General features: G+C 70.9%; 56 protein-coding genes (1 of these 56 cut by a window edge). 34 read left to right on the forward strand and 22 right to left on the reverse strand.

The genetic code is table 11. The features are described 5' to 3' along the window. Positions 1 to 107: 107 nt before the first annotated feature. From secE to U870_RS0114260, 6 genes are all read left to right on the forward strand, one after another. Positions 108 to 380, forward strand: coding sequence for a preprotein translocase subunit SecE (secE, locus tag U870_RS0114235; protein ID WP_025158052.1), 273 nt, complete (start codon positions 108 to 110; stop codon positions 378 to 380). 56 nt (positions 381 to 436) lie between these two features. Next, positions 437 to 1,357, forward strand: coding sequence for a transcription termination/antitermination protein NusG (gene nusG / locus U870_RS0114240; RefSeq protein ID WP_025158053.1), 921 nt, complete (start codon positions 437 to 439; stop codon positions 1,355 to 1,357). 101 nt (positions 1,358 to 1,458) lie between these two features. Then, the gene (gene rplK / locus U870_RS0114245) at positions 1,459 to 1,890 is read left to right on the forward strand and encodes a 50S ribosomal protein L11 (protein ID WP_025158054.1); all 432 of its coding nucleotides are present in this window, start codon (positions 1,459 to 1,461) and stop codon (positions 1,888 to 1,890) included. Between the two features lie 91 nt (positions 1,891 to 1,981). Then, positions 1,982 to 2,671, forward strand: coding sequence for a 50S ribosomal protein L1 (gene rplA, locus U870_RS0114250; RefSeq protein WP_025158055.1), 690 nt, complete (start codon positions 1,982 to 1,984; stop codon positions 2,669 to 2,671). A 231-nt stretch (positions 2,672 to 2,902) separates the two neighbouring features. After that, positions 2,903 to 4,897, forward strand: coding sequence for a S53 family peptidase (locus tag U870_RS0114255; protein ID WP_240183710.1), 1,995 nt, complete (start codon positions 2,903 to 2,905; stop codon positions 4,895 to 4,897). 171 nt (positions 4,898 to 5,068) lie between these two features. Continuing rightward, the gene (locus U870_RS0114260; RefSeq protein ID WP_025158057.1) at positions 5,069 to 5,608 is read left to right on the forward strand and encodes a GNAT family N-acetyltransferase; all 540 of its coding nucleotides are present in this window, start codon (positions 5,069 to 5,071) and stop codon (positions 5,606 to 5,608) included. 12 nt (positions 5,609 to 5,620) lie between these two features. Here the strand turns inward: U870_RS0114260 and U870_RS0114265 are convergent, their stop codons facing one another. Beyond that, entirely contained in the window at positions 5,621 to 6,589 is a 969-nt protein-coding gene (locus U870_RS0114265; RefSeq protein ID WP_025158058.1) for an NADP-dependent oxidoreductase, read from the reverse strand. Between the two features lie 181 nt (positions 6,590 to 6,770). On the opposite strand from U870_RS0114265, the gene U870_RS0114270 reads away from it, so the two are divergent. Next, positions 6,771 to 7,517, forward strand: coding sequence for a DUF998 domain-containing protein (locus U870_RS0114270; protein ID WP_025158059.1), 747 nt, complete (start codon positions 6,771 to 6,773; stop codon positions 7,515 to 7,517). Positions 7,518 to 7,583: 66 nt separating this feature from the next. On the opposite strand, the gene U870_RS0114275 is transcribed toward U870_RS0114270, so the two are convergent. The 5 genes from U870_RS0114275 to U870_RS0114295 all read right to left on the reverse strand — a co-directional run bounded on the left by U870_RS0114275 (position 7,584) and on the right by U870_RS0114295 (position 12,737). Beyond that, positions 7,584 to 8,351 carry a YqaJ viral recombinase family protein gene (locus U870_RS0114275; RefSeq protein ID WP_345817877.1) on the reverse strand — a complete coding sequence of 256 codons (768 nt, stop codon included), beginning with the start codon at positions 8,349 to 8,351 and terminating at the stop codon, positions 7,584 to 7,586. Between the two features lie 35 nt (positions 8,352 to 8,386). Beyond that, complete coding sequence (locus U870_RS0114280) at positions 8,387 to 9,421, reverse strand: Gfo/Idh/MocA family protein (protein WP_025158061.1); 1,035 nt, start codon at positions 9,419 to 9,421, stop codon at positions 8,387 to 8,389. Between the two features lie 136 nt (positions 9,422 to 9,557). Continuing rightward, positions 9,558 to 10,292 (reverse strand): ThuA domain-containing protein, encoded by a 735-nt coding sequence (locus U870_RS0114285; protein ID WP_430623526.1) that lies wholly within the window; start codon positions 10,290 to 10,292, stop codon positions 9,558 to 9,560. Between the two features lie 2 nt (positions 10,293 to 10,294). Further along, on the reverse strand, positions 10,295 to 11,458 hold the full coding sequence (locus tag U870_RS0114290) for a Gfo/Idh/MocA family protein (protein WP_025158063.1): 1,164 nt from the start codon (positions 11,456 to 11,458) through the stop codon (positions 10,295 to 10,297). Positions 11,459 to 11,546: 88 nt separating this feature from the next. Continuing rightward, entirely contained in the window at positions 11,547 to 12,737 is a 1,191-nt protein-coding gene (locus U870_RS0114295; RefSeq protein WP_025158064.1) for an ROK family transcriptional regulator, read from the reverse strand. A gap of 169 nt (positions 12,738 to 12,906) precedes the next feature. Here U870_RS0114295 and U870_RS0114300 point away from each other — a divergent pair, with 169 nt between their 5' ends. The 5 genes from U870_RS0114300 to U870_RS0114320 all read left to right on the forward strand — a co-directional run bounded on the left by U870_RS0114300 (position 12,907) and on the right by U870_RS0114320 (position 17,573). Continuing rightward, a complete protein-coding gene (locus U870_RS0114300) occupies positions 12,907 to 13,629 on the forward strand; it encodes a sugar phosphate isomerase/epimerase family protein (protein WP_025158065.1) in 723 nt (240 codons plus the stop codon). Continuing rightward, positions 13,626 to 14,723, forward strand: a complete 1,098-nt coding sequence (locus tag U870_RS0114305) for a Gfo/Idh/MocA family protein (protein WP_025158066.1) — start codon at positions 13,626 to 13,628, stop codon at positions 14,721 to 14,723. The genes U870_RS0114300 and U870_RS0114305 overlap by 4 nt, the downstream gene beginning before the upstream one ends. Before the next feature lie 65 nt (positions 14,724 to 14,788). Then, a complete protein-coding gene (locus U870_RS0114310) occupies positions 14,789 to 15,895 on the forward strand; it encodes a Gfo/Idh/MocA family protein (protein ID WP_029947640.1) in 1,107 nt (368 codons plus the stop codon). Continuing rightward, the gene (locus U870_RS0114315; RefSeq protein WP_025158068.1) at positions 15,895 to 16,923 is read left to right on the forward strand and encodes a sugar phosphate isomerase/epimerase family protein; all 1,029 of its coding nucleotides are present in this window, start codon (positions 15,895 to 15,897) and stop codon (positions 16,921 to 16,923) included. Before U870_RS0114310 ends, U870_RS0114315 begins: the two co-directional genes overlap by 1 nt. Positions 16,924 to 16,973: 50 nt before the next feature. Beyond that, positions 16,974 to 17,573, forward strand: a complete 600-nt coding sequence (locus tag U870_RS0114320; RefSeq protein WP_025158069.1) for a pentapeptide repeat-containing protein — start codon at positions 16,974 to 16,976, stop codon at positions 17,571 to 17,573. A 75-nt stretch (positions 17,574 to 17,648) separates the two neighbouring features. Here U870_RS0114320 and U870_RS0114325 read toward each other — a convergent pair whose 3' ends face one another. Beyond that, positions 17,649 to 18,320: an ABC transporter ATP-binding protein gene (locus U870_RS0114325; RefSeq protein WP_025158070.1), complete on the reverse strand. Its 672-nt coding sequence runs from the start codon at positions 18,318 to 18,320 to the stop codon at positions 17,649 to 17,651. A 24-nt stretch (positions 18,321 to 18,344) separates the two neighbouring features. Further along, positions 18,345 to 19,886 (reverse strand): ABC transporter permease, encoded by a 1,542-nt coding sequence (locus tag U870_RS0114330; RefSeq protein WP_025158071.1) that lies wholly within the window; start codon positions 19,884 to 19,886, stop codon positions 18,345 to 18,347. 165 nt (positions 19,887 to 20,051) lie between these two features. On the opposite strand from U870_RS0114330, the gene U870_RS0114335 reads away from it, so the two are divergent. The 6 genes from U870_RS0114335 (at position 20,052) to U870_RS24420 (ending at position 24,964) form a co-directional block, all read left to right on the forward strand. Further along, the gene (locus tag U870_RS0114335) at positions 20,052 to 20,822 is read left to right on the forward strand and encodes a response regulator transcription factor (protein WP_275886605.1); all 771 of its coding nucleotides are present in this window, start codon (positions 20,052 to 20,054) and stop codon (positions 20,820 to 20,822) included. After that, positions 20,819 to 22,588, forward strand: a complete 1,770-nt coding sequence (locus U870_RS0114340) for a sensor histidine kinase (protein ID WP_025158073.1) — start codon at positions 20,819 to 20,821, stop codon at positions 22,586 to 22,588. Before U870_RS0114335 ends, U870_RS0114340 begins: the two co-directional genes overlap by 4 nt. After that, the gene (locus U870_RS0114345) at positions 22,585 to 23,379 is read left to right on the forward strand and encodes an alpha/beta fold hydrolase (RefSeq protein WP_025158074.1); all 795 of its coding nucleotides are present in this window, start codon (positions 22,585 to 22,587) and stop codon (positions 23,377 to 23,379) included. Before U870_RS0114340 ends, U870_RS0114345 begins: the two co-directional genes overlap by 4 nt. 242 nt (positions 23,380 to 23,621) lie before the next feature. Next, entirely contained in the window at positions 23,622 to 24,137 is a 516-nt protein-coding gene (rplJ, locus tag U870_RS0114350) for a 50S ribosomal protein L10 (RefSeq protein WP_025158075.1), read from the forward strand. Between the two features lie 70 nt (positions 24,138 to 24,207). Further along, positions 24,208 to 24,594: a 50S ribosomal protein L7/L12 gene (gene rplL / locus U870_RS0114355; protein WP_025158076.1), complete on the forward strand. Its 387-nt coding sequence runs from the start codon at positions 24,208 to 24,210 to the stop codon at positions 24,592 to 24,594. 226 nt (positions 24,595 to 24,820) lie between these two features. Continuing rightward, positions 24,821 to 24,964: a hypothetical protein gene (locus tag U870_RS24420; protein WP_162819162.1), complete on the forward strand. Its 144-nt coding sequence runs from the start codon at positions 24,821 to 24,823 to the stop codon at positions 24,962 to 24,964. 100 nt (positions 24,965 to 25,064) lie between these two features. On the opposite strand, the gene U870_RS0114365 is transcribed toward U870_RS24420, so the two are convergent. Further along, on the reverse strand, positions 25,065 to 25,505 hold the full coding sequence (locus U870_RS0114365) for a DoxX family protein (protein WP_025158077.1): 441 nt from the start codon (positions 25,503 to 25,505) through the stop codon (positions 25,065 to 25,067). 167 nt (positions 25,506 to 25,672) lie between these two features. Here U870_RS0114365 and U870_RS0114370 point away from each other — a divergent pair, with 167 nt between their 5' ends. Beyond that, a complete protein-coding gene (locus U870_RS0114370; RefSeq protein WP_025158078.1) occupies positions 25,673 to 26,365 on the forward strand; it encodes a class I SAM-dependent DNA methyltransferase in 693 nt (230 codons plus the stop codon). On the opposite strand, the gene U870_RS0114375 is transcribed toward U870_RS0114370, so the two are convergent. Continuing rightward, complete coding sequence (locus tag U870_RS0114375; RefSeq protein WP_025158079.1) at positions 26,317 to 27,855, reverse strand: amino acid permease; 1,539 nt, start codon at positions 27,853 to 27,855, stop codon at positions 26,317 to 26,319. The genes U870_RS0114370 and U870_RS0114375 overlap by 49 nt on opposite strands. A 94-nt stretch (positions 27,856 to 27,949) precedes the next feature. On the opposite strand from U870_RS0114375, the gene U870_RS0114380 reads away from it, so the two are divergent. Together U870_RS0114380 and U870_RS0114385 are read left to right on the forward strand one after the other, a co-directional pair. Beyond that, positions 27,950 to 28,420, forward strand: a complete 471-nt coding sequence (locus tag U870_RS0114380) for a MarR family winged helix-turn-helix transcriptional regulator (RefSeq protein ID WP_025158080.1) — start codon at positions 27,950 to 27,952, stop codon at positions 28,418 to 28,420. Between the two features lie 76 nt (positions 28,421 to 28,496). Beyond that, positions 28,497 to 29,735 (forward strand): MFS transporter, encoded by a 1,239-nt coding sequence (locus U870_RS0114385; RefSeq protein WP_025158081.1) that lies wholly within the window; start codon positions 28,497 to 28,499, stop codon positions 29,733 to 29,735. Positions 29,736 to 29,892: 157 nt separating this feature from the next. Here the strand turns inward: U870_RS0114385 and U870_RS0114390 are convergent, their stop codons facing one another. The 5 genes from U870_RS0114390 to U870_RS0114410 form a co-directional block, all read right to left on the reverse strand. Next, positions 29,893 to 30,927 carry a LacI family DNA-binding transcriptional regulator gene (locus U870_RS0114390; protein ID WP_025158082.1) on the reverse strand — a complete coding sequence of 345 codons (1,035 nt, stop codon included), beginning with the start codon at positions 30,925 to 30,927 and terminating at the stop codon, positions 29,893 to 29,895. Between the two features lie 16 nt (positions 30,928 to 30,943). Further along, positions 30,944 to 31,183 carry a hypothetical protein gene (locus U870_RS0114395; protein WP_025158083.1) on the reverse strand — a complete coding sequence of 80 codons (240 nt, stop codon included), beginning with the start codon at positions 31,181 to 31,183 and terminating at the stop codon, positions 30,944 to 30,946. 4 nt (positions 31,184 to 31,187) lie between these two features. Continuing rightward, positions 31,188 to 32,102, reverse strand: a complete 915-nt coding sequence (locus tag U870_RS0114400) for a carbohydrate ABC transporter permease (protein WP_025158084.1) — start codon at positions 32,100 to 32,102, stop codon at positions 31,188 to 31,190. Continuing rightward, complete coding sequence (locus U870_RS0114405; RefSeq protein ID WP_025158085.1) at positions 32,099 to 33,136, reverse strand: carbohydrate ABC transporter permease; 1,038 nt, start codon at positions 33,134 to 33,136, stop codon at positions 32,099 to 32,101. Before U870_RS0114405 ends, U870_RS0114400 begins: the two co-directional genes overlap by 4 nt. Positions 33,137 to 33,221: 85 nt before the next feature. After that, positions 33,222 to 34,505: an ABC transporter substrate-binding protein gene (locus U870_RS0114410; protein WP_025158086.1), complete on the reverse strand. Its 1,284-nt coding sequence runs from the start codon at positions 34,503 to 34,505 to the stop codon at positions 33,222 to 33,224. A 296-nt stretch (positions 34,506 to 34,801) separates the two neighbouring features. Between U870_RS0114410 and U870_RS0114415 the strand changes: the two genes are divergently transcribed. Then, positions 34,802 to 36,685 carry an ABC transporter ATP-binding protein gene (locus U870_RS0114415; RefSeq protein ID WP_029947646.1) on the forward strand — a complete coding sequence of 628 codons (1,884 nt, stop codon included), beginning with the start codon at positions 34,802 to 34,804 and terminating at the stop codon, positions 36,683 to 36,685. A gap of 204 nt (positions 36,686 to 36,889) precedes the next feature. Continuing rightward, positions 36,890 to 38,131 carry an Nramp family divalent metal transporter gene (locus U870_RS0114420; protein WP_025158088.1) on the forward strand — a complete coding sequence of 414 codons (1,242 nt, stop codon included), beginning with the start codon at positions 36,890 to 36,892 and terminating at the stop codon, positions 38,129 to 38,131. Between the two features lie 393 nt (positions 38,132 to 38,524). Here U870_RS0114420 and U870_RS0114425 read toward each other — a convergent pair whose 3' ends face one another. Continuing rightward, positions 38,525 to 39,193, reverse strand: coding sequence for a metal-dependent transcriptional regulator (locus U870_RS0114425; RefSeq protein WP_025158089.1), 669 nt, complete (start codon positions 39,191 to 39,193; stop codon positions 38,525 to 38,527). Between the two features lie 63 nt (positions 39,194 to 39,256). Here U870_RS0114425 and U870_RS0114430 point away from each other — a divergent pair, with 63 nt between their 5' ends. Beyond that, positions 39,257 to 40,621: a cystathionine beta-synthase gene (locus U870_RS0114430; RefSeq protein WP_025158090.1), complete on the forward strand. Its 1,365-nt coding sequence runs from the start codon at positions 39,257 to 39,259 to the stop codon at positions 40,619 to 40,621. 92 nt (positions 40,622 to 40,713) lie between these two features. Continuing rightward, entirely contained in the window at positions 40,714 to 41,880 is a 1,167-nt protein-coding gene (locus U870_RS0114435; RefSeq protein WP_025158091.1) for a cystathionine gamma-synthase, read from the forward strand. Positions 41,881 to 41,982: 102 nt separating this feature from the next. Here U870_RS0114435 and U870_RS23215 read toward each other — a convergent pair whose 3' ends face one another. Then, a complete protein-coding gene (locus U870_RS23215; protein ID WP_240183711.1) occupies positions 41,983 to 42,666 on the reverse strand; it encodes a hypothetical protein in 684 nt (227 codons plus the stop codon). After that, complete coding sequence (locus tag U870_RS24885) at positions 42,593 to 42,811, reverse strand: hypothetical protein (protein ID WP_240183712.1); 219 nt, start codon at positions 42,809 to 42,811, stop codon at positions 42,593 to 42,595. The genes U870_RS23215 and U870_RS24885 overlap by 74 nt, the downstream gene beginning before the upstream one ends. A gap of 123 nt (positions 42,812 to 42,934) precedes the next feature. On the opposite strand from U870_RS24885, the gene U870_RS0114450 reads away from it, so the two are divergent. After that, a complete protein-coding gene (locus U870_RS0114450) occupies positions 42,935 to 44,056 on the forward strand; it encodes a glutamate--cysteine ligase (RefSeq protein WP_081815306.1) in 1,122 nt (373 codons plus the stop codon). A gap of 66 nt (positions 44,057 to 44,122) precedes the next feature. After that, positions 44,123 to 44,392 (forward strand): hypothetical protein, encoded by a 270-nt coding sequence (locus U870_RS0114455; RefSeq protein WP_025158093.1) that lies wholly within the window; start codon positions 44,123 to 44,125, stop codon positions 44,390 to 44,392. A 42-nt stretch (positions 44,393 to 44,434) separates the two neighbouring features. On the opposite strand, the gene U870_RS0114460 is transcribed toward U870_RS0114455, so the two are convergent. Continuing rightward, complete coding sequence (locus U870_RS0114460) at positions 44,435 to 44,641, reverse strand: hypothetical protein (protein ID WP_025158094.1); 207 nt, start codon at positions 44,639 to 44,641, stop codon at positions 44,435 to 44,437. 85 nt (positions 44,642 to 44,726) lie between these two features. Beyond that, positions 44,727 to 44,942: a hypothetical protein gene (locus tag U870_RS22655; RefSeq protein WP_025158095.1), complete on the reverse strand. Its 216-nt coding sequence runs from the start codon at positions 44,940 to 44,942 to the stop codon at positions 44,727 to 44,729. A 199-nt stretch (positions 44,943 to 45,141) separates the two neighbouring features. On the opposite strand from U870_RS22655, the gene U870_RS0114470 reads away from it, so the two are divergent. The 5 genes from U870_RS0114470 to U870_RS0114490 all read left to right on the forward strand — a co-directional run bounded on the left by U870_RS0114470 (position 45,142) and on the right by U870_RS0114490 (position 51,383). After that, on the forward strand, positions 45,142 to 45,345 hold the full coding sequence (locus tag U870_RS0114470; protein WP_025158096.1) for a cold-shock protein: 204 nt from the start codon (positions 45,142 to 45,144) through the stop codon (positions 45,343 to 45,345). 154 nt (positions 45,346 to 45,499) lie between these two features. Continuing rightward, positions 45,500 to 46,750 (forward strand): glycosyltransferase, encoded by a 1,251-nt coding sequence (locus U870_RS0114475; RefSeq protein ID WP_025158097.1) that lies wholly within the window; start codon positions 45,500 to 45,502, stop codon positions 46,748 to 46,750. Positions 46,751 to 46,754: 4 nt separating this feature from the next. Then, positions 46,755 to 48,878 carry a glycosyltransferase family 39 protein gene (locus U870_RS0114480; RefSeq protein ID WP_025158098.1) on the forward strand — a complete coding sequence of 708 codons (2,124 nt, stop codon included), beginning with the start codon at positions 46,755 to 46,757 and terminating at the stop codon, positions 48,876 to 48,878. 40 nt (positions 48,879 to 48,918) lie between these two features. After that, the gene (locus U870_RS0114485; RefSeq protein WP_025158099.1) at positions 48,919 to 50,268 is read left to right on the forward strand and encodes an APC family permease; all 1,350 of its coding nucleotides are present in this window, start codon (positions 48,919 to 48,921) and stop codon (positions 50,266 to 50,268) included. A gap of 131 nt (positions 50,269 to 50,399) precedes the next feature. Further along, positions 50,400 to 51,383: a LacI family DNA-binding transcriptional regulator gene (locus tag U870_RS0114490; RefSeq protein WP_029947650.1), complete on the forward strand. Its 984-nt coding sequence runs from the start codon at positions 50,400 to 50,402 to the stop codon at positions 51,381 to 51,383. 39 nt (positions 51,384 to 51,422) lie between these two features. On the opposite strand, the gene soxR is transcribed toward U870_RS0114490, so the two are convergent. Further along, the gene (gene soxR, locus U870_RS0114495; protein WP_025158101.1) at positions 51,423 to 51,914 is read right to left on the reverse strand and encodes a redox-sensitive transcriptional activator SoxR; all 492 of its coding nucleotides are present in this window, start codon (positions 51,912 to 51,914) and stop codon (positions 51,423 to 51,425) included. 36 nt (positions 51,915 to 51,950) lie between these two features. On the opposite strand from soxR, the gene U870_RS0114500 reads away from it, so the two are divergent. Together U870_RS0114500 and U870_RS0114505 are read left to right on the forward strand one after the other, a co-directional pair. After that, the gene (locus U870_RS0114500) at positions 51,951 to 53,390 is read left to right on the forward strand and encodes an MFS transporter (RefSeq protein WP_025158102.1); all 1,440 of its coding nucleotides are present in this window, start codon (positions 51,951 to 51,953) and stop codon (positions 53,388 to 53,390) included. Between the two features lie 60 nt (positions 53,391 to 53,450). Continuing rightward, the gene (locus U870_RS0114505; protein ID WP_025158103.1) at positions 53,451 to 55,187 is read left to right on the forward strand and encodes a glycoside hydrolase family 9 protein; all 1,737 of its coding nucleotides are present in this window, start codon (positions 53,451 to 53,453) and stop codon (positions 55,185 to 55,187) included. A gap of 36 nt (positions 55,188 to 55,223) precedes the next feature. On the opposite strand, the gene U870_RS0114510 is transcribed toward U870_RS0114505, so the two are convergent. After that, positions 55,224 to 55,717, reverse strand: partial view of a TetR/AcrR family transcriptional regulator gene (locus U870_RS0114510; protein WP_025158104.1) — the 3' portion only. Its footprint extends 136 nt past the window's final position; 494 of the gene's 630 nt are visible here — the last part of the coding sequence; the start codon falls outside the window, past its right edge; its stop codon occupies positions 55,224 to 55,226.

A 55,717-nucleotide genomic window follows, 5' to 3' on the forward strand; every position in this document is an offset into this window, starting at 1 on the left:
AGCTCAATTGGCAGAGCAGCGGTCTCCAAAACCGCAGGTTGCAGGTTCGATTCCTGTCCGCCCTGCAAGTCGACATTCCGATGTCGGCCCACGAAAGGTGTAACGAGGTGGCCCGAAAAGTTATCGACGAGCCGAGTGAGGACATCGTCGCCAACGCGAAGAAGGATCGCGCTGCGAAGCGCAACCCCTTCGCGCGTATCGCGCTGTTCATCCGCCAGGTCATCGGCGAGCTCAAAAAGGTCGTCACGCCGACGCGCAAGGAACTCCTGAGCTACACCGGGGTCGTGCTCGTCTTCGTGGTGATCATGATGGCGCTCGTATCCCTCCTCGACTGGGTGTTCAGCCTGGGTGTGGTCTGGGTCTTCGGCAACCCGACCTGAGAGCCGAACAGCCCGGCCGGACCACCGGCCTCCCCGACAGAAATGGAATGAATTCAGTGTCTGAGACGAATCGCGACGACGTGGACTGGGCCACCGCAGCCGAGCAGTCCTCCGAGGACGACGAGGCGCAGACCGGCAACGTGCTCGAGCACGACGAGGACTCGTCCGACGCCGCCGAGCACGAGGCGCTGCACATCGTGGCGGAGGACGGCACGTCGATCGACCTCGACGCCGTGCTCGACGCGATGGCGGAGGCCGTCGACCCCGAGGCCGACAAGGCCGTCGACGAGGCCCTCGAGGTCGACACCGACGACGAGGCCGAGGCTGCGCAGGAGGCCGTGGAGGACGAGGACGAGGTCGCGACCGACCCGTACGAGGAGTTCCGCACCGAGCTCCGCGGCAAGATCGGCAAGTGGTACGTCATCCACTCGTACGCCGGATTCGAGCGCCGTGTGAAGTCCAACATCGAGAACCGCATGGTCTCGATGAACATGGAGGACTACATCTACGAGGTCCAGGTCCCGATGGAGGACGTGGTCGAGATCAAGAACGGCCAGCGCAAGATGGTCAACCGCGTGCGCATCCCGGGCTACGTGCTCGTGCGCATGGACCTCAACGAGGACAGCTGGTCGGTCGTGCGCCACACGCCGGGCGTCACCGGCTTCGTGGGCAACGCCCACAACCCGACGCCGCTGCGCTTCGAAGAGGCCTTCTCGATGCTGAAGAGCCTCGTGCAGGTCGACGTGGCGCCGGCCAAGGGTGCCGCCAAGGGCCAGAAGGCCACCGCCCGGGTCATCCCGGCCGAGGTGGACTTCGAGATCGGCGAGACCATCACGATCAAGGAAGGCTCGTTCGCGGGCCTGCCCGGATCGATCAGCGAGATCAAGCCGGAGAGCGGCAAGCTCACCGTGCTGGTGTCGCTCTTCGAGCGCGAGACGCCGGTCGAGCTCAGCTTCGACCAGGTCACGAAGCTCTGACCCCCTAGTTTTCAGATCACCGGATCTCGGAAGGGCCGAGAAACCGGGAGAGCGGCACGGAGCGATCCAACGCCGCTCGAATACACAAAGAAGGAAGAGACATGGCACCGAAGAAGAAGGTCACCGGTCTGATCAAGCTTCAGATCAACGCCGGCGCTGCCAACCCGGCCCCGCCGATCGGCCCGGCCCTGGGTCAGCACGGCGTGAACATCATGGAGTTCTGCAAGGCGTACAACGCCGCGACCGAGTCGCAGCGCGGCAACGTCATCCCGGTCGAGATCACCGTCTACGAGGACCGTTCGTTCACGTTCGTCCTGAAGACCCCGCCGGCTGCGGAGCTCATCAAGAAGGCCGCCGGCGTCGCCAAGGGCTCGGGTGTTCCGCACACCAACAAGGTCGGCAAGCTGACCCAGGACCAGGTGCGCACCATCGCCGAGCAGAAGATGGTCGACCTCAACGCGAATGACATCGACGCCGCGTCGAAGATCATCGCCGGCACCGCCCGTTCGATGGGCATCACGGTCGAGGCGTAAGCCCCGAACGTCCTCCACACACCTCCGCCGAAAGGCATCACCGTGGCAGAGCCGGCCAGGCTCGCACCACATTCTCGTTAGGAGAAAACTCATGGCACAGAAGTCCAAGGCCTACCGGGCCGCGGCTGACAAGATCGAAGCCGGCAAGCTCTACACCCCGTCCGAGGCCGTCGCCCTCGCGAAGGAGACCGGTTCCGCCAAGTTCAACTCGACCGTCGAGGTCGCGCTGAAGCTGGGCGTCGACCCGCGCAAGGCGGACCAGATGGTCCGCGGTACCGTCATCCTTCCTCACGGCACCGGCAAGACCGCGCGCGTCATCGTCTTCGCGACCGGCCCCGCGGCCGAGGCGGCCATCGCGGCCGGCGCTGACGAGGTCGGCGGCGCCGAACTCATCGAGAAGGTCGCCGGCGGCTACACCGACTTCGACTCCGCCGTCTCCACCCCGGAGCTCATGGGCCAGGTCGGCCGTCTCGGAAAGGTGCTCGGCCCGCGTGGCCTCATGCCCAACCCGAAGACCGGCACGGTCACCCCGGACGTGGCGAAGGCCGTCTCCGACATCAAGGGCGGAAAGATCGAGTTCCGCGTCGACAAGCACGCCAACGTCCACTTCGTGGTCGGCAAGGCGGGCTTCACCCAGGAGCAGCTCGACGAGAACATCACGGCCGCCCTCGACGAGGTCGTCCGTCTGAAGCCGTCGGCGTCCAAGGGCCGCTACATCCAGAAGGGCGCCGTGTCGACCACGTTCGGCCCCGGCATCCCGCTGGACGTCAACGCGATCTGAGCGTCTCGCACGACTCTCGAAGGGGTCGGGACCGGCAGCAGCCGGTGCCGGCCCCTTCGGCGTTGCTGAGGACGGAATCGCGTTCCTGAGAAAACGTACACAGAGGTGAAAGAACGCGACAGACCCGTCTACCCCATCTTGTGTGGCAGAACGACGGGGTTTACGCTCGCCCTGGCGCGCGCCGCGCGTCGGCTCATTGTCGAGTCCGTCCGAGTGAAGGATGACGTTTCCATGACTCCTCGCACCACACGATCCCTCCACAAGAGGGTCGTCGGAATCATCGCCACCGTGGCCGCCACGGTGGCTTTGTCATTGGCGGGTACCTCCGCGGCCACCGCCGCCGACCGGGTGACCTACGCCGACTCCGTGCCCTCGTGGGCGACCGCCGCGAACGACGCAGGCGCCGCTCCCGCCGACACCTCGGTGGAGGGTGAGATCTACCTGCCGCTGCGCGACCAGAAGGGTGCCGAGACGCTCGCGAAGCAGGTCTCGAACCCCGCGATCGCCGGCTACCGCAAGGCGCTCACCCCGGCCCAGTGGATCGGCCGCTTCTCGCCGACGCAGGCCGATTCCGACGCCGTGGTCAGCTTCCTGACGACCGCCGGTCTGACGATCACCGCCGTGCCGGCCAGCCGCCAGTACGTGGTCTTCCGTGGCACGCCCGACCAGATCGGATCGATCTTCGGCACGTCCCTGCACTCGTTCACCTACGCCGGGCGGCAGCTGATCGCTCCGGCGACGGCACCCTCGCTGCCGTCCTCGATCGGCACCAAGGTCTCGGGCGTGAGCGTCGAGCAGTCCCGCACCCTCACTCGACCCGACTCGATCCAGCAGGGCGACCTGGGCTCGTCGGGCGAGCCGCAGCTGGCGCGCAAGGCCGCGGCCGCTCCGGTCGTGAACACCCCGTGCTCGCACTACTACGGCGAGAACGTCGTGACCGTTCCCGCCGCCTACAACGGCCAGACGAAGTACAGCACGTACAACTGCGGCTACACCCCGCAGCAGCTGCGCAGCGCCTACGGCCTGAGCGATCTCAACAAGCGTGGCGTCAACGGGTCGGGCCAGACGGTCGCGATCATCGACGCGTACGCCAGCCCCAGCATCGTGAAGGACGTCAACGACTACTCGGCGCAGAACGGCGAGCCGGGCCTGACCAACTCGTCGTACCAGCAGCTGGTGCCGAAGGCGAGCGAGTTCACCGACCAGGAGCTGTGCCAGTACCCCAGCGGCTGGCAGGGCGAGCAGACCCTCGACGTCGAATCGGTGCACGGAATCGCGCCCGGGGCCCGCATCCTGTACGTCGGCGGAACGAACTGCGGCGGCGGCCTGGATGTGGCCATGTCGAAGATCCTGGACAACAAGCTCGCGACCATCGTGAGCAACAGCTACGGCAACGTGGGCGAGGCCGTCCCCGCCGACGTGATCCAGGGCGAGGTCAACCTGCAGCTGCAGGCGGCCGGCGAGGGCATCGGCCTCTACTTCTCCAGCGGCGACAACGGTGACGAGGCCGCGAACCTCGGCTACGCGTCGCCCGACTTCCCGGCCTCCTCGCCGTGGGTCACCTCCGTGGGAGGCACGAGCATGGCGATCGGCAAGAACGGCGCGATCGCCTTCGAGACGGGCTGGGGCGACACGGTCGACCAGATCGTCAAGAACGCGGATGGCACGCTGAGCTACACCGAGCCCCTGCCCGGAACCCGGTTCGCCGGTGGTGCGGGCGGCGGCACGAGCGCCGTGTTCGCCCAGCCGGATTACCAGCGCGGCATCGTCCCCGCGGCGCTGGCCGCGGGCAAGCGGGTGTCGCCGGATGTCTCGGCGCTCGCGGACCCGTACACCGGGTTCCTGATCGGGCTGCGGCCGATCGTCGACGACGACACCCTCGCGGTCGGCGACTACGTCAACGAGACGTACGGCGGGACCTCGCTGGCCACGCCGATCGTCGCCGCGCAGATCGCGATCGTCCAGCAGTCCACCCACGCGACGATCGGGTTCGCCAACCCGACGCTGTACGCCGTGAAGCGCGTCCTGCCGAACAGCTTCCGCGACGTGCTCCCGCAGAACCCGACCCAGGCGGTCGCTTATACGAGCAAGACCAGCGGCAACAGCTACCTGGTCTCGTTCGATCAGGACACCACGCTGAAGACGGCGAAGGGGTACGACCCCGTGACCGGACTCGGCGACGTGTCGTTCGACCTGCTCAACCTGGTGGCGCAGGGCCGGCACTGACCGGCGCCTGATCGACTGGACCGGCCGTCCCATTCCCCCGGGGACGGCCGGTCCCTTCTGTCCGGAACCGGCGGTGTCTGCTTCCATCTGGGACGTCGGGGACATCGGGTGCGTCGGGGACATCCGGGTGCGTCGGGGACATCCGGGCGGGCGAGCGGCTACCCTGGTGCGGTGACCGCCACCATCCGTCCCGCCCGCCCCGGCGACGCCGCCGCCCTCGCCGCCGTCGCCGCGGTGACCTTCCCGCTCGCCTGCCCGCCGCACACGACGCCGGAGGCGAAGGCGGACTTCATCGCGACCGTGCTCTCGCCGGAGCGGTTCGCGGAGTACGTGGCCGACCCGTCCCGCATCCTGCTCATCGCGGAGGACGAGACCGGCGCGGCGATCGGCTACACGATGGTGGTCCTGGGCGAGCCCGCCGACGACGACGTGCGCCAGGCGATCTCCGTGCGCCCGACCGCAGAGTTGAGCAAGTGCTACGTGCTCCCCGGGCATCACGGAGAGGGCGTTGCGGCCCGGTTGATGACCGCCAGTGTGCAGGCGGCCGCCGACGCGGGAGCCGACGGGATGTGGCTCGGCGTCAACGAGGAGAACGCGCGCGCCCAGCGGTTCTACGCCAAGCACGGCTTCGAGCGGGTGGGCTCCAAGCGCTTCCTGGTCGGGGAGCGGTGGGAGGACGACTGGGTGATGGAGCGCGGATCGGTCGCCTGATCCGCACGGCTCCTACCCCTCGGCGATCTTGAGCACCACCTTGCCGCGGGTGTGGCCGCTCTCGACGGCCCGATGGGCCTCGGCGATCTGCTCCAGCGCGTAGATCTGGTCGACGTGCACACGGACGTTGCCGGCCTCGAGCAGGCGCGAGATCACCGCGAGCGTGGTGCCGTCGGGCGCCACCCGGTAGTGGGTCCCACGCATCCCGGCCGCCGACACCTCCTCGGCGAAACCGGGCCAGCTGCCCGTCGGGGCGTTGATGATCAGACCGCCGGGACGCAGGACCGTGAGTGACCGCGACCCGGTGTCGTCGTGGACGTTGCCGACCAGGTCGATCACGACGTCGACCTCCCGCACCACGTCCTCGAACCGGGTGGTGGTGTAGTCGACGACCTCGGAGGCGCCCAGCGACCGCAGCCAGGAGCCGTGAGCGCCGGAGGCCGTGGCGATGACGTGGGCGCCGAAGTACGAGGCGAACTGCACAGCGAAGTGCCCGACCCCTCCGCTGCCCGCATGGATCAGCATCCGCTGCCCCTCGTGCGCCTTGGCCACCTCGACGACCATGCCCCAGGCGGTGAGCGCAGCGAGCGGTGCGCCTGCGGCCTCGATGTGCGAGAGCGTCGCCGGTTTGCGCACCACGCTGAGGCTGGGGACGGAGACGTACTCGGCGTAGCTGCCGCCGAAGCGCGGCACCATCACCATCCCGAACACCTCGTCGCCGGGGCGGAGCGGGTGGGCGCTGTACGGGGACTCGACGACAACGCCGCTGAAGTCGTGCCCGAGAACGGCGGGGAAGGTGCGGATGGCCTCGAACACGCCCCGGCCGGCCCGGGTCTTCGCATCGATCGGGTTCACGCCGGCGGCGACGACCTTGACCAGGAACTCGGCGTTGACGCGATCGGGGGCGGCGGTGTCGCCGAGCCGGAGGGCCTCCGGTCCGCCCGCCGCGTCCAGGAGTGCGGCCCGCATGGTCTTCGGCATTCGTCGTCCCCTCGTCGGTCGCCCGTCACCGGTGCGATCAGCTGACCCCAGTCAATCCCGGGATTGCGTCACCGGTGTTACGCCGGGGTCACCACGTGTGAACACTCTGTTTCGGATACCCCCAGGACGTTTCCAGCCGTGGTCACGTTAGGATGCTTCGACCCCGACCCGAGGAGCCAGAGTGCAGCGATTCCTGCGCATCGTGCGCCAGCCGTTCGCCGTGCCTCCCTTGGCGCGCGGGTGGCAGCGCGCCGTGCCGATCCTGCTGGCGATCGGCACCCTCGCGGTGCTCGGCGGCCTCACGATCATCTGGGCGGCGCGACTGACGGTGGAGCGCCCGGTCTACGTGAGCGAGTTGGGCGCGGAGGGTGCCCCCACCGCGGGGATGTTCCGGATCGCGCTGCTGCTGATCGCCGCCGGCGGGTTCTCGATCGCCCTGGCGAGCGGGCACGTGCGTTCACGGGTGCGTCCGCTCGACCGCTGGGCGCCCGCCCTCAGCCTCGGCGTCGCGGCCGTCTGCTTCGTGGTGGCCTCGCAGGTGACGTGCACCGCGAACTGCCCGGTGCCGATCGCCGATCCCCGCTCGACCGTGCAGGATCTGACCCACACCGTCTCGGCCGTGCTCGGGTTCGTGGCGGCCTGCTACGCCATGCTCCAGGTCGCGTTCGCCTCCCGCCTGCCGCGAGTCGCCCGGTTCTCCCTGGCCAGCTGCATCGCCGTGGCCGCGATCACCATCGTGGGCGGGATGCTGGCGATCGTGCACGTCGCGACCGACGTGGGCGCATGGCTGGAGCTCATCGGCACCACCGTGGCGATCGCGTGGATCGCGGTCTACTCCCTCGCCCTGACCCGCACGACCGTCCGTGCGGATGCGCCGGAGGGCGACCAGGAGGGCGTCTCGAGCGGCTCCTCCCTCGCGGCGCGCTGACATCGCAGGGCGCCGGCGACGGCCGGCGATCAGCAGCGTAGGCCGGCGATCAGCCCAGGGGTGCGATCAGTACAGCGCCGCCGGCTCCGGTGCGGCGACCCGCTCGACGGTCACCGGCGGAACGTTCGACGGCGGTGCCGCGGTCGCCTGGCGCAGCAGCTCGATCAGGTCGCCGGCGAGCCCGACGAGCTTCGCGATCTCGGCCTCGTCGCGGTCGACCCAGCGGCATTCCGGCTCGTCGTGCAGCGGCACGAAGCCGTCGTGCTGCTCCCACACGAAGAGCGTCCGCTCGGCGCCGAGCACGTACTGCTGCCACCAGATCTGCCGCAGATACCCGCGCGGGATGCTGCGGAACGGCTTGTTGGTGGTCTTGATCTCGCAGAGCTCGATCCGGTCGTCCGCGCGGACCGCGAGCCCGTCCGGCGTGGCCAGGTGGCGCCGGTCGCGCTCGGCGTGGAACAGGGCGTCGGAGGGCTGGATACCGTGCGTCGCGGCGACCCAGGCCGCGATCTCCGGCTCGCGCACGCGCCCGTGCTGGGTGAACGAGTTGCCGGAGAACCCGGTGCCGTGGAGCTTGTCGTACACCGCCGCGCGCAGCGAGCGCGGCGTCGACAGCTTGGCGACGTCCGTGGCCGTGATCCCGCGGCTGCGGGCGCGCAACCAGCCGACGCGGTCGCTGGAGTGCGCGACCACCCGCGCGAGGTGCCCCCGTGCGCCGGGCACCGCCGGGGTCACCGGGACGGGAGCCGGAGCGGCGGCACGCGCCGGGCCGAGATCCGCCAGGACGCCGGGCCGGTAGAGGTCGGCGGAGCGGGTCTGGGCGGGGTCGAGCACCCTTCCATTGTGCCTCGCTCCGGCGACGCTCGCGGTCAGCCCACGCCCGCGGCGCCGAGCTGCCGCCGAGCCTCGTCGATCGTCGCCAGTGTGGAGACGGTCTCGTCGAGCGAGTGGAGGGGCGACTCGGTGCGACCCTCGGCGACGTAGCGGGCGAGAGCGGCGCCCTCGTACGACATCCCCTGCCGGTACGGCCGGTCGTACGGGTCTCGCCATCGCGCAGCGACCGAGCCGTCGGCGCGGTGCAGGCGCAGCCCGCTCGGCCCCCAGAACGGAGCATCGGTCTCGATCCGGCCGGCCGAGCCGCTGATCGTCGCGAGCGAGGGCGTCCCGGCGCGGAGGCCGGTGCTGAGCAGCGCCTGCGCACCGGACAGGGTGCTGAGCACCAGGGCGGCCTGCTCGTCGACGCCGGTGGGGGCGAGGGAGCCGCTGGCGATGATGCCGGCCGGGGTGCCGAGGGCGAAGGACGCCCACGACACGACGTACACGCCGAGGTCGAGGAGCGCTCCGCCGGCCAGCGCCGGGTCCCACAGCCTCCCCGCGGGATCGTAGGTCGCGTTGCCGCCGAAGTCGGCCGTGACCACCCGCAGCTCGCCCAGGGCGCCGTCGTCGAGCAGCTGCCGGATGATGTCGGTCTGCGGCAGGTAGCGCGTCCACATCGCCTCCATCGCGAAGACGCCGGCGGCGCGGGCGGCGGTGACGATCCGCCTGGCCTGGTCGGCGGTCGCCGCCATCGGCTTCTCGACGAGCACGTGCTTGCCCGCGGCGATCGCGAGCAGCGTGTGCTCGAGATGCCGGCTGTGCGGCGTCGCGACGTAGACCACGTCCACGCCGGGGTCGTTGACCAGCGCCTCGTACGAGCCGTGCGTCCGTTCCACGCCGTGCTCGATGGCGAATACCGCGGCCCGATCGAGCGAGCGCGAGCCGCAGGCGACGACGCGCTGGGCGGTGTGCGCGTGCAGCGCCTTCGTGAAGTCGGCGGCGATCACTCCCGGGCCCAGCACGCCCCAGCGCAGGGGCGGTGCGTCGGCGGGATCGGGATGGCGGGGGTCGGGGAGCGCGTCGATCATGGGCCCAGTCTGCCCTGCGCCGGCATGGCGAGGGGAGGACATCCCGCCGATCCACCGCCGGACGGCAGGCAACGGAGGAGATCGCGGCCGGGAGGGGCCGGATCTCCTCCGCTGTCTGCAGGCGGCGGGGTGCGGCTCAGACGGGCTCGGGGTTCGAGACGGCGGGCGCCACCCGGGGAGCGCCGGGCACCGGTGCCGCCCAGCGGACCCCGTTGGCGAGCACGCGGCGCACCTGCGGGTGGAAGTAGACCGGGTACTCCTGGTCGCCGGGCGAGAAGTAGAAGATCTTGCCCCGCCCGCGAGTGAAGGTGACGCCCGAGCGGAACACCTCGCCGCCCGTGAACGAGCTGATGAAGACCAGGTCGTCCGGCGTCGGGATGTCGAAGAACTCCCCGTACATCTCCTGCGCCTCGATCACGATCGGCTGCTCGACGCCCGCGGCGATCGGGTGCGTGGGGTTCACGTTCCAGACCAGCTCGCGCTCGCCGCCCTCGGGGTTGCGCCAGCGGAGGGAGCAGGTGGTGCCGAGCAGGCGGATGAAGATCTTCGAGAAGTGCCCGGAGTGCAGCACGATGAGGCCCATCCCGCCGAGCACGCGCTCGCGCACGCGCTCCACGACCTCGTCGGCGACCTGGTCGTGGGCGATGTGTCCCCACCAGAGCAGCACGTCGGTCTCGGCGAGCACGGCCTCCGTCAGCCCGTGCTCGGGGTCGGCGAGTGTCGCGGTGCGCACCGCGACCTCGTCGCCCAGCAGCTCTCGCAGGCCGTCGGCGATGGCGCCGTGGATGCCCGCAGGGTAGATCGCGGCGATGTCGGGCTGGGTCGCCTCGTGGACGCCCTCGTTCCAGACGGTGACACGCAGTGCGGACATGGTCAGACTCCCTTCGAAGCGGTGCGGTCGGCGGCGCCGTCCTCGGCCCCCTGGGTCGCGGGCAGCAGCCGGACCTCCGCGCCCTGGGCGGCGGAGGCATAGGCGGCGTCGATGATCCGGGCGCGGTCGAGGGCGAGCGAGCCGTCCCAGTGCGACCAGGACGCCTCGTCGGCGACGTGCTCGAGGAACGTCTCGACGACGGCCAGGTGGCCGCGGCCGGCGCCTGCCGTCACCCGCACGTCCGCCGACTCCTCGCCGTCGCCGGAGAAGATGGTCAGCTCGCCCGCGGGGGCGTAGTCGACCACGCGGAGGTCGGCGCCGCCCTCGGTGCCGTAGAGGGTGATCCCGAACTCGTCGCCGGCGGGACGGTACGCCGCCCAGCTGGTCTCGAGCACGATCGAGCCGCCGCCCTCGAGCCGGAGCAGGAGGCTGGCGAGGTCCTCGACCTCGTAGGCCGACCCGACCTGCTGCTTGCCACCCGCAGAGCCGCCGCGCCCGCGGACGCCGAGCTCGGAGTGCGTGACCGCCGACACCGCGGTGACCTGCGGCTCGCCGAAGAGGTGGAGGGCGTAGTCGAGCACGTGCACGCCGATGTCGATCAGCGGACCGCCGCCGGCCATCTCGCGGTTGGTGAACCAGCTGCCCAGCGCCGGGATGCCGGAGCGTCGAAGCCAGATCGCGCGCGCGTGGTACGGCCGCCCGATGCGGCCCTCGTCGATGGCGGCCTTGAGCGCCTCGATGTCGCCGCGGCGGCGGTGGTTGAAGGCGACCTCCAGCACCCGGCCGGCGCGGTGCGCCGCATCGACCATGGTCTGCGCCTCGGCGGCGGTGCGGGCGATCGGCTTCTCGCTGAGCACGTGGATGCCGGCATCGAGCGCGCCCACCGCGATGGGCGCGTGCAGGAACGTCGGCACGGCCACGCTCACGACGTCGAGGTCGCCGTCGGCGACGAGCTCCTTCCAGTCGCGGTAGCGACGCTCGACGCCGTACTTCTCGCCGAGGGCGGCGCGGGGCTCGTCCTCCATGCCGGCGATCGCGACGAGCTCGACGCCGGGGAGGGTGGCGTACGCCTCCATGTGCTGCTGGCCGGCCCAGCCGAGACCGATGACGCCGGCGCGCAGGGGCCGGCCGGCGGCGGTGCCGGAGGCGGGGGATTCGATGGTCACGAGTGTCCTTTCAGGGGAGGGGTGGAACGGGTCAGGGATCGAATCGATTCGATGGTCGTGGATGGGAGGGAGGATGGGACGATCCGGGTCAGCGCGGAAGGGCCCGCGCGGTCTCGGACCCGGGATCGAGCACGTGCTGGATCACCATGATCGCCGCACCGGTGACGCCGCCGGTCTCGCCCGAGCGCGACTCGGTGATGGTCAGGTGCTGCGTGGCCAGCGGAGTCGAGCGTTGGTAGACGACCTCCCGCACCCCGGCGAGCAACTGCTCGCCCACGCGGGAGAGGCCTCCGCCGACGATCACCAGGGACGGGTTGAGGAGGTTGACGCAGGTGGCCACGACCTCGCCGAGATCGCGCCCCGCCTGGCGGATGGCCTGCTGCACGACCGGGTTGCCGGTGCGGGCGAGGTCGACCACGTCGTCCGTCGTCTCGGCCGGGATCCCGGCCGCGGTGAGTGCGCGCGCGATGGCGGGTCCGCTGGCGAGCGCCTCGAGGTCCGCATCCTGCGCGCCGTGACTCGGGGTGTCGGCGCCGAACGGCACGCGCACGTGTCCGAGATCGCCGGCCGAGCCCTGCGCGCCGCGCTGCAGCCGCCCACCGCTGATCAGGCCGGCGCCGATGCCGGTCGCCACCTTGACGAAGAGCAGGTCGGTCTGCTCCGGCCAGACCCGGGCGTGTTCGCCGAGGGCCAGGAGGTTGACGTCGTTGTCGACGAGGACCGGCACGTCGAACACCCGGCGGACGTAGGCGGGCACGTCGAAGCGGTCCCACCCGGGCATGATCGGCGGGTTGACCGGCCGACCCGTCGAGTGCTCGACCGGTCCGGGGACGCCGATGCCGACGCCGACCAGGTCGTCGAGGGGCCGCCCGCTGGCGCGGTAGAGCCGCTCGGCGCCGGCGAGCGCCCAGTCGAGCACCGCCTCGGGGCCGTCCGCGATCCGGAGCCGCTGCGAGTCGCGCGCGATGATGTCGCCTGCGAGGTCGGCGAGGGCGACGCCGCCGTGAGTGGCGCCGAGGTCGATGGCGATGACGACGCGGGACTCCGGATTGAAGCGGACGCGGGCGGGCGGGCGGCCTCCCGTCGAGACGTCGTCGCCGGCCGGGGCGATGAGCCCGGAGGAGGTCAGCGCGTCGATGCGGACCGCGACCGTGGAGCGGGCGAGCCCGGTGAGCTCGGCGAGCTGCGCGCGCGTGCGGGGGACTCCGTCGCGCAGGATCGCCAGCAGGTCGGCGGCGTCCCGAGCGACCAGTCCCGTCTCGCGCGCGGTGTCGGTCATGCGGTCATTGAATCACACGTGTTGCTGTCCGTCCAAAGATCATCGCGCATTGGTGGACTTTTGATTGACAACCGACAGAAGTCTCGCTTGAATGGAGGCACCGCCGACCGGCGGGCATCAATCGCACCACCACTCGACGAGGAGCACTGTGTCGACGTCAAAACTCTCCGTGCAGCTGTATACGGTCCGCGAGCTGCTGACCGAGGACACGGTCGGCACCCTGCGCCGCATCGCGGACATCGGTTTCACCCAGGTCGAGCCGTTCGCCTTCCTCTCCTTCGGCGACGCCCTCCGCGACGGCCTCGCCGAGGCCGGACTGACCGCGCCCACGACCCACCAGGGCTTCATCGGCGCCGACCTGGACGAGGTCTTCTCCGCCGCGCAGGCGCTCGGCATCCAGACGGTGATCGACCCTTACGTCGCCCCCGAACGCTGGCAGACCGCCGAAGACGTCGCCGGCATCGCCGAGCAGCTCAACGAGGCCGCCGCCGTGGCCGCCCGCTACGGCGTGCGTGCGGGGTACCACAACCACGCGCACGAGCTCGAGAGCACCATCGAGGGCACCACCGCCCTCCAGTTCTTCGCCGGCAAGCTCGCCCCCGAGGTCGTGCTCGAAGTCGACACCTACTGGGTGGCCGTCGGCGGACACGACCCGCTCACCCTGCTCCCCGCCCTCGGGGACCGTGTCGTCGCCCTGCACATCAAGGACGGCCCCGGCACCACGGAGACCAAGGACCAGGTGGCCGTCGGCCAGGGCTCGCTCCCGATCGCCGACATCATCGCCGCCGCTCCGGACGCCCTGCGCGTCGTGGAGCTGGACGACTCGCGCGGCGATCGGTTCCAGGCCGTCGCCGACAGCTACGCCTTCCTCACCGAGAAGGGCCTCGCATGAGCGCGGGACGCGTGGGCGTCGGCGTCATCGGCGCGGGCGTCATCAGCACCCAGTACCTCGAGAACCTCACCACGTTCCCCGACCTCGAGGTCCGCTTCGTCGCGGACATCGACCAGGAGCGCGCCCGCGCCCAGGCCGAGAAGTTCGGCGTTCCGGGCTTCGGGACGGTGGAGGAGCTCCTGGCTGACGACGGCATCGAGATCGTCGTGAACCTGACCATCCCCAAGGTGCATGTCGAGGTCGCGCTGCAGGCGCTCGCCGCCGGCAAGCACGTGTGGAGTGAGAAGCCGTTCGCGCTCGAGCGCGCGAGCGGGCAGGAGCTGCTGGAGGCGGCGCACGCCCGTGGCCTCCGTGTCGCGACGGCCCCGGACACCTTCCTCGGCGCGGGCATCCAGTCCGCCCGACGTCTGCTCGAATCCGGACGCATCGGCGCCCCGCTGACCGCGCTCACCCTGATGCAGTCGCCCGGCCCGGAGTCCTGGCACCCCAACCCCGACTTCCTGTTCCAGGAGGGGGCCGGCCCGCTGTTCGACATCGGACCCTACTACCTCACCGCGCTGGTCCAGCTGTTCGGACCCGTCGCACGGGTCACGGCCGTCGCCTCGAAGTCGCGCGAGACGCGCGTCATCGGCTCGGGACCGCGCGCCGGCGAGGAGTTCGCGGTGACCGTGCCCACCCACGTGTCCGCGCTCTACCAGTTCGAGAGCGGCCAGACCGCGCAGGCGATCTTCAGCTTCGACTCGAAACTCGGCCGCACGCTCTTCGAGGTCGCCGGTGTCGACGGCACCCTCGTGGTGCCGGACCCGAACACGTTCGAGGGCGAGCTGCTCATCCACGGCGCCGACGGCGAGGAGGCGGTCGCCTCGACCGGGTCGACCTCCACCCGCGGCACCGGCGTGGTCGAGCTGGCACGTGCGATCCGCGCCGGCGTGCCCGAGCGCGCCTCCGGCGAGCAGGCGTTCCACGTGCTCGACGTGATGGTCGCGACCATCGAAGCCGGAACGTCCGGCGTCCCGGTGGAGGTGGAGAGCACCGTGCAGGTCGCGCCCGCCCTCCCCGAGGACTGGGAGCCCCGAGCGGCGACGCTGGCGTAGGCCGGGCCATGACGGAGGACACACCAGTGGACGAATCCGCAGCGGGCCTCGCGAAGGACGGCGGATTGACCCGACGCGACGGCAGCCGGGCCGGGGAGCGGCTCCGGGTCGCCTTCGTGGGCGGCGGTTTCATGGCCGAGGTGCACACCCGGGCGGCACGCGCCGCCCGGGCCGACCTGGCCGGGATCGTGTCGTCGACGCCGGAGAGGTCGGCCGAGGCCGCGGACCGCCTCGGCGTCACCCGCGCGTACGGCTCCCTCGACGAGGTGCTCGCCGACGACAGCATCGACGTGGTGCACGTCACCACGCCGAACGCGCTGCACGCGAAGCAGGCGGGCGCCGTGCTGGCGGCCGGCAAGCACGTCATCTGCGAGAAGCCGCTCGCGACCACGACCGCCGACGCCGAGGAGCTGGTGCGGGCTGCGGAGGGCCGGGTGGCCACCGTGCCGTTCGTCTACCGCTTCCACCCGATGGTCCGGGAGGCGCGGCACCGGTTCGCGTCCGGCCAGGCCGGCCAGGTGCTCAGCATCAACGCGTCGTACCTCCAGGACTGGCTGCTGGGCTCGGGCGACGACAACTGGCGGGTGGACTCGGCCCAGGGCGGCCGCTCCCGCGCGTTCGCCGACATCGGCTCCCACCTCGTCGACCTCGTCGAGTTCGTGTCGGGGGACCGGGTGTCCCGCGTCTCCGCCACCAAACGGACGGTCTTCGCCGAGCGGGCATCGCACTCCGCGATCACCACGGAGGACGCCGTCGCGGTGGTCATCGAGACCGAGGGCGGCGCGCTGGGCACCCTCCTCGTCTCGCAGGTCGCCCCCGGCCGCAAGAACGCGCTCGTGCTCGAGATCGCCGGCACCGCCGAGAGCGTGGCCTTCGACCAGGAGCAGCCCGAGACGCTGTGGGTCGGCCGCCGGGCGGGCAGCCTCCTCATCCCGCGCGACGGCGACCAGTTGAGCCCGGACGCCGCCCGCCTCTGCGTCGTGCCATCCGGGCACCCGCAGGGCTATCAGGACGCGTTCAACGCGTTCGTCGCCGACAGCTACGCGGCGGTCGCCGGGGAGAACCCCGACGGCTTGCCGCGCTTCACCGACGGCCTGCGGGCCGTGCGGATCACCGACGCCGTGCTCGACTCCGCCGAGGCGGGCACCTGGATCGCGATGGGAACCAACTGATGACTGACGCCGAATCGGGTCGCACGCACCCGGTCACCCTGTTCACCGGCCAGTGGGCCGACCTCACGCTGGAGGAGGTCGCGAAGCTCGCCTCCGAGTGGGGCTACGACGGCCTCGAGATCGCCGCGTCGGGAGAGCACCTCGACGTGTGGCGTGCGGCGGAGGACGACGCGTACCTCCAGGGCCGCCTCGACATCCTGGACCGCTACGGGCTCAAGGTGTGGGCCATCTCCAACCACCTCAAGGGCCAGGCGGTCTGCGACGACCCGATCGACTTCCGCCACCAGGCGATCGTCGGCTCGAATGTCTGGGGCGACGGCGACCCGGAGGGCGTGCGCCAGCGCGCCGCCGAGGAGCTGAAGCTGACGGCGAAGGTCGCGCGCAAGCTGGGCGTGGACACGGTCGTCGGGTTCACGGGGTCGAAGATCTGGCCGTACGTGGCGCAGTTCCCGCCGGTTCCCGCCTCCGTCATCGACGCCGGCTACCAGGACTTCGCCGACCGGTGGAATCCCATCCTGGACGTGTTCGACGGCGAGGGCGTGCGCTTCGCCCACGAAGTGCACCCGTCCGAGATCGCCTACGACTACTGGTCGAGCGTGCGATCGCTGGAGGCCATCGACCACCGCACGGCGTTCGGCTTCAACTGGGACCCGTCGCACATGATGTGGCAGGACATCGACCCGGTCGGATTCATCGTCGACTTCCAGGACCGGATCTACCACGTGGACTGCAAGGACACCCGCCTGCGCCCGCGCAACGGCCGTGCCGGCGTGCTGGGCTCGCACCTGCCGTGGGGCGACCCGCGCCGCGGTTGGGACTTCGTCTCGACCGGGCACGGCGACGTGCCGTGGGAGGACTCCTTCCGCGCGCTCGAGTCCATCGGCTACACCGGCCCGATCTCGATCGAGTGGGAGGACGCCGGCATGGACCGCCTGCACGGCGCCAAGGAGGCCGTCGGCTACATCCGCTCGCTGCTGTGGAAGACGCCCACCGCGTCCTTCGACGCCGCGTTCAGCAACCAGGACTGAGCCGACCTTCCGGCGACGGGAGTGTCACCGCGGATGGCTAGGCTCGACGTGTGAGCACGGAGAGCACCATCCGCGGTGAGGACTGGTACGGACGCGACCTGGACGGGGTGGAGTTCGTCGACGTCGAGTTCGTGGACGTCGACATGACGGAGCTGCGCTCGTCCGGGGCGACCTTCACCGGCTGCACGTTCCGTTCGGTGCGGTTCAACGTGAGCGAGCACACCGACTCCGCGTTCGTGAACTGCACGTTCCAGGGCTGCAACTTCTTCGACACGACCTTCACGCGCTGCAAGCTGACCGGCAGTACCTTCGACGCGTGCGAGTTCGCGCTGCTGAAGGTCCAGGGCGGCAACTGGTCGTTCGTCGACCTCGGCCGCGCGGACCTCGGGGGCGTCGACTTCCGCGGGGTGCGGCTGCGGGAGGCCGACCTCAGCCGCGTGCGCGGCGTCGAGGCGCGCTTCGAGGGCTGCGACCTCTCGGCTGCGATCCTCGCCGGAGCGAACCTCTCCGCCGCCTCCCTCGTCGGCAGCGACCTCACCGGTGTCGACCCTGCCGAGGTCTCCTTCCGGGGCGCCACGATCGACGAGCGCCAGGCCATCGTGTTCGCCGAGGCCCTCGGCATGCACGTCGTCCCCACCCCCGAGCGCTGAGGCACCCGTCGACATTCGTGCCGAATGTCGACTCCGGCGACGCCAAAGTCGACATTCGGCACGAATGCGTGGGGGTCAGGCGGCCTCTTTGACCTGGCCGTGCTTGATGTGCAGGCGGCGCTGGGCGCGCTTGGCGACGGCGCTGTCGTGGGTCACGATGATCAGCGTCAGACCGCGATCGCGCCACAGCCCCTCGAGCAGGTCCATGATCTCGTCGCGGGTCTCCTCGTCGAGGTTGCCCGTCGGCTCGTCGGCCAGCAGCACGTCCGGGTTCTTCACCAGGGCGCGGGCGATCGCCACGCGCTGCTGCTGACCGCCGGAGAGCTCGGACGGGAGGTGGGTGCCGCGATCGCCGAGTCCGACGGAGGCGAGGGCCTCCGCAGCACGGCGCTTGCGCTCCTCGGCACTCACCTTGAGCGGGGCCAGCGCCGTCTCGACGTTCTCCTGCGCCGTCAGCGTCGGGATGAGGTTGAAGCCTTGGAAGACGAAGCCGATCTCGTTCGCGCGGATGCCGGTCAGCTTGCCGTCGCCGAGCTTCGACAGACTCGACGTCCCCAGCTCGACGGAGCCGGAGGTCGGTCGGTCGAGGGCGCCGAGCATCTGCAGCAGCGTCGACTTGCCGCCGCCGGTCGGCCCCTGGATGGCGACCAGTTGGCCGTCCGGGATGTCGAGCGAGACGTCCTTCAGGGCGATGACCTCGCGCTTGGACTGGGTGTACTTCTTGGTGACGTTCGTGAGGGTGTACACGGGAGCTCCTTGAGGCGGTGAGGGTCAGGCGACCGAGCGGAGGGCGGCGGCGGGGCGGAGCCGGGAGGCGCGCCAGCCGCCGATGGCGCCGGCGATGAGGCCGCCGAGGACGGCGAGGCCGACGGCGCCGAGGATGATCCAGAGGGTCACCGGTGCGTGCAGCGCGATCTCGGTGGTGGAGGCGGCCGCCTGTCGTGCGCCGGCGAACCCGCCGCCCGCGCCGCCGAATCCGCCGCCGGGCGCGTTCGTCGCCGCCGTGCCGACGGCGCCTGCTCCGCGGCCGGCCGCGTCGGCGAAGCCCGTCCGGGTGTTCACGCTGCCTGTGAGGGTCGGGGCGATCATGTTCACCACCAGGACGCCGATGAGACCGACGGCGACGCCGATGATGCCGCCCACGACGCCCTGCACGACGGACTCGCCGGCGACCTGGCCGACGATGCGCCGGTTGGACCAGCCGATGGCCTTGAGGGTGCCGAACTCGCGGGTGCGCCGGGTGACGCCGGAGATCGTGAACAGGATGGCGATGAGGAACGCCGCGGCGAGCACGATCAGGGAGAGCCAGGTGCCGAGGTTGGAGATGAGGCTGCCGGCGCTGCCGAGCGAGCCGGAGACGTCGGAGGCCAGATCGGCTTCGGTGCTGACGGTCGCGGACGGGAGCGCCTTGGTCAGATCGGTCTTGATCTGCGAGATGTCGCTCGAGGAGGCAGCGGTCACGTAGACCGAGGAGATCTTGCCGGCCTGGCCAGAGAGGGTCTGGGCGACGTCGAGCGGGATGTAGGCGTTGGACGCGGTGGTCGAATCGGAGCCGGTGGCCGCGACGACGCCGATGACGCTGAAGTCGGTGCCGCCGATGGTGACGGTGTCGCCGACGGCCTTGCTGGCGGTCTTGGCGTACGCGGAGTCGAGGACGACCACATCCTTGCCGGCGTCCGCCTTGGTGAAGGTGCGGCCGGAGGTCAGGGTGACCGAGGCGAGCGGGCCGACCGACTTGCCGGCCGGGTCGAGGCCCAGGACGCTGAACGAGTCGACGTTGAAGGAGCTTCCGCCCGCGCCGTCCGCGCCCCCGGTGGGCGCCGGGTTGGGTGTCGCGGCGCCGCCCTGGCCGGCGGCCTGGCGCTCCTGGCGGAGCTGCTGGAAGTCGGGGAGGGTGCCGCTGAAGCTGGTGTTCGTGAGCGAGAGGACCGAGGCCGCCGCCGAGACGTTCTGCACCTTCTGCACGGTGGCCAGGGTGGTGTCGGCCATCACGGTGGCGCCGCGGCTGGGCTCGAGCCGGGAGGTGTTCACACTCCGGCTGCCGCCCGCGTCGGTCCCGGCGGTGGCGCCGAAGTCGAACCGGCCGCCGCCGGCCGCCGGAGTGCCGCTGCCGGCGGTGGCGGGTTGGCTGACCGTGATGTCGGTGCCGACGCCGTAGACGGACTGCAGGACGCTGGCCTGGGCATCCTTCACCCCCGCCGACACGGCGTTCACGATGATCACGAGCGCGATCGCGAGGGCCATGCCGATCGCGATGATGACCGTTTGCTTGCGGCGGTTGAGGAGTTCCCGCCGCAGATATGTCCCGAACATTGGCTTCCAAACTTCGCTGTGGGTCCGACGATGACGGAAGGACGCTAGGTCCGGCCCCTTTCGGGTGCGTATGCCGTGGCTATGGTTTCGCTGAACATGTGACGGCTCGAAGCTCTCAGACTCTCCATAGGTTTCGCATAGCCGTCGCGAAGACCGCTCTTCATAATGGGAAAGGTGACCATCAACGCCCGCGCCGCCTCCAGCGCCTCCAGCCAGCCCCGTACCCTTTTGCGCCGTGCGGACGGCAGCTCCATCCGCGTGCTCGTCGTCGACGACGAGTCCACGCTGACGGACCTGCTCGCCATGGCGCTGCACTACGAGGACTGGGAGGTGCGCACGGCCGCCAACGGCCAGCAGGCGCTGCAGCTCTCGCGCGAGTTCAAGCCGGATGTCGTGGTGCTGGACATCATGCTCCCCGACATCGACGGTCTCCAAGTGCTCTCGCGCATGCGCGCCGACGGCAACGAGGCGCCCGTGCTGTTCCTGACGGCGAAGGACTCGCTCGACGACCGCATCGCCGGCTTGACCGCCGGCGGCGACGACTACGTGACGAAGCCGTTCAGCCTGGAGGAGCTGGTGGCGCGTCTGCGGGGGCTGCTGCGCCGGTCGCGCGCGGCGGTGGCGGACCATGACGACCCGGTGCTGATCGTCGGCGACCTCGTGCTGGACGAGGACAGCTACGAGGTGCACCGCGACGGCGAGCTCATCCAGCTCACCGCGACGGAGTTCGAGCTGCTGCGCTTCCTGATGCGCAACCCGCGACGCGTGCTGAGCAAGGCGCAGATCCTCGACCGGGTGTGGAGCTACGACTTCGGCGGCTCCTCGAGCGTGGTCGAGCTCTACATCTCCTACCTGCGGAAGAAGATCGACGCCGGACGCCCGGCGATGATCCACACGGTGCGCGGCGCCGGATACATGGTGAAGGCCGCGCAATGACCACAGCCCGCACCGCGGGCGCTCCGGCATCCGGCGGTGCGAACGGCTGGTTCCACCGCATCCGCCCCTTCCGCTCGTGGACGCTGCGCAGCCGCGTCGTGCTCGCCGTCGTGGCGATGCTCGCGGTGCTCGGCGCCGTAATCGGGACGGTCAGCGTTCTGGCGTTGCAGAGCTATCTGGTGGGGCGGCTCGACGCGCAGCTGACCTCGTCGCTCAATCGCGGTCAGCAGCGGGCGAACTCCCTGTTCGGCTCCGGTCCGACCGGGCCGCAGGTCCCTCAGGTGGTGGCGGCACCCGGTCAGCAGACCGAGACCTTCGGCGTGGTGCGGAACGGGATGAATCTGCTCTACCCCGTCATCCTCGCCGACCGGCCGCCGGAGGGTGCACCCGATCAGTCCGCCGCCCCGCAGACGGTCGACATCAACCGGTCGGCATTGCTCGCGCTCCCGGCTGACGGGCGGCCGCGCACGATCACACTGGGGCCGACCGTGGGCGACTACCGTGTCGCCGCCGTGCCTCTCGACAACGGCGACAGCGTCATCATCGGCCTGCCGTTGGCGCCCGTGAACGCGACCGTCGCCCAGCTCACGCTCGTCATCGTGCTCGTGACGCTCGCCGGCCTCATCTTCGCCTTCCTGCTGGCCAGCTTCATCGTGCGCCTCGCCATGAGGCCGCTGGAGCGGGTGACGGGGACCGCCGAGCAGGTGGCGAACATGCCGCTCGACCGCGGCGACGTCGCGCTCTCCGTGCGCGTGCCCGAGGCCGACACCGACCCGCACACCGAGGTCGGCAAGGTGGGGTCCGCGCTCAACCGGATGCTCGGCCACGTCGCGTCCGCGCTGACCGCGCGCCAGGCCAGCGAGCAGAAGGTGCGCCAGTTCGTGGCCGACGCGAGCCACGAGCTGCGGACCCCGCTCGCCTCCATCCGCGGCTACGCCGAGCTGACCCGGCGCGCTCCGCATGAGCTGCCGGCCGACGTCACCCGCTCGCTGGGGCGGATCGAGTCGGAGGCGACGCGCATGACCTCGCTGGTGGAGGACCTGCTGCTGCTGGCCCGGCTCGATGAGGGCCGCGAGCTCGATCGCGACCCGGTCGACCTCTCCCTGCTGCTCATCGACGCACTGAGCGATGCGCACGCCGCCGGCCCCGACCACCACTGGCGCATCCTCGTTCCGGAGGAGCCCGTGGAGGTCGTCGGCGACGCCCCGCGCCTGCATCAGGTCGTGATGAACCTGCTCGCGAACGCCCGGGTCCACACACCGGAGGGCACCGTCGTGACGGCGGCGCTCGCCGTCGACCGGGAGGCCGGACGTGCGATCGTGACCGTCGAGGACAACGGCCCGGGCATCCCGGAGGACCTGCAGTCCACGCTCTTCGAGCGATTCGCCCGCGGTGACAGCTCCCGCAACCGGGCCACCGGTTCGACCGGGCTCGGACTCGCGATCGTGCAGGCCGTGGTGATCGCCCACGGCGGCGACGTCTCGGTGACCAGCGAGCCGGGCGCCACCGTGTTCACGGTCGCCCTGCCGCTCGTCGAGGTCGGGAATGCTCTCGCCGAGGAGGCGCCGATCCTGGATCCGGACGAGCTGGACGAGCTGGACGGCGATGGCGGCGAGATCGTGGACGGCGAGATCGTGGATGCCGAGATCGTGGACGGCGAGATCGTGGACGGCGAGACCGTGGCCGACGCCGGGTACGGCGAGACCGGTCGCGCCCCCGCGCCGGACGAGACCGTCGTGCCCGGACCGCGAACGGACCGGGAGTGACCTCACCGGGAGCGACCGGCCGGGTGTCGATCGCGGCCACGCCGTACGGCCCGGTCACCGCGCCCCCGCTCGTCTTCCTCCGCGGGCTCCCCGCACTCCCGCACGCGCCGCGGGCGATCGACGCCTTCACGGAGCGTCTGTCGCTGCGGGGCACCGAGGGCCACCGCGTCTACGCGCTCGGCCGCCCGTCGGCGCTGCCCGAGGCGCCCACGATGGCGGAGGTCGCCGACCTCTACGCGCGCGTGCTGCGCCGTCGCTTCGGCGGCCGTCCCGTTCCGCTGCTGGGAACGTCCACCGGGGCGAGCATCGCTCTGCAGCTCGCCGTCGACCATCCCGAGCTGGTGAGCACACTGGTGATCGTCTCGGGAGCGGGACGACTCGGCGACGAAGGGCGGCTGCTGCAGCGGCGCTACGCCGACCAGGTGGAGTCGGGGGATCGCCGGGCCGACGCCGAGCTGGCGCTGGCCACCCTCGACTTCCTGGGCGCCGGTCCGATGCTGCGGGCCGTGGCGCCCTTCCTCACGGCCCCGGAGGACGTGAGCACCCTCGTCCCGCTGGTGCGTGCCGAAGACGGCTTCGACATCCTCGACCGGGCGGAGCGGATCGCGGCGCCCACGCTGTTCCTGTGCGGCGACCGCGACGCGTTCTACCCGCCCGACGTCGTCCGCGCGACCGCCGCGCGCATTCCCGGCGCCCGCGCCATCGTCCGGTCGCACTGCGCCCACGGGGAGGTCGTGCTGCGGCCCGGGCACGGAGCGGTCGTCTTCGGGTTCCTGCACCGCCATCGCTGACCACGATTTGCATCCCGGCGCTCCCGTCCCGTACCCTGGTCGAAGCCAAAGACCGCTGGTCCGCGTGTTCGCACGCAGAGAAGATCCACTCAGGTGGGCGCCCGCGCAGGTGTATGAAGCAAGTTTCGCAGGTTTCTGCAATCCTCTCGCTCCGTGCCTCTGCGCCGGAGCTTTTTTCTTTCCCGCGGTCGAGGCGCACGCCGCTCCCGCGGTGTGCGACGAAGAAGATTGAGAGGTAGGCCATGGCGAACAAGGAAGCCACGGTTGCCGAGCTCGAGAACCTGTTCACGAGCTCGACCGCCGTTCTGCTGACCGAGTACCGCGGTCTCACTGTCGCTCAGCTCAAGCAGCTGCGCACGTCGATCAGTGAGCACGCGACGTACGCCGTGGTGAAGAACACGCTGACCAAGATCGCAGCGAACAAGGCCGGAATCTCGTCGTTCGACGACGAGCTCGCCGGTCCGTCCGCGATCGCATTCGTGCACGGCGACCCGGTCGCCGTCGCGAAGGCTCTGCGTGACTTCACCAAGGCGAACCCTCTGCTGGTGGTCAAGGGCGGTTACTTCGACGGTAACCCGCTCACCGCCGAAGAGGTAGGCAAGCTCGCCGACCTCGAGTCCCGTGAGGTTCTGCTGGCCAAGCTGGCCGGCGCCTTCAAGGCCTCGCTGTTCGGAGCCGCATATCTGTTCAACGCACCGCTGTCGCAGGCCGTTCGCACGGTCGACGCGCTGCGTGAGAAGCAGGAGTCCGCTGCGTAATTCCCTCGGGAATCGGGTCCTGCGGGGCCCCGCAAGCGGTGAGTAACCAACACACACTAAGGAGAAAATCATGGCAAAGCTGTCGACTGACGAGCTGCTCGACGCGTTCAAGGAGCTCACCCTCATCGAGCTCAGCGAGTTCGTGAAGAAGTTCGAGGAGACCTTCGAGGTCACCGCCGCCGCCCCCGTCGCCGTTGCTGCGGCCGGTGCCGGCGCTGCCGCCCCCGCGGAAGAGGTCGAGGAGAAGGACTCCTTCGACGTCGTCCTCGAGGCGGCCGGCGACAAGAAGATCCAGGTCATCAAGGAGGTGCGCGCCCTCACCAGCCTCGGCCTCGGTGAGGCGAAGGCTCTCGTCGACGGTGCGCCCAGCACCGTTCTCGAGGGTGCCAACAAGGAGACCGCTGACAAGGCGAAGGCCCAGCTCGAAGAGGCTGGCGCCACCATCACCCTGAAGTAGTCGACGCCCCATCGGGGCTCTTCTACACGCAGGTTGACGCTGCACGACGCGGACTCCTCTCACGAGAGTGTCCGCGTTGTGGAGGGCGTCGCCCCCACTGCGGGGCGACGCCCTCCGTGCGTTAACGGCGCGCGGACGCGGACACGCTCATCCCCATCAGAGCGTCCGATCGCGCCTGCCCGCGTGCATCGGTGTGCAAGGACGCACAACCGGAAGAAGAACAACGATGAGTACATCGCTGTGGCGCAGCTGCGCCGCATACCTCCGCGGCCTCGGGGCCGCGATCCTGCACGGTGACGACCGCGACAGCGGCGCCCACCCGCCGGATCTGTGCCGCAGGACCCTGCTGTACGACCGGTACCTGCGGTAACCCGACACACGACGCGCCCCCGGGCCGGAACCTCCGGCCCGGGGGCGCTGGTGCGTCGTCCGCACACGCCGCGCTGCGGAGCGGCGGCATGCCCGGCGGCTCAGGCGACGAGCGGCGCGCGTCCGCGCAGGACGACCCGGTGCACCGAGAACCGTCCGGGGCCGGTCAGGGCGAGCGCGACGGCCGCGCACGCGATCAGCAGCGGGAGCTCGTAGCCGCCGTCAGCGGCGAAGAAGCCCGCCCCGGCGTGAGCGGTGAAGACCGCTCCGAGCATCGCGATCGCGGCCAGCAGGCCGGCCGCGCGTGTCCCGATCCCGAGCACGATGAGGGAGCCGCCGACGAGCTCGATGGCGGCGACGGCCGGGGCGACCAGCTCGGCCAGGGGGATGCCCATCCCCGCGAACGACTCCGTCACGCCGGGAAGGGTGAGTACGAGCAGCTTCTGCAGCCCGTGGGCGATGAGGGTGCCGCCGACCGCGAACCGCAGCAGCAGCAGTCCGAGGTCGAGGGTGGCCGGGCGGGATGTCGAGCGTGCGCTCATGGGATTCCTCCGTCGATCGGTGGTCAGGTCCGCGTCTCGGGTTCCGCACCGCCACCCTCCCAGCGCGCCCTGACCTCGCCGTGCGGATGTGCTCCGAATCGTCGGGGAGCGGCGCGTCGACTGAACCTCGGCCGCACCCGTTCCGTGTGGGCGCCTAGGCTTCCGGCATGACCAGCTCAGCGGACTCCCGGGCGACACGCCTCGCCTACGACACGGTCGCGCAGGACTACGCCGACCTGTTGCGCGACGATCTGCGCACCAACCTGTTCGACCGCGCGGTGCTCGGCCTCTTCGCCGAACAGGTGGCCGCGGACGGTGGGGGACCGGTCGCCGATCTCGGCTGCGGCCCCGGTCGCATCGCGGGCCACCTGGCCGGGCTCGGGCTCGACGTCGCGGGAGTGGACCTCTCGCCCGGGATGGTGGAGGTCGCCCGACGGGAGCATCCCGCGCTCCGGTTCACGGTCGGTTCGATGCTCGAGCTGCCGTTCGCGGACGGGGAGCTGGCGGGCGCGCTCGCCTGGTACTCGATCATCCACATCCCCCAGGAGGAGCAGGACGCCGTCTTCCGCGAGTTCGCGCGCGTGGTGCGGCCCGGGGGACGGCTGCTGCTCGCGTTCCAGGTGAGCGGCGGCGGGGACGAGGACGTCGTTCACCTGACGCACGCGTACGGCCACGACATCGACCTGCGCACCCGGCGGCAGTCGCCCGACCGGGTGCGCCGCCGCCTCGCCTCGGCCGGTTTCGCCGTCGTCGGCGAGGTGCTGCGCGAGCCGGTCGCGCCCGAGAAGTCGCGGCAGGCGTACCTGATCGCTCAGCGGGGCGCGGGTTCCACGTCGCCAGCCTCCTCGCCCGCTTCCTGAGCCGCGACGTCCCGAGCCGCGACCCCCTGAGCCGCGACCGCCTGAGGCGCGGCCGCTTCGTCGGCCTCCCGCTGAGCGAAGGCCGCGACCCGGCGTCGCACCAGGAACCATCCGCCGATCAGCAGGGGCACCACGATCACCAGCGCCGCGCCGACGGTGAACGTGCCGGTCGGGTAGTCGAGGAGGATGAGCACGCCCACCGTGCCGAGGAACGCGAGGGCGACGTAGCCGGTCCAGGGCGAGCCGGGCATCCGGAACGACGGCCGCTCCTCCTCGCCGCGCCGCGAGCGGCGGTACAGCGTCAACTGGCACAGCACGATGACGGTCCAGGCGGTCAGGAGGCCGACCGAGGTGAGGTTGATGCCGATCTCGAACGCCTGATCCGGCAGGAGCACGTTCAGGACGACGCCGAGCAGGGCGACAGCGCCGGTGATGACGATGCCCCCGTAGGGCACGCCGGAACGGTTCATCCGCGCGGCGAACGCGGGCGCCGCACCGCGTTCGGCGAGGGAGCGGGCGATCCGGCCGGTCGAGTAGAAGCCTGCGTTGAGCGACGAGAGCGCGGCGGTCAGCACCACGAGATTCATCACCACGTCGGCGCCCTGGACACCGATCGAGGCGAAGAAGGTGACGAACGGGCTCTCGTCGGCGGAGTACGCGCTCGAGGGCAGGAGCAGGGCGAGAAGGAGCACCGAGCCGACGTAGAAGAGCGCGATGCGCAGGATGACGGAGTTGATGGCGCGCGGCATGGTCCGCTCAGGGTCGGCGGTCTCGCCGGCGGCCGTCCCGACGAGTTCGATCGCGCCGTACGCGAACACGACACCCTGTACCACCAGGACGAGCGGGACGAGCCCGTGCGGGAACATCCCGCCGCTCTCGGCCAGGAGGGCGAACCCCGGGGTGTGTCCGGCGACCGGCGTGCCGAGCACCACGAACAGGATGCCGATCACCAGGAAGACCACGAGCGCAGCCACCTTGATCAGGGCGAACCAGAACTCGAGCTCGCCGAACACCTTCACCGAGAGGAGGTTGAGGCCGAGCACCAGCACGAGCGCCGAGAGGGCCCACACCCACTGCGGCACCTCGGCGAAGAAGGGCAGGTAGGCACCGAAGAACCGCAGGTAGACGGCGACGGCGGTCGCGTCGACCACCCCGATCATCGCCCAGTACATCCAGTACATCCATCCGGTCACGAACCCGGCCTTCTCGCCGAGGAACTCGCGGGCGTAGCTCACGAACGACCCCGAGTCCGGTCGTCGCAGCACCAGCTCCCCGAGCGCGCGCAGGATGAGGAACGCGGCGAGACCGCAGACCGCGTAGGCGATGACGAGGGACGGGCCCGCCGCGGCGAGCCGGCCGCCCGCGCCCAGGAACAGGCCGGTGCCGATCGCACCGCCGATGGCGATCATCTGGATGTGCCGCGGTTTGAGCTCGCGGTGGTAGCCCGCGCCGTCGATCCGGGGCGGCTCGGGAGGTGTGCTTCGTCGCATGCTCCGATTGAAGCATCACAGATGCTGTATATCAGCCACATGCAATGGATGCATTCGCTTGATTTATATAGGCAAGCTATATAAAATGATTCTCATGTCCGAGAACCGCACCGAAGAACTGAGAAGCACGCTGGGCGATCTGGTCGTCGCCAGCCATCGTCTCACCCGCCTCGCCGCCCGGGTCACCGGGAGCACCGAGTCGCCGGCCATCTGGCGCACGCTGAGCGTGCTGCAGACCGCCGGCCCGCTGCGCCTCGGCGAGCTGGCTTCGCACAGCCGGGTCTCCCAGCCGACGATGACCAAGCTCGTGCGCACCCTCGTCGAATCCGAATGGGTCAAGCGCATCGCCGACACCGACGACGCCCGAGCCTGGCAGATCGCCCTCACCGCCAAGGGCGCCGCCGCGCTCCAGGCCTGGCGCGACGAGCTCTCCGCCGCACTCGTGCCGATGTTCGCCGACCTCAGCGACGACGAGCTGGCCGCCATGCGCAGCACCGTCGAGCTCATCGCCTCCCGCGTCGAGCTCTCCACCGCGACCTCCGCCGCGCTCGCCGGCGTGCGCTGAGCCCCGCCGCCCGGAGTCGCGCACCGCCCCGTCCCCCTTTCCGCACCACCGATCCGCCAGGAGCCGTCCACTCTCGATGTCCCACGACAAGCCAGACAACATCCTCAAGCAGCCCACCGCCGTGTGGGCCGTCGCCTTCGCCTCCGTCATCGCCTTCATGGGGATCGGACTGGTCGACCCGATCCTCCCCGCGATCGCCAAGAGCCTCGAGGCGACCCCGACCGAGACCGAGATGCTCTTCACGAGCTACCTGCTCATCACGGGCCTGGCGATGTTCTTCACCAGCTGGATCTCCAGCCGGATCGGCGCCAAGCGCACCCTGCTGATCGGACTCGCCCTCATCGTCGTGTTCGCGCTGGCCGCGGGGCTGTCGCAGAACGTCGAGTCGATCATCGGGTTCCGCGCCGGGTGGGGCCTGGGCAACGCGCTCTTCATCTCCACCGCGCTGGCCACCATCGTCGGCGCCGCCTCGGGCGGGACGTCGGCCGCGATCATCCTGTATGAGGCGGCGCTGGGCCTCGGCATCGCGATCGGCCCGCTGCTCGGCGGACTGCTCGGCAGCTGGAGCTGGCGCGGGCCGTTCTTCGGGACGGCGACCCTGATGGCCATCGGCTTCATCGCGATCGTCATCATGCTGAAGAAGGGTCAGGAGAAGCCCGTCCCGACGAAGCTCTCGGCACCGTTCCGCGCGCTGGCCCGGCCGGCCCTCGGATTCCTCGCGGCGGCGGCGCTGTTCTACAACATCGGCTTCTTCGTGCTGCTCGCCTACACTCCGTTCGCCCTGGTGCCACTGGGGGTGGAGGATGCCATCACCCTCGGGCTCATCTTCTTCGGCTGGGGTGTCTCGCTGGCCGTGACCTCGGTGTGGGTCGCTCCGCTGCTGACCGCGCGCCTCCCGCGCACCCGGGTGCTCTGGATCGTGATGCCGCTCCTGGCGATCGACCTGCTGGCGGCGGGTCTCTTCATCTCGTCCCTCGCCGCGCTGATCGTCTGCGTGATCATCGGCGGCCTGCTGCTCGGCATCCTGAACACCGTGCTCACCGAGTGCGTGATGGAGGCCACCGACCTGCCCCGCTCGGTCGCGTCGAGCGCCTACTCGGGTGTGCGCTTCCTCGGCGGCGCCATCGCGCCGCCGGCCGCGACCCTGCTCGCCGACACCATCAGCCCGGCCACGCCCTTCTTCGCCGGCGCCGTCTCGGTGCTGATCGCCGTGGCCCTGGTCATGATCGGCCACAAGCACCTCCGCCGGGTGGACGCCCCGCAGGAGAGTGCGCAGCAGGAAGCCGAGGTCCTGGCGCTCGCCGACGCCGACTGACCCGCCTCCGGCAGAGAGTTCGAAGGGCCGCCCTGTCCTAGTCAGGGCGGCCCTTCTCGCGTCGCGGCCTAGGAAAGCCGGGAGCGAACAGCCACTGCGCACTCGATCGTGCCTACCCGAAAGGCGCGATCCGCGGCAGCGGCGCAGAAACATTCTTTCAGATGGATGGGCCTGCTCGGTACACGCCGCGCGGCGGAGCCGTGGAGGAGCGGACGACGAGCGACACGGGGGAGCGCACCGACCGTGGCCGGGGCTCGGCTCCGGCCAGCTCGTCGAGCAGGATCCGGGCGGCGACGGAGCCCTGCTCGAACGGGCTTTGCGCCATGGTGGTCAGCCCGAAGGACTCCGCGAAGTCGTGGTCGTCGATCCCGATCACCGAGAGGTCCCCCGGCACGCTGAGACCGTGATCGCCGGCGGCGAGGATCGCCCCGAACGCCATCTCGTCCGACCCGGCGAACACGGCCGTCGGCCGCGGTCCCGGCCGATCCAGCAGCCGGTTCATGGCCGCGCGTGCCGCCGGGAGGGCGAAGCCGCCCGGCACGATCCACTCGGGGCGCACCGGAAGCCCGGCCGCCCGCATCGCGATGGTGAAACCGCGCAGCCGGCCGGCCGGCACCTGGCTGTTGAGGCCCTCCTCGTCCTCGCCGCCGAGGTGCGCGATCTCGGTGTGGCCGAGGCTCAGCAGGTGCTCGGTCGCGCGACGGGCCGTCGTCCGCTCGTCGATCCCGACGCTCCGCAATCCTTTGACCGGACCCCCGACGACGATCGTCGGGTGCCCCAGGGAGGCCAGCTGCTCGCGCTCCTCCACGGTGAAGTCGAGGCAGAGTGCGAGCAGGGCGTCGGTGCGCTTGCGCAGGATGCTGCGGTGGAACACCCGCTCCCGGTCGCCGCGATGGCCGCCGAGATTGAACAGGATCATGTCGTAGCTGGCGGCGCGCAGCTCGGCGTCGACCCCCTCCATCACCTGCGTGTAGAACCAGCGGCTGACCGAGGGGACGACCACGCCGAGGGCGAGGGTGCGCCCGCTGGCGAGCCCGGATGCGCTCGAGGAGGCCACGTAGCCGAGTTCGTCGGCCGCACGGCGCACCGCCTCCCTGGTCGTGTCGGACACGTTGGGGAGGCCGCGCAACGCCCGGGACACGGTCGCCGTGGAGACGCCGGTCGCGCGCGCGACCTCCTCGATCCCGGGCATCCGCATGGTCGGCCGCTCAGAGCTGCTCGGAGGAGGCCTGCTCCTCCAGCGCTCTGAGGCGCGCCGCCAGGATGCGGCGGCGCGCCTGCCAGAGTGCGACGAAGAGGAGGACCAGGACCAGGGTGATCAGCGCCCACGTGAGCGCGGGTTCCCCGGTCAGCTCGCAGACGAGCGTGATGACGAAGAAGGCGACCGCGAAGAAGCCGACGAAGCCCAGACCGACGTCGACGGCCTCCCGCGGATCGCTCCAGCGCATCTGCTCAGCCCTTCACTCCGCCGGCGGTGAGCCCCGCGACGATCCGGCGCTGGAAGATCAGCACCAGGATGATGAGCGGAACGGTCACGATCGTACCGGCAGCCATGACGGCGGTGTACGGCTCCTGGTGCGGCTGGCTGCCGGTGAAGGAGGCGATGGCCACGGTGACCGGCTGGGTCGCGTCGCTGGACAGCTGGCTGGAGATCAGGAACTCGTTCCACGACGAGATGAACGCCAGGATCGCTGTCGTGAACACGGCCGGAGCCGCCAGCGGCAGGATGATCTTGCGGAACGCCTGCGCCTGTGTGCAGCCGTCGATCCGTGCGGCCTCCTCCAGGTCCCACGGCATCTCGCGGAAGAACGACGAGAGCGTGTAGACCGTCAGCGGCAGCGCGAACGAGATCTGCGGGATGATCAGCGCCTGGTAGGTGCCCATCCATCCGATGCTCGTGAACAGCTGGAACAGCGGCGTGATGAGCGCGACGCCCGGGAACATCGAGGCGGCGAGGATGATGCCGAGCACGATGCCCTTGAACCGGAAGTCAAGCCGCGCCAGCGCATACGAGGCGAAGATGCCGAACACCAGCGACACCACGGTGACGCAGGTGCCGATGATCAGCGAGTTCAGCAGCGCCTGACCGAGGTGGTTGCCCAGGTTGGTGGAGAACGCGGTCGCGTAGTTGTCCCACGTGAAGTGCGTGAACCACGGCGTGGTGTCGAAGGTGTAGCCGACATCCCGGAACGAGGTGACGACCATCCAGTAGAAGGGGAGCAGGCACCACAGGACGATGACGATGGCCTGCACTCCCGTGCGGACGCCGGCGTTGCGGCGGCGTGCGGTGCCCTTCCTCTTCGTCTGGGTGCGGGGGAGGGCGTTCGCCTCGGCGGTGGCGGTGGCGGGGCCGGCGACTGCGGTCATTCCTTCGCTCCCTTCTGCTGGGCTTCCTGGGTTCTCACGACGTTCGTGCCGAGTATTCGGACGAAGATGAACGCCACCAGGAAGATGATGATGAACGTGATGGTCGACAGCGCGGCCGCACTGTTGAAGCCCTGCCTGATCTGGTCGATCACCAGGATCGACAAGGTCGTGGTGGCATGGCCCGTACCTCCTCCACCGCCGGTGAGGATGGCCGGCAGGTCGTAGATGCGGAGGGCGTCCAGAACGCGGAACAGGATGGCGACCATGAGCGCCGGCTTGAGAAGCGGCATCGTGACCCGCCAGAACCGCTGCAGGGTCGACGCGCCGTCCATCTTGGCGGCCTCGTAGACGTCTTCGGGGATGAGCTGCAGACCGGCCAGGATCAGCAGCGCCATGAACGGCGTGGTCTTCCAGGTGTCGGCGATGATCACCGCGAACCGGGAGGCCCATTCGTCGCTGGTCCAGAGGATGTGCGCCCCGAGGATCGCGTTGGCGATGCCGGCGACCGAGAAGATGAAGAACCACAGCTTCGCGGTGACGGCGGTCGGGATGGCCCACGGGACCAGGATGGCGGCGCGGACGAAGCCGCGGCCACGGAACGCGCGGTTCATGATGAGGGCGAACCAGAGGCCGAGGACGGTCTCGAGGATGACGGTCGTCACGGTGAAGAAGAAGGTGACGAAGACGGCGTTCCAGAAGGTCGAGCCGAGGTTGCCGGGTGGGCAGGCGATGGTGGAGCCGTCGGTGCCCATGCACTGCTGGAACAGCCAGTGCGCGTAGTTCTGGAAGCCGGCGAAGCCGCCCTGGACGAACAGCCCGGTGGCGGGGTCGAGGCCGGCGTCCTTCTGGAAGGACATGACGATGGCGCTCACGACCGGGTAGCCGATGACGACCGCCAGGAGGATGAGTGTCGGGATGATCAGGTAGAAGGCCCAGCGGCTCTGCTGGCGCCTGTTCTGCTTGATCCCGGCCCGGACCGGTGGTTTGCCGCCTCTGTTGGTGGAGGAGGGGGCGACGACGTTCGACGTTGACATGTGTGCCTCCGGTGACGTGGCAGAAGAGATGGGGACCGGGCGGCGGGAGAGGTCCCGCCGCCCGGTGACCGGGAGACCGACCGGGTCAGCCCTGGCTGGCGGTCTGGATCGCCGACGCCATGTCCTTCAGCGCCTGGTCGACCGTCTTGTCGCCCTTGAGGGCGGCGTAGGAGTTGTCCTGAACGGCCTTGGTGATGGCCGGGTAGAACGGCGAGACGGGACGCGGCACCGCGTTCTCGATCGACGTCTTCAGGGTGGACAGGTAGGGCAGCTGGGTGTTCAGGTCCGCATCGTCGTACAGCGACGAGAGGACGGGGGCCAGCGATCCCTGCGTCACGAAGAACTTCTGCGTCTCTTCGCTCTGCAGGAACTTGAGGAACGCGAACGCGGTCGCCTTGTGCTTGGAGTACACGCTGATGGCCGCGTTGTGACCGCCCAGGCTGGAGACGCCCGGCTTGTCGGCGGTGATGCCCGGCAGCGGGGCGATCCCGAAGGTGTCCTTCACCGTCGAGGAGCCATCGGTCTTGGCCAGGTTGTAGACGTACGGCCAGTTGCGCAGGAACAGCAGCTTGCCGGCCTCGAACGCCTGCCGGCCCTGCTCCTCCTGGTAGGTGATGGCCTCGGCCGGGATCTGGCCGTTCTTGAAGCCGTCGACCAGGCGGGACAGGCCCGCGTTGGCCTCCTTGCTGTCCACGGTCACGGTCTTGCCGTCGTCGCCGACGATCGTGCCGCCGTTGGTGTTGATGGCCTCGGCCACGTTCACCGTCAGGCCCTCGTACTGGGCGAACTGGCCGGCGTAGCAGCCGATGTTGTTCGCCTTGGCGATGTCGCAGTCCTTGAGCATGTCGTCCCAGGTCTTCGGGGGCGTGGGCACGAGGTCCTTGCGGTAGTAGAGGATGCCGCCGTCGGAGGTCTGCGGCGCCGCGTACTGCGTGCCGTTGTAGGTGCCCGACTTCACGGTCGGTGCGAGCAGGGCCGAGTTGTCCATCTTGAAGTCGCCGGTCAGCGGCTGCAGCCAGCCCTTCGCGGCGAACTCACCGGTCCACACCACGTCGACGTCGACGACATCGTAGTTGGCGTCCTTGGCCTGGAAGTGCTGCACGAGGTCGTCGTGCTGCTGGTCCGCCTGGTCGGTCTGCTCCTTGAAGGTGACCTTCTCGTCGGGGTGCGCTGCGTTCCACTTGGCGATCAGCGGGCGGACGACGTTCGAGTTGTCCTTGCCCTGCACGTAGGTGATCGGACCTTTGCCCGTGAGGTTCTGGCTGGCGTCGCCGCCGCTGGTGCCTCCGGATCCGCCGCCTGTGCAACCGGCCAGTGCGAGGCCGACCAGGGCGACGCCCGCGACCACGGAGAGACGTGCTGCTTTCATTTCACTCCTCATTGAGCTCTTGGTGCAGGCGCGGGTGCGCCCGCCGACACCGTACTCCCGGCTCGGAGCTCGATGCAAGCGTTTACGTCAAGCGCTTGCATCACGGTTCCGTCACGGTGTTCCACCCTCGCGTGGGGGTCGTCGCGCGCGCGATCCGCTCGTTCCATCGCCGAGGTTCACGTCGTTGCGCTCATGGGACCGGTCATACACGCACCGACGTGAACCTCGCCGGGGCCGCCGCCGAGAGCGGTGAGGGGGTGGTCGGCGGACGGGCTTAGGCTGAGCGCGTGAGCGGTATGCGCGGGATGGGCATGGGCGGCGGAGGCGGCGGGATGCGGTCGCGCGTCAGCGGCGGAGACGCGGAGGCCCAGAAGGCGCTCAACGCGACCGCACCGAAGATCCCGCACCTGTTCCGCCGGATCGTCGCCCTGTTCGCCCCCCACCGCACCGCCATCATCGTCACGATGGTGCTCGTGCTGGTCGGTGCGGCGCTGTCGGTCATCCCGCCGCTGCTGACCCAGCGCGCCTTCGATGACGGGCTGTTCCCGAAGGGCGGCCCGGACATGCCGGTGCTGATCACGATCGTCGTCACGATGGTGGTCGTCTACGTCGGCTCCTCGCTGCTCGGGGTGTGGCAGACCTACTTGACCGCGTCCGTCGGCAACAAGGTGATGGGGGCGCTGCGGGTGCGGCTGTTCTCGCACCTGCAGGCGATGGAGCTCAGCTTCTTCACCAAGACCAAGACCGGCATCATCCAGTCCCGGTTGCAGAACGACGTCGGCGGGGTGGCGAGCGTGCTCACCAACACGATGTCGAGCATCCTGGGCAACACCGTCACGGTGATCGCGGCACTGGTCGCGATGCTCCTGCTCAACTGGCAGCTCACCATCGTCGCCGTCATCCTGATGCCGATCCTCGTGGTCGCGCAGCGCCGGGTCGGCCAGGTGCGCGCCCGCATCGCGACCCGCACGCAGGAGTCGCTGTCGGACATGACCGCGATCACGCAGGAGACCCTGAGCGTGTCGGGCATCCTGCTGTCGAAGAGCTTCAACCGGCAGGGTGCGGAGGTGCAGCGCTACTCCGACGAGAACGAGAACCAGATCCGGCTGCAGGTGTCGCAGGCGATGAGCGGTCAGTGGTTCTTCGCGATGGTGAACATCTTCCTGTCCTCGATCCCGGCGATCGTCTACGTCGTGTCGGGCTGGCTCATCCTCGGCGGCGCGACGGACATCACCGCCGGCACGATCGTGGCCTTCACGACCGTGCAGGCGCGGCTGCTGTTCCCGCTGCTGGCCCTGATGCGGGTCGCCCTGGACCTGCAGACCTCCGGCGCGCTCTTCGCCCGGATCTTCGAGTACCTCGACCTGAAACCGGCCATCGCCGACCGGTCCGACGCCGCCCCGGTCGACCCGTCCCGCGATCTGGGCCGCATCGAGTTCGACCACGTCGTCTTCCGCTATCCGGACGCGCGGGAGGGGGAGCGCAACACCCTCGACGACGTGTCGTTCACGATCCGCGCCGGCGAGTTCGCCGCCTTCGTCGGGCCGAGCGGGGCCGGCAAGACCACCGTGTCGTACCTGATCCCGCGCTTCTACGACGCGACGAGCGGGCGCATCCTCTTCGGCGGCGCGGACATCCGCGGGCTGCAGCAGGACTCGCTCGTCTCCCACATCGGCGTGGTCAGCCAGGAGACCTACCTGTTCCACGCCTCCATCGCCGAGAACCTCCGCTACGCCCGGCCCGGCGCCACCCTGGAGGAGTTGGAGGCCGCGGCCCGCCAGGCCAACATCCACGACACCATCGTCAGTTTCCCCGATGGCTACGCGACCATCGTGGGCGAGCGCGGCTACCGCCTCTCCGGTGGGGAGAAGCAGCGCATCGCCATCGCCCGGGTGCTGCTCAAGGACCCCGAGGTGCTCATCCTCGACGAGGCGACGAGCGCCCTCGACACGATCTCGGAGCGGGTGGTGCAGCAGGCCCTGGACACCGTCTCCCGCGGCCGCACCACGATCGCGATCGCCCACCGGCTGTCGACCATCGTGGCCGCCGACGTCATCTTCGTCGTCGACCACGGACAGATCGTCGAACGCGGCACCCACCGCGAACTGCTGGAGGCCGGCGGCGTCTACACCCGGCTGTACCGCGAGCAGATCGAGGGAACCCTCAGCCCGGAGGCGTGAGTCGCGCCTGCCTGCCTGCCCTGTCTACCTCCCCTACTAGTTCCGGAGATGTTCTCCCGAGCGGCCGCGAACGCCGGAGTTCCGGCGACCTGAGCGGCGTGTCGCGAGAGAACTCCGGAGTTGCGAGTCGGGCGGAGGGACGGAGAGACACAGAGGCTCTCGGGATGTTAGCCTGACCTAACACTTGAGTTCGGGAGGTCGTAGATGACGGTCACGACGACGGAGCGCACCACCGGCTCCCGCGCCCGGCTGCTGTTCCTGCTCGGGCCGGCGTTCGTCGCGGCCATCGCCTACGTCGACCCCGGGAACGTCGCCGCCAACCTGACCGCGGGCGCCCAGTACGGCTACCTTCTGGTCTGGGTACTGGTCGCCGCGAACGCCATCGCCGTCTTCGTGCAGTACCAGTCGGCGAAGCTGGGCATCGTCACCGGGCGCAGCCTGCCGGAACTGCTCGGGGCGCGCCTCGGCACCGGCTCCCGGCGGGCGTACTGGGTGCAGGCCGAGTTGGTCGCCGCCGCGACCGACATCGCCGAGGTCATCGGCGGCGCGATCGCCCTCAACCTGTTGTTCGGCCTCCCGCTCCCGCTCGGCGGGCTGATCGTGGGGGTGATGTCGATCGGCATCCTCGGCATCCAGTCGCACCGGGGGCAGCGGCCGTTCGAGGCGGTCATCCTGGGGCTGCTGGGCGTCATCGCGGTGGGGTTCCTGGCCGGGATGTTCGTCAGCCCGGTCGACTGGGGCGCCGCGGCGGGAGGCCTGGTGCCGCGCTTCGACGGGGCACCAACGGTGCTGCTCGCGGCGAGCATGCTGGGCGCCACGGTGATGCCGCACGCCATCTACCTGCACTCGGCTCTCGCCCGCGACCGGCACGGCTCGACCACCGACCCGGGCCGCGTGCGCACCCTGCTGCGCGCCACCCGGTTGGATGTGGTGCTCGCGCTGATCCTCGCCGGCGCGGTCAACATCGCGATGCTGCTGGTGGCGGCCGCGTCGCTGCGCGGGGTGGCGGGGACCGACACGATCGAGGGAGCGCACGCCGCCATCTCCTCCGCACTCGGCCCTGTCGTCGGGATCGTCTTCGCGATCGGCTTGCTCGCGTCGGGCCTCGCCTCCACCTCGGTCGGCAGTTACGCGGGCGCGACGATCATGGGCGGCCTGCTGAAGGTGCGGGTCCCGCTGCTGGCCCGGCGGATCATCACCCTCATCCCCGCGGTGATCATCCTCGCGCTCGGCGTCGACCCGACCTGGGCGCTCGTGCTGTCGCAGGTGTTCCTGAGCCTGGGCATCCCGTTCGCGATGATCCCGCTGCTGCGCCTGACCGGCTCGCGGGAGGTCATGGGCGAGCGGGCGGACCGGCTCTGGGTGCGGCTGGCCGGCGGGGCGGTCGCCGGGCTGGTCGTGGTGCTCAACCTCGCGCTGGTGGTGCTGACCGTCACCGGGGCCTGAGGCGCGGCGCCGGCGGCCTCCCGCGCGGCACGCCGTCGCCGGGCAGTGGAGGAGTTCGGGGGCGCGCCGGGCCGGATGTCCTCCGGTGGCCGCGCGGACGCGGCGTAGGCAACGGAGGAGTTCGCGCGCGACGCGCCGTCGCCGGGCAGGCAGCGGAGGAGTTCTGGGGCGTGGCGGGTGGGATCTCCTCCGGTAGCCGCGCGGTCGCGGCGTGGCGAACGGGGTGCGGCGTGGGCAACGGAGGAGTTCTAGGGCGTGGCGAGTCGGATCTCCTCCGGTGGCCGCGCGGACGCGGCGCCGCGGGTGGGATCTCCTCCGGTAGCCGCGCGGACGCGGCGTGACGGGTGGGATCTCCTCCGGTGGCCGCGCGCCGTGCGTACCGGCAGACGCGGCTCAGGCGGTGACGACCCAGACGGCGCCGGCGGCCGTCGCGCCGAGCACGATCGTCGACTCCGCGGTGCGCACGGTGACGTCGCCTGCGAACTCGCGGTGCTCGTCGACCGTCAGGCGGGTGTCGAGGCCGATCCGCAGCTCGTCCAGGTAGCGCAGAATGGCCGGGTCCGCGTCGGAGATGCGCGCCACCACGACCTCCACACCGGTCTGCGCCGACAGCAGCGGCACGGCGTCGGGGCGGCGCGGCTGCCCGTCGGCGGTCGGGATGGGGTCGCCGTGCGGGTCGCGCGCGGGGAAGCCGAGACGGCGGTCGATCCGGTCCACAAGGTCGTCCGAGACCGCGTGCTCCAGCACCTCGGCCTCGTCGTGCACCTCGTCCCAGCCGTAGCCGAGCTCCTCCACCAGGAACGTCTCGATGAGCCGGTGCCGGCGCACCATCGCCACCGCGTGACGCCGACCGTCATCGGTGAGCTCGATGCCGCCGTACGGTTCGTGGGCCAGCAGGCCCTGCTCGGTCAGCCGGCGGATGCCGTCCGAGACGGTCGCCGCGCGCACGCCCATCCGCTCGGACAGCTGCTTGACGGTGACAGGGTCGCCCTCCCACTCGGTGGCGGACCAGATGAACTTCAGGTAGTCCTGCGCCACAGGGGAGAGGTCGGACACGGGCATGCCCCGAGTCTACGGGCTGTAACAGGGCCGATCTCCAGCGTGCACGCTGTTACCGTTGTCCCCGTGAAGTACGCAGAGACCATCACAGACCTGGTCGGCGACACCCCGCTCGTGAAGCTCAACCGGCTGACCGAGGGGATCGCGGCGACGGTGCTCGTCAAGCTCGAGTACCTGAACCCCGGAGGATCCTCCAAGGACCGCATCGCCAGCCGCATCATCGACGCGGCCGAACGCGAGGGACTCTTGAAGCCCGGCGGCACCATCGTGGAGCCCACGAGCGGCAACACCGGCGTGGGCCTGGCGCTCATCGCCCAGCAGCGCGGCTACCGCTGCGTGTTCGTGCTGCCGGACAAGGTGGGCGAGGACAAGCGCAACGTGCTCACCGCCTACGGCGCGGAGATCGTGGTGACGCCCACGTCGGTCGCCCCCGAGGACCCGGACTCGTACTACTCCGTCTCGGACCGGCTGACGGCCGAGATCCCGGGCGCATTCAAGCCCAACCAGTACGCGAACCCGAACGGCCCGCGCAGCCACTACGAGACCACCGGCCCGGAGGTCTGGCGCGACACCGACGGCAAGGTGACGCACTTCGTCGCCGGCGTCGGCACCGGCGGGACCATCACCGGCACCGGTCGCTACCTCAAGGAGGCCTCCGACGGGGCGGTGCGCATCATCGGCGCCGACCCGGAGGGCTCGGTCTACTCCGGCGGCACCGGACGCCCCTACCTGGTCGAGGGCGTCGGCGAGGACTTCTGGCCGAGCGCTTACGATCCGACCGTCGTCGACGAGGTCATCCCGGTCACCGACGCCGAGTCGTTCCACATGACCCGGCGGCTGGCCCGCGAGGAGGGCATCCTCGTCGGCGGCTCCAGCGGCATGGCCGTCGTTGCCGCCCTGCGCGCGGCGAAGAGCCTCACCGCCGACGACGTCGTGGTGGTCATCCTCCCGGACGGCGGACGCGGCTACCTGGCCAAGATCTTCAACGACAAGTGGATGCAGTCCTACGGCTTCAGCGAGGTGCCGGACGAGTCCACGGTCCACGACGTCATCCGCACGAAGCGCGGCGACCTGCCGGACCTGGTGCACGCCCATCCGGGCGAGACCGTGCGCGACGCCATCCAGATCATGAACAAGTACGGCGTCTCGCAGTTGCCCGTGCTGACCGCCGAGCCGCCCGTGGTGATGGGCGAGGTGGCCGGCGCGCTCGACGAGACCTCGCTGGTCGATGCCGTCTTCAGCGGTCGCGCCGCGATGAGCGACCCGGTCGGCAAGCACATCGGCGACCCGCTCCCGCTGATCGGGGTGAACGAGCCCGTGGCCGCCGCCCGGGCCGCGCTCGGCAGCGCCAACGCGCTGCTCGTGACCGAGGACGGCAAGCCGCTCGCGGTGCTCACCCGGCAAGACCTGCTCAACTTCTTGAGCGACTGAGCTCCGCCGCCGCTCCGGCGCTGCACGGGCACATCCGCACCGCGCACCGCACCTCGACCATCCGACGAACGAACGACACGAAAGGCGCCGCCATGACCGCCGAGACCGACCAGAACCAGGGCTTCGCCACCCGCGCCATCCACGTCGGGCAGGAGTTCGACCCGACGACCGGTGCGATCATCCCGCCGATCTACCAGACCTCCACGTTCGTGCAGGACGGCATCGGCGGCCTGCGCAACGGCTATGAGTACGGCCGCGGCGGCAACCCGACCCGCACCTCGCTGGAGACGCTGCTCGCCTCGCTCGAAGGCGGCGTCAGCGCCCTGTCGTTCGCGTCCGGTCTCGCCGCCGAGGACGCCCTGCTGCGCGCCGTGTTGGCCCCGGGCGACCACGTCGTGCTGGGCAACGACGTCTACGGCGGCACCCACCGGCTGATCAACCGCATCCACCGGGCCTGGGGGGTCGGCAACACCACGGTCGACCTGACCGACCTCGACGCCGTCCGGCAGGCTCTGACGACCGCGGGCACCCGCATCCTCTGGATCGAGACGCCGAGCAACCCGCTGATGAAGATCAGCGACCTGGCCGCCCTGGTCGAGCTGGGCCACGCGGCCGGCGCCCTCGTCGTGGTCGACAACACGTTCGCCTCGCCGGTGCTGCAGCAGCCGCTGTCGTTCGGCGCCGATGTCGTCGTGCACTCCACGACGAAGTACCTCGGCGGCCACTCCGACGTGATCGGCGGGGCGGTGGTCTTCGCCGACGCGGAACTCGCCGAGAAGGTGCAGTTCATCCAGTTCGCGGCCGGCGCCGTCTCGGCCCCGATGGACGCGTGGCTCACCGTGCGCGGCATCAAGACCCTCGACGTGCGCATGCAGCGGCACAGCGCCAACGCGCAGGCGATCGCGGAGGCGCTGGTCGGTCACGACGGCATCGACGCCGTGTACTACCCGGGCCTGCCGACGCATCCCGGCCACGACCTCGCCGCGCGGCAGATGAGCGGCTTCGGCGGCATGATCTCGGTGGCCCTGAGCGGTGGAGCGGCGGCGGCCCGCTCGTTCGCCGAGTCGACCCGGGTGTTCCAGCTTGCGGAGTCCCTCGGCGGGGTGGAATCGCTCATCGGCTACCCGTCCGAGATGACCCACGCGTCGGTGCGCGGCACCGAGCTGGAGGTGCCCGACAACGTCATCCGGCTCTCGGTCGGCATCGAGGACGTCGCCGACCTGCTGGCCGACGTCGAGCAGGCGCTCGCCCGCCGCTGACCCCGCCGCCTGCTGGCGACATGTGGACCGAATGTCGCTTATGAAGCGCTGTAAAGCCACATTCGGACCGAATGTCGCCGGGCTCGGAGCGCGGGAGGCCGCTCAGGTCGTCAGCGCCGACGCCTCACGGGCGACGTCGAGCAGGCCGCCGAGCGGGCGGAGGCGCGCCTTCGTCAGGTTCTCCCGCGCGATCCAGCGTGCGTCGGGGTCGGTCGAGGTGGCGAGACGTTCCAGCAGCGGGACGCCCTCGTCGGGGGCCGCGACCGTGACCACGCTGACCGCGTAGCCGAGCGCCTGCCGGAGGACGCGGAGGTCGGGGTCGCGTCGCCCGTCGGCGCGGACGGCGAGCAGCAGATCGACGGCGTCGTTGACGACGGCGCACGCCTCGGCGCCGTGCGGGGGCTGCTTCAGGAGACGCGGTTCGGCGACCGCCGCTACGGCGGCGCGCGCGGTCAGCGCCTTCCGGGCCGACGCGCCCTCGCCCGATGCCGGCCGCGTCAGCCACGCACGCACCTCCGCCATGCCGCCCGACCAGTCGCGATCGAGCACGCGCTGCATCCCTGTCGCGGCCAGTTCGCGCACCCGCCAGCGCGCATCGCCGCCGGCGCGGGTCAGCAGCCCCACCTCGCCGAGGGCGCCGGCGGCCAGAGCGGCGCAGGCCGCGACGTATTCGCGGTGCGGGTCGGACAGGTCGGCGACGAATCGGGGAGGCTCAGCCAGCCAGCCAGCCCGCGAGCAATCCGACCGCGGCCGCGCGGTCGCCGGCGGCAGTGGCGCCGGCCGCATCGGCCAGGCGCCCGGCGAGCTCGAGGTCGGCTCGTGGCCCGGGCAGGCGGCTGTTCTCGCCGAGAGTCCGCTCCAGCGGGCCGGCATCGCCGTCGATTGCGCTGGCCCAGAGGGCGGCGAGGGTGCTGTCGTCGGGAGCCGTCATGCGGCCGAGTCTAGAGGCCCGCCGTGTCGGCGCGGAGTCCCGGATCGTGCCCGAGACGTGCACACCGGATCCCGCGGCGACAAGGGATTGCCCGGTCGCGGAATCGGTGCGCATAGTGGGCGGGTGAGGACCGTCGGGGTGGAGGAGGAGCTCCTGCTCGTCGACGCGCGCGGGGTCGCGGCGCCGGTGGCTCCGCTCGCCCTCGCGGACGCGTCGCCGGACGGCGACGGGCCGACCGTCAGCGCCGAGATCCAGCAGGAGATGCTGGAGATCCAGACCCGGCCGCACAGCTCGATGATCGCGCTGCTCGCCGACATCGTCGCGGGCCGCGACCTCGCCGATCGGCTGGCGGCACGGCACGGGGCACGGGCAGCGGCTCTGGCGATGTCGCCGCTGCGACTGCGCCCGCACCCCACCGCCGACCCGCGGTACGAGAGGATGATGGAGCGCTACGGGCTCACCGCTCGCGGTACGCTCGTCTGCGGCTGCCACGTGCATGTCGGCATCGCCTCCCGCGAGGAGGGCGTCGCCGTGCTCGACCGCATCCGCACCTGGCTGCCGGTGCTGCTCGCGCTGACGACGAACTCGCCGTACGCGGGCGGCATCGACACCGGCCACGCCAGCTACCGCTTCGTGGTCTGGCATCAGTGGCAGAGTGCCGGCCCGACCGACCTGTTCGGGTCGGTGGAGGCGTACGACCGGTTCGAGAGCCTCTTGGTCGACACCGGCGTCATCCTCGACAGCGGCATGCTCTACCTGGACGCGCGGTTGTCGCACAAGCAGCCCACGATCGAGGTCCGGGTCGCCGACGTCTGCCTGGACGCCCGGGACACGGTCGTGCTCGCCGCCCTCGTGCGCGCCCTCGTCGAGACCGCCGTGACGGCTTGGCGCGCCGGAGTCCCGCCGATCCCGATGCCGTCGGCGGCGCTCCGACTTGCCGAGTGGCAGGCGTCCTTGACCGGGGTGAGCGGCCGCTTGCCGCATCCCGTCACCGGTATGGGAGGGACCGCGGTCGACGCTGTGGCCGCCCTCCTCTCGCACACCGCCCCTGAACTGGACCGTGCCGGCGACCTGGCGCTGGTGCGGCGCGGACTGGCGCGCATCCTCCGGACCGGGGGAGGGGCGGGCCGGCAGCGCCTCGCCTTCGCCCGCCGGGGGAGGATGCGCGACGTCGTGGAGGCGGCGGTCGCCGCAACGCACGAGCAATCGGAGGACGACGACGGCGATGATCTCGATGCGGCCTGATCGACGCCGGGGGAGTGCCGCGATGCTCCCTTCCGCGCGGCCGACAAGACGCCTATCCTGCCGATCATGACGGACAAGCAGCTCGCGCACCAGCACGCCGTCTACACCTACGGGACCCGGCCGCTGACCCTGATGTACAGTCCGACCTCCACGGCCGCGTGGGAGGTCTACTACGGAGGCGACTACCTCGGGCTGGTCGAGGAGCAGCATCCGGCGGGCGTGAGCCGCCCGTCCTTCGTGGCGCGGCCTCCCGGTGAAGAGGAGACCGGTGATGGTATCCCCTCGGCCGATTGGCGAGCGGCGGTCGAACTGCTCGCGGCGCGCGCGGGACTCTGACGCGGCGTCACGCCACGACGGCGACCGGCCGGTCACCCAGGGTCAGAAAGCGAACTGCGCCCACTCTTCGCGTGGCAGCTCGACGCGCACGCCGCGCGATTCCACGATCCAATCGTGCGGAGTCCCGGCCAGATAGGTGCACAGCAGCGTCTCGCTGCTCCACCCGTCCGCCCGGTGCACCCAGCGCACCAGATGGATGTCCTGCCCCGACTTCGGTGCATTACCGATCGGCGTCTCATAGGTCGTCACGCGGCACCCCTCCCCGAACGTGCAGCTTGCTTGGCTTGACCCTAGCGGGGTACACCGCCGGGGGACAAGAGGTGCTGGATGAACGTCAGTCGTACGGATCGTCGCGATCGACGGCGATGCCGTCGTACTCCTCGTCGCGGACCGCCTCGTCCTCGTCGTCCGCGTCCCCGGTGTCATCGTGCTCGGGCTCGATCACGCCGTCGGCATCGTAGGGGCCACGGCCTCCGCCTTCCGCCAGGGCGTCCACGTCGATCGGCTCGCCCGAGGGCGTCTCGGGGAACTGCTCGTTCGCATCGGTCATCGCCGTCCTCCTCCACCGCTCGACGGCCGGGTGGTCGCCGCTGCTACCGGATGGTAGGCGCGTGCAGCGTCGCCGGGTAGCGGCGTCCGGGAATCGGACCGTCACGAAGGGTCGGGATACTCGCATTCCAGTCCCGCTTGGGGGACACTGGCGGTGGGTCGTCCTTGTGGCCCGTGCAGAAGAGAAGGCAGAGAGAACGATGGCAATTGGCACCGTCAAATGGTTCAACTCCGAAAAGGGGTTCGGGTTCATCGCCCCGGACGACGGATCGCCCGACGTGTTCGCCCACTTCAGTGAGATCGCCGGCGACGGCTACCGCAACCTCACCGAGAACCAGCGCGTCGAGTACGAAGTGACACAGGGTCCCAAGGGCCTGCAGGCGTCGAACATCCGTCCCGCCTGACGCGGACAGCGGAACGGCCCGCCGCCGCCCTCACGGGCGAGCGCGGCGGCGGGAGCGCGGCCGTCGCCGTGCATAGCAACCCCGCAGGGAACGCCTGAACAGCGCATAGGCCCGCGAAAGGTCACGGCGATGTGACGGCGCGAGGGTGGTGCGCATGTCGTACGAAACCGCCCCCCTCTCGCTCGACATCGCCGTGCCCGTGTACAACGAGCAGGCGACGCTCGAGTCGTCCATCCGCCGGCTCCACGCCTATCTGACCGACGCCGTCGAGCAGACCTGGCGGATCACCATCGCGGACAACGCCAGCACCGACGAGACCGCCGCCATCGCGGACCGTCTCGCCGGGGAGCTCGCCGGCGTCGTCGCGGTGCACCTCCCCCTGAAGGGGCGCGGTCGCGCGCTCAAACAGGTGTGGGGCGCCTCCGAAGCCGAGGTGCTCGTCTATCTGGACGAGGACCTCTCCACCGATCTCGCCGCGCTGCCTCCGCTGGTCGCCCCCCTGCTCTCCGGGCACTCGGACCTTGCGATCGGCACGCGGCTCGGCCGCACGTCGCGCGTCACACGCGGCGGCAGACGCGAGTTCATCTCGCGCAGCTACAACCTGCTGCTGCGGCGGACCATGTCCGTCGGCTTCAGCGACGCCCAGTGCGGGTTCAAGGCGATCAGGAGCGACGTCGCGCAGCGGCTCCTCCCGCTGGTCGAGGACGACGCCTGGTTCTTCGACACGGAGCTCCTGATCCTCGCGGAACGGTCGGGTCTGCGCATCCACGAGATCCCCGTCGACTGGGTCGACGACCCGCAGAGCTCCGTGGACATCGTGAGCACCGCGATGGAGGACGTCAAAGGCATGGTGCGCGTCGGCACCAACATCGCCCGCGGCCGCATCCCCGTCGAGTCGATCTACGCCGAGCTCGGGCGGCGGCCGTTCGAGCCTCCCCGGCCGCCCAGCTTCTTCGGCCAGGTGGTGCGATTCGGCGTCGTCGGTGTGCTCTCCACCGTCGCCTACGCGCTGCTCTACCTCCTGCTGCAGACGGTCGTCACCGCCCAGGTCGCCAACTTCGCCGCACTCCTGATCACCGCGGTCGCGAACACCTGGGCCAACCGCCGCTTCACCTTCGGGGTGAGCGGGCCGGGGATGGTGCGGCACCAGTTCCAGGGACTCATCGTGTTCGGGATCGCCTGGGCGCTGACCAGCGGCTCGCTGCTCGCCCTGCACGCGCTGGCGCCCGCGGCCTCCGCACGCATGCAACTGATCGTGCTCACCGTGGCCAACCTCGTCGCCACGCTGATCCGCTTCGTGCTCCTGCGGCTCTGGGTCTTCCGGGCCTCCCGCCGGGCGACCCCGCCCGCCGCCGATGCGGCCGCCTCCCGCCCCCTCTCCTTCTCCACCAGCGAAAGCGAGTGACACCATGACCACCACGACGACCCCCGCGACACCCGCGGCCGCCCCCGTCGCGACGCATCCCGTGCAGGCGGTCCCGCCCGGCCGGATGCGCGCCGCCCTCCGTCGGCTCGTCCGCGGCAGGGAGGACGCCGCCGCCTGGGAGCGGCCGGCGCTGCTCGGCCTCCTCGCCGTCACGGCGTTCCTCTACATCTGGGACCTCGCGGCCAGCGGCTGGGCCAACTCCTTCTACTCCGCGGCCGTGCAGGCCGGGTCGGTCAACGGGGAGGCCTTCTTCTACGGCTCCAGCGACGCGGCGAACTCGATCACCGTCGACAAGCCGCCCGCGAGCCTGTGGATCATGGCGCTCTCGGTGCGGATCTTCGGGTTGAGTTCGTGGAGCATCCTGCTGCCGGAGGCGCTGATGGGCGTCGCGACGGTCGCGCTCGTCTACGCGATCGTGCGCCGCCACTTCTCGGCGCGCACCGCGTTGCTCGCGGGCGGCGTGCTGGCCATCACCCCGGTGGCCGCGCTGATGTTCCGGTTCAACAACCCGGACGCGCTGCTCGTCCTCCTGCTGACGCTGGCGACCTACCTGACCCTGCGTGGAATCGAATCGGGCCGCATCCGCTGGGTGATCTGGGCGGGCGTCGCGATCGGCTTCGGCTTCCTGACCAAGCAGCTGCAGGCCTTCCTCATCCTCCCGGTGCTCGCGGGCGTCTACCTGGCCGCTGCGCCGATCTCGTGGAAGAAGCGGTTCGGGCACCTGTTCGCGGCACTCGGCGCGGTGATCGTCGCCGCCGGATGGTGGGTGGCGATCGTCGAGCTGGTCCCGGCCTCCTGGCGCCCCTACATCGGCGGCTCGCAGACCAACAGCTTCCTCGAGCTGACCTTCGGCTACAACGGGCTCGGGCGTCTCACCGGGGACGAGACGGGGAGCGTCACCGGCGGCGGCGCCACGACCGGCGGCGGGATGTGGGGCGCCACCGGCATCACCCGCCTGTTCGACGGCGAGATCGGGGGCCAGATCACCTGGCTGCTGCCCGCTGCGCTGGTCCTCTTCGTCGTCGCCCTGGTGCTGGGCCGGCGGATGGCGCGGACGGACGCGCGGCGGGCGACCCTCCTGCTCTTCGGCGGCTGGCTGGTCGTGACCGCGCTCGCCTTCAGCTTCATGGCCGGCATCTTCCACGCCTACTACACGGTCGCCCTCGCGCCGGCCCTCGCGGGCGTCGTCGCGATCGGCGCGGCCGCGGCCTGGGGCGCTCGCGACCGGCTCTGGGTGCGGATCGTCTCGGCGGTCGTCATGCTCGGCACGGGATGGTGGGCCTGGGTGCTGCTGGACCGCGCGACGGACTGGCTGCCGTGGCTGAAGGTCCTCGTGGTCGTGCTCTCGGTCGTCGCCGCGGGACTGCTCCTGCTCCCGCAGCGCGGCCGGGCGCTGCCCACCGCGACCATCGTGGCGACCCTCGTGGCCGGCCTGCTCGCCCCGTTCGCCTACACGATCCAGACCATCACCACGGCCCACACGGGGTCGATCGTGACCGCCGGCCCGACCGTGTCCGGCTCGATGGGCGGACCGGGCGGCGGCCGAGGCGGCTTCGGCGGCAACGGCGGCCACGGCGGTCCCGGCGGGCAGGGCGGCACGCCGCCGAACGGGTTCGGCGGGCAGACCCAGGGCGGGACGACCGGCGGCACGACCGGCGGGACCGGCACGACGGGCGGCACGACCGGCGGGACCGGCACGACGGGTGGCACGACCGGTGGCGCGACCACGGGCACGCGCGGCGGGGGAGCCGGCTCCCTGCTCTCCTCCGGCAGCGTGAGCTCCCAGCTCGCGTCGATGCTGAAGGCCGACGCCTCGAAGTACACGTGGGTGGCCGCCGCGATCGGCTCCAACTCGGCGGCCGGATATCAGCTCGCGACCCAGGAGGCGGTGATGCCGATCGGCGGCTTCAACGGCTCCGACCCGTCGCCCACGCTGGCCCAGTTCGAGCAGTACGTGGCGGAGGGGAAGATCCACTACTTCATCGCCGGCGGCGTGGGGCAGTCGAACGGCGGGAGCAGCGCCTCCAGCGAGATCTCCAGCTGGATCGAGCAGAACTACACGGCGACGACGGTCGACGGGGTGACGGTCTACGACCTGACCTCGTAACGGAGGAGGTCGTGTCGGGGGCCCGGGCCATCATGGAGACATGACGGACGGGCCCCCACTCACGCGCGCTGCCGCCGACGGACCCCGGGCCGTGCCGCACGGCCGCCTCGGGGTCGCGGGCGGGACCGCCCTCTACGTGGCCGCCGTGCTCGGCACCGGCATCCTGGTGCTGCCGGCGCTCGCCGCCTCCGTCGCCGGCCCGGGCGCGATCCTCGCCGTGGCCGCTCTCGCACTGATCTCCGTCCCGCTCGCCGCGACCTTCGCCGCCCTGGCCCGGCGGCACCCCGACGCGGGAGGCGTCGCGACGTTCGCCCGGCGCGCGTTCGGGCCGACCGCCGCGCGCATCGTGTCGTACTGGTTCTTCTTCGGCACCCCGATCGGAGCTCCGATCGCGGCGCTGATGACCGCGCGCTACGTCGTCGCGGTCATCGGCGGCGACGCCGTGAGCACGGCGGTCATCGCGGTCGCCCTGATGATCGTCCCGCTGGCCGTCTCGGCGTTCGGCGTGCGCTTCGCCGCCTCGGTGCAGCTCCTGCTCTCGGGCGCGCTCGTGGCGGTGCTCGTCTTCGTCCTGGCCGCCGCGGCCCCGCACGGCGATGCCGCTCACCTGCAGCCGCTCCTCCCGCACGGCTGGGGCGGGGTCGGGCTGGCGATGAGCCTCTACATCTGGGCGTTCGCCGGGTGGGAGGCCGTGGCCGGGATCGGCGGGGAGTTTCGCGACCCGCGCCGCGACATCCCGCGCGCGACCGCTCTGGCGCTCGTCATCGTCTCCGTCGCCTACCTGGCGGTCCAGACCGTGACGGTGCTGGTGCTCGGAGACGCCGCGTCGACCAGCGAGGTGCCCCTGCTCGACCTCGTCTCCGCGGCCACCGGCACGGGCGGCGGTGTGGTGGTCGCCGTGATCGCCGCGATCGTCGTCACGGGCGTGTTCAACGCCTACCTGGCCGCCTTCTCGAAGCTGGGTGCCGCGATGGGACGCGACGGGGACCTCCCGCGCTGGTTCGGGCGCGGCGTCGAGAACGGCGCGGTCGCCCGGCGGGGGCTGCTGCTCTCCGCGGTGGTGATGGCCGCGTACTCCGTGGTCGTCCTCGCCAGCGGCGACCTGCCGCCGTTCATCCTGGTGCACACCAGCATCGCCGCGGCCGTCTACGGTCTCGGCGTCGCGGCCGCCGTCGTACTCCTGCCGCGGTGGTCGGTCGGCTGGTGGATGGCCGTGCTGTCCTGCGTCTTCGCGGCCGGCCTCCTGCTGCTGGCGGGATGGCACCTGGTGTTCCCCGCGGGCGTGGCGGTCGTCGCGGTGCTGGTGGGGGTGCTGTCGCGCCCGGGCCGTCTCGGCGCCCGTTCTCGGAAGGGGGCGGCGGAGGGGCGGTCTCCCGCCGAGGCGGCATAACGCATAATGGGGGGAACCTGCGCCGGACGGTCGGCGCGCATCCGGAGGGGGACGATGTGACGGCTGACGTGCCCGCCGATCCCACGGCCGAGAGTCCGGCCGGTCGTCCGCACCCGCCGCGCGCGTCGAGCATGCGCGATGTGGCCGCCCTCGCGGGCGTCTCCCACCAGACCGTCTCCCGCGTCATCAACGGGCACGCCAGCATCCGTGACGCGACACGCGAGCGGGTGCAGCGGGCGATGGACGCGCTCAACTACCGACCCAACCGGGCCGCTCGCGCGCTGGTGACCGCCCGGTCGCGGACGATCGGCGTGCTCTCGACCTCGGCCGCGGCCCTCTACGGCCCGGTCTCGAGCATCAACGCCATCCAGGATGCCGGCCGTGAGGCCGGGTACTACATCGCCGTCGCCCAGCTGGCCGACCTGACCCCGGCCGGGATCGAGGCGGGGATCGACCACCTGCTCGCGCAGGCCGTCGAAGGCATCATCGTGATCGCCCCGCAGGAGGTCGTGCTGGAGCAGATCGCCGCCGCGCGACTGGGCGTCCCGTACGTCACCCTGCAGAGTGGGACGGCGAGCATCGAGCGCGAGCTCTCCGTCGACCAGGTCGCGGGTGCCCGGGCGGCGACGCGGCACCTGATCGATCTCGGTCACCGCACGATCGCGCACCTGGCCGGTCCGCAGGCCTGGTTCGAGGCGCAGGCCCGGCGTGCGGGCTACGAGGAGGAGCTCGCCGCGGCGGGGCTGTCGGCGCCGGCCGTGCCGCACGGCGACTGGACGGCGGAGTTCGGCTACCGCGCCGGGGTGCAGCTCCTCGCCGATCGAACGGTGACCGCCGTGTTCACCTCCAACGATCAGATGGCGCTCGGGGTCTACCACGCGGCGCACGAGCTGGGCCGGAGGATCCCGGAGGACCTCAGCGTGGTCGGCTTCGACGACATCCCCGAGGCGGCGCATTTCTGGCCTCCCCTCAGCACGGTGCGTCAGGACTTCACGGCGCTCGGCCGCGCCAGCGTCGACCGCCTCGTGGCCGAGATCGACGGAGGAGCTGAGCCGACCGCGGCGAGCATCCTGCCGGACCTCATCGTGCGTGCGTCGACCGCATCAGTGCGCTGACCGCATCAGTGCGCTGACCGCATCAGGGCGCTGACCGCATCAGCGCGCTGACCGGTCGTCGTCCTCGTCTGCGTCCTCCGCTTCGTCCGCGTCGAGCCAGCGCCGCGGGCCCGACCCGTGCTCGGCCAGCTCGTCGGCGGGGTTCTGCAGGGAGCAGGTGCGCAGGCTGAGGCAGCCGCAGCCCATGCAGTCGGTCAGGTCGTCGCGCAGATGCTGGAGGTCGCGGATGCGGGCGTCGAGCTCGGAACGCCAGAGCCCGGACAGCCGGGCCCAGTCGCGCTTGGTCGGGGTGCGCCCCTCGGGGAGGGAGTCGAGAGCGGCGCGGATGTCGGCGAGGGGGACCCCCACCCGCTGCGACACGCGCACGAACGCGATCCGGCGCAGCACGTCGCGCCGGTAGCGCCGCTGGTTGCCCGCGGACCGCTCGCTGGTGATGAGCCCTTGGCGTTCGTAGAAGTGCAGCGTCGAGACGGCGACGCCGCTGCGGACGGCGACGTCGCCCACGCTGAGGATCGGTTCGGACGGAGTCATTGACCTCAACCATAGTTGAGGTTCTAGGCTCGGAGCATGACCTTCCGCGACACCGACGCCGACCCGTCCGGCGCCCCCGATCCGGCCGCCTCCACGGCCGCGCACGCCATCGACGAGACACCCGCCGACCGCTCCCCGCCGGGCGGCGTGCTCAGCGCGCAGTACCGCTGGGTGAGCATCGGCATGTGCCTGCTGATCATGCTCGCGGCGTTCGAGGCGCTCGCCGTGACGACCATCATGCCGACCGTCAGCCGGGAGCTCGACGGGGCCTCGCTCTATGCCTTCGCCTTCGCCGGGCCGCTCGCCGTGAGCGTGGTCGGCATGGTCATCGCGGGAGCCTGGGCCGACCGCGGCAACCCGCGCTCGGCGCTGTTCGCGTCGGTGGTCTTCTTCGCGATCGGCCTGATCGTCGCCGGGACGGCGCAGCTCATGCCCGTCTTCGTCGCCGGCCGGCTCATCCACGGTCTCGGCGGCGGCGCGCTCACCGTGTCGCTGTATGTGATCGTGGCGCGGGTGTACCCGCCGCGCCTGCACCCGCGGATCTTCGCGGGCTTCGCTGCGGCCTGGGTGGTGCCCTCGCTGATCGGACCCCTCATCGCCGGACTGCTCGCCGAGAGCGTGGGGTGGCGCTGGGTGTTCCTCGGCGTGGTGGGACTCGTCGTCCTCGCCATGCTCATGGTCGTCCCCGCGATGCGCGGGGTCCACGGCCCGGCGGAGGGCGAGGAGCTGCCGCCGCGCGATCTCGGCCGCATCGGCTGGGCCGTGCTGGTCGCCGTCGCTGTGCTCGTCCTGACGCTCTCGGCCGAGGCGACCGGGCCGGTGCAGTGGATCCTGCCGCCGATCGCCGCCGTGGCGGCGGTGCTCGCCATTCGGCCGCTGCTGCCCCCGCGGACACTGCGCGCGGCCCGCGGGCTGCCGAGCGTGATCCTCACCCGTGCGCTCGTGGCGGCCACGTTCTTCGCCGCCGAGGTCTACGTCCCGCTGCTGCTGGTGACGCAGTACGGCATGTCCGCCGCGCTGGCGGGTCTCGCGCTCACGGCCGCAGGTCTCAGCTGGGCGGCGGCCTCCTGGGCGCAGGGCCGCTTCGAGACCCTCACGCACCGCATGACCGCCCGGCTCGGAGCGCTCGGCCTCTCGATCGCGGTCGCGTCGCTGATCGTGACGGTGGTCTTCCACCTGGCACCCGCGGTCGTGGTGGTCGGCTGGGCGTTCGCCGGCGCCGGGATGGGCTTCCTCTATCCGCGACTGGGCGTCCTCACGCTCGAGTACTCGACACGCGACGACCAGGGCTTCAACAGCTCGGCGCTCTCGATCGCGGACTCGATCGGCTCGGCGATCTCGCTGGCTGCGACGGCGATCGTGTTCGCCGCACTCGGCGGTGCGGTCAGCTCCGCGGCATTCGCGGGCGCGTTCGCCTTCACGGCGGTGCTCTGTCTCCTCGCGTGGGTGGTGGGGCCGCGCATCCTCCGGCGCTGACGAGGGCGCGTCACTGGTATTGTTTTGGTACTAGTGGTACGCAAGTTGTCTGGAGGCAGCGTGGAGACGATCACGGGACCCGCCGTGCTGGTGAGTCAGCTCGGCTACGACACGGAGGGGCCGAAGGCGGCTGTCGTGGTCGGGGAGCGGGTGACCGCGGTCCACGTCGAGCGCGCGTCCGGCGAGCGGATGCCGATCGAGCCGGCCATCGGTCCGACCGGCGTGGTCGCGCGCTGGATGTCCGTGCCGTGCACCCGCGTCGACTTCGGCGCCCTCGTGGAGAGCGGACGCTACCGGCTGCTCGCGGAGGTCGACGGCACCCTGGTGCCGTCGGAGCCCTTCACCGTTGGCCCGGACCGCCTCCCGTCGCTCGTGGTCTCGGACATCACTGCGATGTTCCGGGCGCAGCGCTCCAGTGGTGAGATCGAGCGGAAGGACGCGGCGGCGCGGTTCTACGACGACGACTCGGGGCGCACGGTCGATGCCCGCGGCGGCTGGCTCGACGCCTCCGGCGACTACAGCAAGTTCCTCAGCCACCTGACGTACACCCGGATGATGAGCCCCCAGCAGATCCCGCTCTGCGCCTGGGCCCTGCTCACCGCCGGACGGGAGCTGCGGGGTGCGCATCCCGGCTTCCGTACGAGCCAGTACCCCCGCCTGCGCGACGAGGGGCTCTTCGGAGCGGACTTCCTCACCCGATTCCAGGATCCGCAGGGGTTCTTCTACACCGGCATCTTCGACGCCCTGACGAAGCGGCTGGAGGAGCGGATGATCACGGCTCCGCTGCAGGACAGCGTACGGACGCAGCGCTGGCAGGCGGCGTACCGGCACGGCGGGGGCCTGGCCATCGCCGCCCTCGCCCTGGCGGCCACGGCGGACGCCGATGGCGAGGAGGGGCGGGACGCCTACTTCGCCGCCGCGGAGCGCGGGTTCGACCACCTGCAGGAGCACAACCGCGCGTATCTGTTCGATGGGGAGGAGTCGGTCATCGACGACTACGGCGCCCTGCTCGCTGCGGCGGAGCTGGTGGCGGCCGCGCGCCTGCGCGGCGTGGACGGCGAGCGGTTCGAGGATGCCGGGCGCGAGCGCGCCGCGTCGTTGCGCGACCGGGTGCGATCGGGTGAGACGGGAGCGTGGCTCGTCGGCGACGTGGAGGGGCGGCCGTTCTTCCACGCGGCCGAGCCCGGACTGCCGGCCGTCGCCCTGCTGCGCTGGGCGGAGGTGCTCCGGGAGGGGGCGCACGACGACGGAGCGTCCGCGGAGGCATCCGCCGCCGAAGGTGTCGCGCTCGCGATCCTCCGCGGCGTGCTCGAGCGCACCGACGCCGTGACCAACCCGTTCGGCTACCCGCGCCAGCGGGTGCAGCCGCTCGGCGGCCAGCCGCGTGACGCGTTCTTCTTCCCGCACGAGAACGAGACCGGCTACTGGTGGCAGGGCGAGAACGCGGGCATCGCCTCCCTCGGCTACGCGGCGGCGATCGCGTCTCGTCTACCGGGGTGCGACGACTCGACCGAGGAACGGTTGCGCCGCCTGCACGCGGACGTGGTGGCGTGGGTCGGCGGGCTGAACCCCTTCGACGCCTGCATGCTCCAGGGGCGCGGGCGCAACGGCGTGGAGTACTCGGGGGAGTACCAGAACACCCCGGGCGGGATCGTGAACGGCATCACCTCCGGCTGGAGCGACGAGGAGTCCATCGCCTTCCTGCCGGAGGCGGCGCCGGACGGCGAGGAATGGCGCTGGGCCGAGCAGTGGATCCCGCACTCGGGCTGGTTCCTGCTGGCGGTCTGCGCCGCCTGAGGGTCGCTCCGTTCGCGCGAGCGGAGGCCGGCGGACTCAGCGCCCGACGACGCGCGCCAGCGTTCCCGGGTCGAGGCCCAGCGTCCACTCGGCGACGTCGGCGACGAAGCGCGCCTGCGCCGGATGGCTCAGGTCGCCGGTGCTGTTGACGTAGGACCCGCTGCCGTCGACCGCGATCAGGAGGCGGATGCTCGCGGCCTCCGGGTCCACCTCGGCGAACTCGCCCGCGGCGACGCCGGCGGTGATGATCGCGGAGAGCCGGGAGCGGTCGAGCTCGTCCTGCTCGCGCAACGTCTCCTCGAGCGAGGGGGTGAAGCGGGAGAGGTGGCGGGCGTTCAGCCAGAGCCGGGCGAGCGGCAGCGAGGCGCCGCTGTCGATGTGGTCGACGAAGTGCGCGAGCCGTTCGACGGGCGCGCCGGCCTCCGGGAAGAAGTGCTCGCGCTCGATCGTCGCGGCGCGCACGAATGCCTCCTCCACCAGGTCTTCCGCTGCGGGGAAGTAGTGCGAGATCAGCCCGGGCCGCACGCCGA

It is taken from the genome of Leifsonia aquatica H1aii (assembly GCF_000633535.1).
Classification (GTDB): Bacteria; Actinomycetota; Actinomycetes; order Actinomycetales; family Microbacteriaceae; genus Leifsonia; species Leifsonia aquatica_A.

Coding starts and splice junctions, on each gene's coding strand:
- rplK (WP_025158054.1), top strand. CDS start 1,459: ATGGCACCGAAGAAGAAGGTCACCGGTCTGATCAAGCTTCAGATCAAC.
- rplA (WP_025158055.1), top strand. CDS start 1,982: ATGGCACAGAAGTCCAAGGCCTACCGGGCCGCGGCTGACAAGATCGAA.
- U870_RS0114255 (WP_240183710.1), top strand. CDS start 2,903: ATGACTCCTCGCACCACACGATCCCTCCACAAGAGGGTCGTCGGAATC.
- U870_RS0114265 (WP_025158058.1), bottom strand. CDS start 6,589: ATGCCGAAGACCATGCGGGCCGCACTCCTGGACGCGGCGGGCGGACCG.
- U870_RS0114280 (WP_025158061.1), bottom strand. CDS start 9,421: ATGATCGACGCGCTCCCCGACCCCCGCCATCCCGATCCCGCCGACGCA.
- U870_RS0114285 (WP_430623526.1), bottom strand. CDS start 10,292: ATGTCCGCACTGCGTGTCACCGTCTGGAACGAGGGCGTCCACGAGGCG.
- U870_RS0114295 (WP_025158064.1), bottom strand. CDS start 12,737: ATGACCGACACCGCGCGCGAGACGGGACTGGTCGCTCGGGACGCCGCC.
- U870_RS0114305 (WP_025158066.1), top strand. CDS start 13,626: ATGAGCGCGGGACGCGTGGGCGTCGGCGTCATCGGCGCGGGCGTCATC.
- U870_RS0114315 (WP_025158068.1), top strand. CDS start 15,895: ATGACTGACGCCGAATCGGGTCGCACGCACCCGGTCACCCTGTTCACC.
- U870_RS0114330 (WP_025158071.1), bottom strand. CDS start 19,886: ATGTTCGGGACATATCTGCGGCGGGAACTCCTCAACCGCCGCAAGCAA.
- U870_RS0114335 (WP_275886605.1), top strand. CDS start 20,052: ATGGGAAAGGTGACCATCAACGCCCGCGCCGCCTCCAGCGCCTCCAGC.
- U870_RS0114340 (WP_025158073.1), top strand. CDS start 20,819: ATGACCACAGCCCGCACCGCGGGCGCTCCGGCATCCGGCGGTGCGAAC.
- rplJ (WP_025158075.1), top strand. CDS start 23,622: ATGGCGAACAAGGAAGCCACGGTTGCCGAGCTCGAGAACCTGTTCACG.
- rplL (WP_025158076.1), top strand. CDS start 24,208: ATGGCAAAGCTGTCGACTGACGAGCTGCTCGACGCGTTCAAGGAGCTC.
- U870_RS24420 (WP_162819162.1), top strand. CDS start 24,821: ATGAGTACATCGCTGTGGCGCAGCTGCGCCGCATACCTCCGCGGCCTC.
- U870_RS0114365 (WP_025158077.1), bottom strand. CDS start 25,505: ATGAGCGCACGCTCGACATCCCGCCCGGCCACCCTCGACCTCGGACTG.
- U870_RS0114370 (WP_025158078.1), top strand. CDS start 25,673: ATGACCAGCTCAGCGGACTCCCGGGCGACACGCCTCGCCTACGACACG.
- U870_RS0114375 (WP_025158079.1), bottom strand. CDS start 27,855: ATGCGACGAAGCACACCTCCCGAGCCGCCCCGGATCGACGGCGCGGGC.
- U870_RS0114380 (WP_025158080.1), top strand. CDS start 27,950: ATGTCCGAGAACCGCACCGAAGAACTGAGAAGCACGCTGGGCGATCTG.
- U870_RS0114385 (WP_025158081.1), top strand. CDS start 28,497: ATGTCCCACGACAAGCCAGACAACATCCTCAAGCAGCCCACCGCCGTG.
- U870_RS0114390 (WP_025158082.1), bottom strand. CDS start 30,927: ATGCCCGGGATCGAGGAGGTCGCGCGCGCGACCGGCGTCTCCACGGCG.
- U870_RS0114395 (WP_025158083.1), bottom strand. CDS start 31,183: ATGCGCTGGAGCGATCCGCGGGAGGCCGTCGACGTCGGTCTGGGCTTC.
- U870_RS0114400 (WP_025158084.1), bottom strand. CDS start 32,102: ATGACCGCAGTCGCCGGCCCCGCCACCGCCACCGCCGAGGCGAACGCC.
- U870_RS0114405 (WP_025158085.1), bottom strand. CDS start 33,136: ATGTCAACGTCGAACGTCGTCGCCCCCTCCTCCACCAACAGAGGCGGC.
- U870_RS0114410 (WP_025158086.1), bottom strand. CDS start 34,505: ATGAAAGCAGCACGTCTCTCCGTGGTCGCGGGCGTCGCCCTGGTCGGC.
- U870_RS0114415 (WP_029947646.1), top strand. CDS start 34,802: ATGCGCGGGATGGGCATGGGCGGCGGAGGCGGCGGGATGCGGTCGCGC.
- U870_RS0114420 (WP_025158088.1), top strand. CDS start 36,890: ATGACGGTCACGACGACGGAGCGCACCACCGGCTCCCGCGCCCGGCTG.
- U870_RS0114425 (WP_025158089.1), bottom strand. CDS start 39,193: ATGCCCGTGTCCGACCTCTCCCCTGTGGCGCAGGACTACCTGAAGTTC.
- U870_RS0114435 (WP_025158091.1), top strand. CDS start 40,714: ATGACCGCCGAGACCGACCAGAACCAGGGCTTCGCCACCCGCGCCATC.
- U870_RS23215 (WP_240183711.1), bottom strand. CDS start 42,666: ATGCGGCCGGCGCCACTGCCGCCGGCGACCGCGCGGCCGCGGTCGGAT.
- U870_RS24885 (WP_240183712.1), bottom strand. CDS start 42,811: ATGACGGCTCCCGACGACAGCACCCTCGCCGCCCTCTGGGCCAGCGCA.
- U870_RS0114455 (WP_025158093.1), top strand. CDS start 44,123: ATGACGGACAAGCAGCTCGCGCACCAGCACGCCGTCTACACCTACGGG.
- U870_RS22655 (WP_025158095.1), bottom strand. CDS start 44,942: ATGACCGATGCGAACGAGCAGTTCCCCGAGACGCCCTCGGGCGAGCCG.
- U870_RS0114470 (WP_025158096.1), top strand. CDS start 45,142: ATGGCAATTGGCACCGTCAAATGGTTCAACTCCGAAAAGGGGTTCGGG.
- U870_RS0114475 (WP_025158097.1), top strand. CDS start 45,500: ATGTCGTACGAAACCGCCCCCCTCTCGCTCGACATCGCCGTGCCCGTG.
- U870_RS0114480 (WP_025158098.1), top strand. CDS start 46,755: ATGACCACCACGACGACCCCCGCGACACCCGCGGCCGCCCCCGTCGCG.
- U870_RS0114485 (WP_025158099.1), top strand. CDS start 48,919: ATGACGGACGGGCCCCCACTCACGCGCGCTGCCGCCGACGGACCCCGG.
- U870_RS0114490 (WP_029947650.1), top strand. CDS start 50,400: ATGCGCGATGTGGCCGCCCTCGCGGGCGTCTCCCACCAGACCGTCTCC.
- soxR (WP_025158101.1), bottom strand. CDS start 51,914: ATGACTCCGTCCGAACCGATCCTCAGCGTGGGCGACGTCGCCGTCCGC.
- U870_RS0114500 (WP_025158102.1), top strand. CDS start 51,951: ATGACCTTCCGCGACACCGACGCCGACCCGTCCGGCGCCCCCGATCCG.